The sequence below is a fragment of the Coleofasciculus sp. B1-GNL1-01 genome, from assembly GCF_040220235.1.
Classification (GTDB): Bacteria; Cyanobacteriota; Cyanobacteriia; order Cyanobacteriales; family Coleofasciculaceae; genus Coleofasciculus.
The window spans coordinates 1-57,671 of the sequence record NZ_JAVJTO010000017.1 but is presented as its reverse complement, the minus strand read 5'-3'; the positions used below and the strand labels follow the sequence as shown (position 1 = coordinate 57,671).

Here is a 57,671-nt window from a genome sequence, read left to right as displayed (position 1 = left end):
GTACTGACGTTGCAGTTTTTCTTCAGATAAAGTCATTATTAAGTAGGTGGGCAAAATTAAAGTTAACGGCGGGGGTCGTCATTTGTCATTTGTCATTTGTCATACTCGCTTTCATCGAGAAGCAAGCTACGTTTATGTAAGGGTTGGAGGACAAGGACACAGGGCACAGGGAACGGGGAACACCTCGGCTTCGCTCGGTGTGTAACGGGGAACGGTAAGGATTTGACATCTCTAATTAACGCCATTCTCCTGTTAGAAGTGGTTCAATGGGATGGCGTGACTTACGCATCCGCAGATCATTCAGAATTTCCGCCGTACTTTCGGTTTCTGATTGTGGATCGAGTTCGATACCGAGTTCTTTAGAAACATCGGCGGCGGCTGAAATTAACACCATTTCAGCGCCACTGTAATCGAGAAAATCTGGGGGGTTGGCGGCAATAAAACGATGATTTTCAAACTGTTTTTGCAGGTGTTGCGGGAAGTCAACTTTTTGCTCCTCTCCTAAGCCAGCGCCCTGCGGAGATGGTTTATCGGGATTTTTGATATTAAGAATATAACTTCCTTCCGGTTCGATCCGTAGTTCCTGCTGCGCCTGACCTTGTTCTTCCGGAAGTTCCAGGGCATAGACAAGATGAGTGTGATCGTTATGAAGCACCAGATCATAGACCCCTTCGCCAACGGAACGGGCAGCAGGTTGCTCTCGTTTGCCTCGGGTTTTTGTCTGATAGGTCTTTTCTCTTAAACCCTGCTCAATCTTTTTGGCGTCACTACTGACACTTTCGACAAAGCCCCAAGTTTGTTGCCCATGCTGGCTCACTTCTGGTAGTTGTTTTTGTCCGACTACAATCAGGCGATAGGATGCCTTTCCGTGAGGTTTCAGAACTATGTAGAACCGCTGCACATCATCAAGTCCTTCGACAGAATGTTCTTCGACTTTGGGTCGGTAACAGAAGTAGATGTTGCCTTGTTCAAGAACTTCTACGTTGTTCTGTTGGTCTCGATCGTTTGCCATGAAATTGCTCCTTATTTTTTATTCCGTATATAGAGATATAGGGTTGGTATAATTGCCAGAACACCAGTCCAGTAATAGGGGTTGACGAATAAACTAAAATGTGAATAATTTTGAGTAATCTTTTTTATGTATTACTCAACTGAGGCTCTCGGCATAGTTTTTCGGTAAATTCGTGTCGTTGAATACACTTCAGCTTAGACTCATGCCTGGTGAAAAATACCCTATCTTTAGGCTGAAATAACTGTAAGTAGGTTGATGGAAATAAATGAAACTATGTTAATTTATGTAAATACAAGCTTCAAACCCTTACGTAGCTTGCTATTGGCGTTTAGTGAGTTAAAGATGACGTCAATAAAATCCTCTTCAAAGACGCGATCGCGATCACCAGGACAAACAAAGTAATGAATTCACGTAACCAGACATATTCGGGGCGAGTCGCGTAAATAATGATGTTACTATCAAGTAGCATCATTGACTTCCCCTGGACGTTCACGATCCTGTCTGCTCTGGCGCTGCCATACTAAAGGATCGATCCCTGAAAATACCTGTGTCTGCGCTAATTGTTCTACTACTGCCGCCATTTGTTGCCCACGGCTGTGGGTTGTAATCAGCGGTTCTTCCTGGATAAAAGTGACTAGAACCTGAACCGGACAATCGCCCTGAAGCCCCTGATTGACTTCCTCCTGCCATTCCAGCAAATTGCCCTTCAGGATAGCCCGAAATGTACGCAGCATAAGCAATGGCTCTAAGCTTTGCAATCCATTCTAACCTCAAGTGTTTACTTTGCCTCACTCAAAGAGCGTTAAACTTTCATACACTTGATTGAAGAACTCAGAGAGTTTACCCTCATCTAATTTGCCATTCGTGCGAACCCCACTACAGACATCCACGCCAAAGGGTTGAACGGCTTGAATCGCATCCTTGACATTATCTGGAGTGAGTCCACCCGCTAAGAAAACAGGCACGTTGACTAATTCCCGGATGCGTCGGCTAATCGTCCAATCATGAACTCGCCCGGTTCTGCCCAGTTCTTTTTCTGGTAACAGGGGATTCCCCGAATCGAGTATCAATGCAGAAACAGAGGGCGCAACGGCTAACGCTTCCTCGATCGCGGCTTCGCTGGTAATATGAATCGCTTGGACAATGGCAATTCCAGGTAATGCCTGACGTAAATCATCATGGCTTCCCCACTGTAGGCGATCGCAAATCTGAATCGTGTTAACGCCTAGGCGTCGTTGCTGGGCAACAATGGCTAAGGTATCAAATTTACTGGTGAGTAGAAATGATGAGACACCCGGAGGGACTTTAGTGGTGACTTGGGCAATCAAGCCTTCAGACACCATACCCGGTCCACTGGGCATCTCGGATACTAAGCCTATGGCAGCAGCGCCATAACGAATGGCTAAATTGGCTTCGTTCATGCTACTAATGCAGCAAATTTTAACTCTGGGTCGGATTGTTGGTTCCATCAACTTCCTATGAAAAACGTTCTGATATAAAGGTTTGAGAAGAGGGCGACCCGACCCAATTTAGTAGAGGGCGACCCGACCGTCTGTAGGGGCGGGTTTTACCGATACCATGTAAGCAAAAACTGGTAACTTATGTAAACCCGCCCTGTTTCTGGCGTTGTTAATTAAGCTAAGCGGGTCGCCCCTACCTTGTTGATGATAACTCTATTCCGAGACTAATTCGTTTTAGCCAGAGGAACGATCAACCCATTGGAAAAATAACTGACTCTGTTGAACATCCTGATTCATACCATAACTGGTAATGGTTAGCGATCGCAGGTGGTTAAATAAAGGTTGACCAATGAGTTCCACCACCCGCAAAATGGGAAGCTGACGCTCAATTAAGGGTTGGCTCTCTAACCAGTTGAGATAGAGATACCCATCATTTCGAGTCGGTAAAGCCGCGATCGCGTTCTGAAAGTCTAGGTTCTGAACCAGTGAATCCTTCACGCCCCCAAGGGCGGCGTCCATCGCCTCAATGGATGTGGCAAACACTTCATAGTCTCCCACCGTGGTGTGAACCCCCCGAACTTGGGCTTGTAGACTTAACAACCCATCTTGGCGATTCTTCAGCGCTTTCGCTGTCACCAACTTCGTCCACGCCGTCGTCGTGCGATCGCCAAACGGGAGTTCTCCCACATTGAGTCCCTGCTGTTTGGCGACGATATCCAAATGCTCAATCGCGTCAATTGCCCGATCATTGTTAGCCGTTTGCGCCACAAAAATCCAGTCGGGATTCGGTTGATCCGGTCGAGGAAACAGGGATAAGGCATAGTCTTGTTCCACCCAACTGAAAATCTCTTCTGGTAATTGAATCCCCCAACGAGACTCTAACTGGGCAATTCCTTGGTCGAGTAAGCTACTGAGATTCTCATCGGTTTCCAGTCGGGTGGACAGTTGTTCCCAAAATTGGTTTAAATTCACCCCAGCAATTGCTAACGCACTTTGGGTGGGAATGTACTGGAGGGCATCAACAGGCTGGGATAAGACTGGGGTAATCGATTCTGGACTCGATTTTGACCGAGGAATCGCCGTTTGTGCTAACAACCCCTGACGAGTGAGGGACAAGGTAATCGCCAAGCTTTTAGACGCCTCAAATGACTCACGATTAGGAATCGGTTGATTGGAAATCCAAGCGGCTAGGGCGGGTAAATTCACCACGCTGAATCCAATACGCGGTTCGGTCAGACTTTGCAGCAGTTGTTGATAATCGAAATTTTCTGCCAAACTCAAATCAGGTACTTGTACCGTATTAATCGCATTCCGCAAGACCTTAGGCTGATTGGCGTAGAGGACAAAGCGATCGCCCACAATCGCGCTGGTTAAGGTATCCGGGATGGAACGAGAGTCTGTATCCTCTGCAACCTTTTTCCCTGGGGGATTCGAGGATTGATAAATTAGGTTGACCCCTTTATAGGATTCAACCACTAAATCGGCTGGGTCGGTAATCGCGAGTCGAGAATAAACCTGTTCCTGCGCGGCTTCAGGATCGTTGGTGGTAAAAACGAGTAAATATCCCGGTTGTGCCGCATTTTCGGGATTCCGGTCAACATCTAACGACGTTACCGCCAGGGTCAGTTCATCATCAATCCAGGGTTGAATGTCCCGTTGATAATCCAGCCCCAAATTCGCCAGCAGACTATTTTCCAGTTGCTTAAATTCCGCGATCGCACCTCGTCGCTTCTGGGGTGGAACCAACACTTGCCGCAACGCTGCCAAACGGTCTGGATTCACGAGCAACGATATCATGGCGGGGGCTTGTTTCGGCACAAAAATCGCCGCTGTGGGAGTCTTGACCTCCTGTTCCTGCAAGAGAGTTAGGGGACTGTGGGCGCTGACCCAGAACCAGCCACCGCCAGCGAGTAACAGCAACATTACCACACTGGCTGCTAAGGCATAAAAAAACGAGCGTAGTTTCATTGTCATTTGTCTTATGTCATTTGTCTTATGTCATTCGTCATACTCGCTTCCCTTGAGAAGCAAGCTACGTCTTATGTCCTTTGTTGAAGGTGACTTGCACTCTAATCGGGGCGGGTTTAGTGATATCAGGGTGAACAACCTTCCCGTTAATGGTAAAACCCGCCCCTACACGCTCTCCCTCAGCTCCCTCAGCTTCCCCAGCTCCCTCAGCTTCCCCAACTCCCTCAGCTCCCTCAGCTCCCCCACACCCTTTGCCAATCTTAAGGATATAGGTATTCTGGTATGTATTATTTTCGTTACATCTGTTATGTCAGCTCAATCCTTTAATCAACCCATTCCCCAAATCAGTGTTGAGGAACTCGCGCAGCGGATCAGCCAATCCCCGGAAGGACTCCAGCTTATCGACGTGCGAGAACCCCAGGAAGTCGCGATCGCGCATATTCAGGGGTTTGATGTTCTCCCCTTGAGCGAATTTGCCCAATGGTCCGACCAAATCCACAGCCGCTTTGAAGCTGATGCTGAAACCTTGGTGATGTGTCACCACGGTATCCGTTCGGCTCAAATGTGTCAGTGGTTAGCGGATCAGGGGTTTACCAATGTCAAAAATGTCGTCGGTGGAATTGATGCATACTCCGCAACGGTCGATCCTACCATCCCTCGCTACTAGCGGTCGATCATGGCAAGCTACAGAATCTTGGTTTCTTCTGTTATCTTTGGATCAATACTCATCCAACCAGGAAAGCCTGTCACTTACAAGGTCAGTTTAGCGGCGTTGGCGATTTAACCTATTTTTAGGGATATCTAGGAGAAACATTTCTCCGTAAATTTGCCATAACCCTCATGATTTTAAAGAATTCTGGTGAAAATCTGATTACGTTCGGCTTTTTTTCAAATGTCTGTACACGTCAGTCTTAATAGTCGGCAACAACATATTCTCTGGGCAACCATCCGTCATTACATTGCGACGGCGGAACCTGTGGGTTCCAAAGTTTTAGCCCATGAGTATGATCTGAGTGTTAGTCCTGCTACAATTCGCTCTTGTATGAGCGTTCTAGAAAAATCTGGCTTACTCTATCAACCTCATACCTCTGCAGGACGGGTTCCCTCGGATTCAGGATATCGGATTTATGTGGATCGGCTGATAAAACCCTCTAATACGTTGGGACGTCAAGCCGAGACATTACTATCAGATCATTTGAAGGGAGACGATTTCAACTTTGAGGCGTTGCTACGGGATGCGGGGCAAATTCTCTCCACCTTGAGTGGGTATATTACCCTGATTACTTTACCTCAAACTCAAACAACACGATTGCGCCATTTGCAATTGGTGTCTGTCGCACCAGGGCGGGTGATGTTGATTGTGGTGACTGATGCCTATCAAACCCAATCCATTGTCATGGAATTGCCTTCGGTATCAGAGGATGATCCACCGGATGAAGCGGCTGTTGAGCAAGAATTACAGATATTATCTAATTTTTTAAGTAGTAAGCTTCGGGGACGTTCTCTGGGTGAACTGGTTAACTTGGATTGGAGTGAACTTGACCGCGAATTTGCCCAGTATGCTGATTTCTTGAAGAAGGTATTGGCAGAATTAACTCGTCCGATGAAAACATCGGTAGCCACGCCGATTTTAGTTCGAGGGATTGCCGAGTTATTGCGTCAGCCGGAGTTTGCTGAGTTGCAACAAGTTCAAATGTTGCTGCATTTGTTGGAAGAAGAACAGGAACAACTGTGGCCCCTAATCTTTGAACTTCCGGATAATTTGAATTCTAAGCGGCGGGCAAAAGTACGAATTGGCACAGAGAACCCTTTGGAACCGATGCAAACCTGTACGTTAGTTAGTGCGACATACGAACAGGATAATCTACCTGTGGGCAGTGTGGGAATTCTAGGACCTACTCGTATGCTATATGAAAATGCGATCGCGCTTGTGGAAGCCACGGCTGATTATCTGACGGAAGCGTTGAGTCAGGTGGCGTAGTTATTTGTTATTCGTCATTTGTCATTCGTCATTTGTCATTCATCATTCGTCAAATTTAGGTTGGGATCAGGGCGGGTTTCGTTGTTTATTTTGAGGTGGGTTAACTCCTTTAATCCCTAAACCCGCCCCTACGTCTTTGGGATGCGATCGCGTCTAATAATTGGCTAGGTTTTATTGCCCAGTTTCCGGTTAATCTATCAATCTGATCTTGACACAATAAATCCAATATCGGGGCGGGTTTGGGGGCAAAATTAACCGAGAAACCAATAACCTTTCAACAAAACCCGCCCTTCCCCACCATCTCAGCCAACCGAACACCTGAATCCCCAATTTATCCCCATATCTTTGGGAGGCGATCGCGCCTAATAATCGGCTAGGTTTTATTGTCCAGTTTCTGGTTAATCTAGAAATCTGATATCGGCACAATAAATTCAATGTCGGGGCGGGTTTAGGGACAAAATTAACCGAGAAACCAATAACCTTTCGACAAAACCCGCCCTTCCTCAACCCGTCACTGAAACGATCGCCTATTCGGTAACAATACCAAAATTAGGATTATAGTCGCCCTGCCAAACTCGTAAGCCGGGGAATATTTCTTGGGAGTAAGCATCGGCTAGCTTTGGGGTAACGCCGACAGCATAGTGCAGTAGGAGTCGCCATTGTTTTTGACTCAATCTCTGTTGCTTTTGCGCTAATTCAATCAGTTGTTTGGCGGTGTCTTCTAGGGGGATAATTACATTAACCTTATTATCCTCAATCATTTGGAAGTGAGTATCAATATCTTTAAACATAAAACCTTCTCGCCGCTTTTGAATCTCCTGCTGATCTAAATTAACCGCAGGATTGGCTAAAAAGCTTTTGAAATAGTCTTGACAACTGGCTTCATCGTGTAAAGATTGACCCGCTTTGAGTAAATTGCGGGTGATTTGAATTTTGTCCCTGTCTTGCTGCGGAAACCCTTGATTTTTGAGTTCAAATATGGTAAAAATGGCGTGATTGAATTTATGATTCCGGTTGACTCGTCCTGCGGTTTGGATGATAGAATCTAAGCCCGCGATCGCACGATACCCAGCCGTGAAGTCTATATCCACGCCAGCTTCGATTAATTGGGTGCTGATGAGATAAACAGGCAAATCCTGGTTCAAGCGATCGCGCACTTGGTTGAGTACCCGGCGACGGTGGGCGGCGTACATATTCGTACTCAGGTGAAAGGTATTTCCCAGTTCCGATAATACCTTGAATCCCTGACGGGCATCTGTTTTAGCACTAACAACGACAAGGGCATTCTTCAGGGAACGTTGGCGGATATCCTGGAGTAAATCGCGCCAATCCCAGGCTTGTGGCTGATAGTGATACTCGACTCGCTGGAGTGTTTTGGCGTGGCTTTGACGCTGATTTAGCGGTACAATATCGCGAATTTCCGGCAGATCGAGAATTCCATACCAGGGTTGAGTTGCTGAACAGAATACCACAGAACAATTCCACTTGTCCACCAATCCCCGTAACATGGACATGATCGGTTTGAGGTACTTTGTCGGTAATGCCTGAACTTCATCTAAAATAATCACACTATTGGTAATGCGATGCACTTTCCGGCATTGGCTGGGGTGGCGACTAAAGAGACTTTCAAACAGTTGAACCGTTGTGGATACAATAATCGGATAATCCCAACGTTGGGCGGCGAATTGGTAATGGTGTAATTCATCGGTATGGGTATCAAATACCACACCGCTATGATGTTCTAATACGGCATCTTCCGAGAAACTCTCTCGGTAAACTTGGGCGGCTTGTTCAATAATACTGGTAAACGGTGGACAGTAAATAATTCGTTTTTGCTGGTAGTTTTGGGCATGATGGAGGGCAAATGCCATGACACTTAGGGTTTTACCTCCACCTGTGGGAGTGGTGAGGCGAAAGAATCCCGGTTTTAGGGTGGCGGCGGCTTGACAATGGCGATAAATGTCCCGGCGGATGGCGTTGATAGGGGTATCTGCTGCCTTTTGGATCAGATGGTGATAGTGGGTTTCAAATTGGGGGATTAATTGCTCTATAGTTGGAGGTGTAACGGTATCCCAGTCACCCAGAAATCGGGCAGCACTTTCTCGATCCGCATCAACTAACGCCGAGAAAATAATCCGAATTAATAAGTCTTCGGTGAGGGGATGTTTTGGATAATGGGAAGGACAAGTAAAGAAATTATCGCCTAATTCTTTTTGTGCGATCGCCTGGATGGATTGCCAATGCTGATCACCTTTTAGCTTCTGCTGGATACCATCTGCGCCACCGAGATTAGGTAATCCAGAATGATGTCCTAAAATGGCAAAGGCTACGCCATGAAGTCCTTTTTTCCAGGCTAACGCCGCGCCATGAATAGCATGTCCAGGAGATTTACATTTATTCCCCGCCATACTTGCTTGTAAATACTGCTGCCAAGTGGGGTCAAATTTACCTAAATCATGCCATTTTCCAGCGATTTCAGCTAGGGGGTGAACAAAAGCCGCGATCGCGCCTGTTTCTTCTAAGTGTTGCTTAACTGTTTGAACCGTTCCATCTTGACGAGGAGGGCGAGAAATCCGGATGTTAGACTGAGGCGATTGATCAGGAATTATAGAATGAGTTGGTGGATAATCTGAAGTCATAGTTGGGTATTTCTAATTCATTCTTACTCCCCTCTCCCCTGGTGGGAGAGGGGCTGGGGGAGAGGGGGTTTTCATTTATAAATGCTATAAAGGGAATCATACCGAATCCTCAACCGAACCGGAGATGAGTAGCCAAGCCAACGAAATCACCTTCAAAATTTGGGGCGATCGCGCTTTATTTACCCGCCCCGAATTTAAAACTGAACAAGTCACTTATGATGTAATTACCCCCTCCGCCGCCAAAGGAATCGCTGAGTCTATTTTCTGGAAACCCGAAATTCAGTATCAGGTAATTCAGATTAGTCTCCTTAAATCGATTCAGAAAGCTTCGATTCTACGGAATACCCTAAAATCGCGTCAATCTCATCGTACCGCCCAAAGTGGAGGAATCCTAGAAATTGAGAGCGATCGCACTCAGCGACATGCCCTTATTTTAAACGATGTCGCCTATTTAGTCACGATTCAGATGCAGCGTCAGTCTCATGCAACAGATCCCTTAACTAAATATCTGGAAATATTTAAACGCCGATTAGCCAAGGGGCAATGTTTTCAGCAACCCTATTTAGGCTGTCGAGAATTCGTGGCGTATTTTAGTCAGCCAACGGAGAATGAAACGCCCATTGATTTAACTACCGATTTAGGATTAATGCTGCATCATATTGAGTTTACATCAGAAGGAGCAAAACCGATATTTTTTCGCGCCTCGATTCAAAAAGGTGTGATGGATTGTCGGGTAATTTACTCTGGCGACTAGAAGTCGCAGCTACACAAACCAAGTCCGCCTGCGCGGACTGGATTATAAAGTCACCCTTTTGAAGGGGGATTTAGGGAGATAAAATATTTACTCTCTGTTGAAAAGAAAGTTGCAGCTACACAAACCAAGTCCGCCGACGCAGACTCGCTCAGAAAGTCCCCCTTTTGAAGGGGGATTTAGGGGGATCGAACAGTGACATTGACAAACTATTACTTATAATAAAACCATGACCATACTCACTGAATTAGTCAAACTCTCCCACACCCTTAATCTTCCCGCTAAAGCCTACGCCGAATCGACAATTTGCTGGCAAATTATTCTCAATCCCGATGGCAGTTTTAATCGGATTATCGAACTCAATACCCCGCAATATGACCGCAACGGTAAAGCCAAAAAGCCAAAACCGGGTCAAAAACTGTCTTGTCCCCATATTCGCCGCAATGCGATTCAGCCCAAATTAATTACCGATACCGTTGACTATATTTTCGGTGATGGAGAAAAAGCCAAAGCCTATCGCGCCCTCTTACAACGCTGTTATCAAGCCACAAAAGAACCAGCGGTTCAGGCTATCTTAACCTTCCTCAATTCTCATCCTCAACTCGAAGAACTTGAACCTAAGCAAACCGTCACCTTTACCATTGATCAAGTTCCTGGCTATATCCATGATTTACCCACCGTGCAAAAATTTTGGGCGCGACATGTAGATGAACTAACCGCCAGCGATCGCCCGGTGATGCAGTGTTTAGTGACGGGGGAGGAATTACCCGTAACTACCAAGTTTTCCTTGCAGATTAAAGGTGTACCGGGGACAAATTCGGCGGGGGCTTCGTTAATTAGTGCCTATGATAAATCCTGTTGGTCTTATGGCTTATCGGGAGCATTAGTTTCACCCATTAGTGCTGAAGCTGATGAACAATTTTCCCAAGCCCTGAGTTATCTATTACGGGACGACAATCATCATATTAATATCGGTAGTACAACCTTTGTTTTTTGGGCAGATTCTGGGGGAATGACGCGGCATTTATTTGAAACGCCGAGTGTAGAAACGGTGCGAGATTATCTGAATCTCTTCCACAAACCACAGCAGATTAATCCCGATTGGGAGTTTAATATTTTGGCGTTATCCGGCTATACCAGTCGATTAGTGGTTCGCGATTGGATTCATGGCAAAGAACCGGAGTTTGTTCACCACTATGAACAATGGTTAAAGCGTCAAGAAGTGATTGGCTGGAATCGTGATAATTGCGGATATTTGGGCGTCTGGCGGTTGGCGGCGGCGGGGTATCGGGAGGCGAAAGAAATCCAAAGTCGTACTGTAACTGCATTGATGCGAAATGCTGTTTATGGTGAAGCCTTACCTATGGATTTAATCCAACGAGTCTGTGGGCGAAATCGAATTGAGCAAACCGTGAGTTATCCCCGTGCGGTGCTATTAAATATGTATAGTGAAGGCGTGAAACAAGTGAGGAAAGAACAAGGGAAAAAGGTAATGACAGAAGAAGAAGCGATCGCGTTTCAGTATGGGCGACTTTTAGCCACCTACGCCAAGTTACAACGGGCGGCTCAAACTAGCGAGTTAGCTAATACCAATGCAGTTAAATGTTATGCCACAGCCGGATTTTCTCCCATTCCCATGAGTCATCGCCTCGCATCGGGGGCAAAAAATCATTTAGCCGTATTAGAGGGTGGATTAGCCCAGTGGTTTGTCTCCCAGCTTGCCCAGATTAATGGCGCGATCGCAGAATTGGCTCAAACCACAGCTATTCCTACTACGTTTAGTATTGGCGCTCAAGCTTATTTTGATTTAGGCTTTTGGAGTGAGTTGAATACCAAGAAAACTAAAGCGGAAACCCCAATGGTGATCCAGATGCCGACAATACACCCAGAACTGACTTACAAACCGGACATGGATTAGTCACCGATGCTTGTCTGAAGCGCAAGATTCGCAACTTTGTCACCCTGGCATCAGATCAGCGGATTTTTGTCAGCGAAGGCGCTATTTTAAATCAGGCAATTGATGAGGCGGTTTCGGCTAAAGGGTTAACCGTGGACTCTAAGAAAAAAAGGCTAACCAATCCCAAAGATGTTGCTGCAGCACGGGATTGGATGTGTGAGAATTTCTATGACATTCGTATGTTTGGCGCGGTTTTATCCACGGGGAAAAATGCCGGACAAGTGCGCGGTGCGGTACAATTAACCTTTGGGGAATCCCTTGATCCGGTGCTACCGATGAATTTATCGATTACGCGGTGTGCCGCAACGGATACCAATGAACAGGGGAAAGAGAATAAAACCATGGGGCGGAAAAATATTATTCCCTACGGGTTGTATAAAGCGCATGGGTTTTATTGTCCCCAATTTGCCAAACAAACTGGAGTAACGGAGGCGGATTTAGCGTTATTTTGGCAAGCGTTAGTCAAGTGTTTTGAATTTGATCGTTCCTCCGCCAGGGGAATGATGGCAACTCGTGGGGTATGGGTGTTTAGTCATGAGTCGGCGTTGGGAAATTATCCGTTTCAATCCTCAATCCCCCGAAGGGGAATTGTCACGCCCCCAGCAAGCTGCCATTGCTTGGCAGACAATCGTTTCAATCCTCAATCCCCCCGAAGGGGAATTGTCACTGCCGCATCCTGAAAGCCTCTCCCAGAAAGAAGTTGCATCCCCCAATGCGACAACCCCTTAATTTTAACCCTTCGACTAGCCAACCCAAAGTCCTAAAATCGCTGAAACCCTTACGGCGTAAGGTGCGACAACCTCCTGAATAGATAAAAACCTCCAAAGCCTTACCCCCACGGCATTACAGCCAAAAATTTAGGTTCACTCAAAAAAACACCTACCCCTTGTCGCAAAATCCGGCTCAAACACCCTTTATTCTCAGAGAGTGAATTATATTATCAGATAGCACCGACACACGCCCAGAAAACACATAAGTATAAGTGGACACAATTAACGTGAACAGTGGAGAACTCGCTGCCCTCGAGAAGCAAGCTACGTCATTCGTCCTTTGTAAGGATTTGAGGCTTGTTTACAAAACAAGCATGGGCGTGCTGTTTTCTTTTGTCCGACTACTTATTACCATTGTAGCTGTGTCACGTCCGTAGGGGCGCAAGGCTTGCGCCCAGCAGGTTTACGCTAGATTTGGTTGAGTTTCCTTACGTCAACCCAACCGACACCCTGACAGCTTGCCAATTATAAGCGGCGAGTCATTCCCATGACAGCATCAACAGTCAATTGAGGCAAATTACCCAAAATAGGCAAAGCCTCTGAACCTGAACAGATGGTTGGTAAGTTATCTCCCTGCCATACCCAAACCTGTTCACTTCCGGGGTCAATTAACCAAGCTAATTGTGTACCATTGCTGAGACAATGGAGAATCTTTTTCTGTAAATCTAACGTACTTTGGTCAGGTGAGCGAATTTCAATCAACCAATCGGGTGCGCCATCAAAAGGTCCATCCTCTTCCGACAGACGATCAATCCTAATAATAGAAATATCTGGGACTGGAGAATAGGGCGGAACTAGACAACGTAGTTCTTGTACCGCTTCAAACCTATCCGTATGACGGTTAATATAATTAACCAAATTGCGTTGTAGCCGCGAGTGAAAAAGGGTTGGCATCGGCTTTTGTATCGCACACCCATTGATCAATTCCCATGCTGGAGACGACTCAATATTAGGTTGAGACAGAAATTCAGTGAGTGGGGTAGTTAGAATTGAACTCATTAGGGTTGACTGAATCAGTATTGTGGTGAAGGGAGGGAACAGGGAATGGGAAACGCAGCCGATAAATTGGGTTACTCTTTGAGAATGATCTGCCTAGTTAGCCACCCCTGTTATAATTCAGTCCGCGTAGGCGGACTACCCTTCGGGAAGGCTTCGCATACATTAGTGTAGTAGCGATTTTAATCGCCGTGGCAAAAAGAGGGTAACTAATCCGAACAAGATTGCTCCAACCTCTTAACCTTCTCTACATCTTGAGGTTCACCTGGCGGTACAGTTCTCTCATCCATAAAATACATCTCAAAACTCTCCAATTGCTTACCACCGTCATGGGTAGCATTCCACGTCCGACAGAGATACTTTCCATAATAAGGATAAAGCTTTTTCCCGATCGCCCGATTTAAATTAATGAAATAAACCCGCCATTGCTGATTCCCATATATCGCCTTTAACTGCTGAGGAGTCGGCTTATCCCAATTCACCGCACCCCCACCCTGGAGAATATCAATTTCACTGCCATCCTTCAGTTTACCTTCAATCACATGCCAACCATCATCTAGAGGCGGTGACGGCGCAAAAATACTCCACGACTGATCCAATCGCGTCAAACGACTCACCGGATCAATGCGCTGAAATGTCCGGCGATTCAAAAACTTATGCGTCGCACTAATCCAGTCATCTTTCTCAACCGGTCGTCTGGTAAAGGTTTGAGCAGCAAAACTGCGAAGATTCCAAATAAATGTAAACATCAGTAAAAATAACGCGATCGCATTCAGCAGCCGTGAAGGACGTACCTCAATCGGGCGAAACTTGAGCGGTTTAGTTAACATCCCAGCCGTGCGTCGATTAGACGCTATTGTCTCATAAAACCTCGTCCCCACCGCCATAACTGGACGCCATCTCAACACCCTAGCCAAAAACCCAAATAACGGCGACAGACTCACCACATAGGCGATAGCTTCAAACTTAAAATGCCGATTTTCTTGCCAATCCACAACCACCCATGAATTTTGGGCTTCCATATCCGCACAAATCGACGCATCATCTTGAGCCATTCGTAACGGAGTTCTCGGCAAAATTAAGACCGTGCGAATCAGATGGACAACCTTCTTACAAAAGCCACAATCGGCATCATAATAAATCCTTAACCCCCGACGTTTATCGGTATTCAACCGCTTAGCCAGTCCATCCCAAACCGGACTCGGAAGCAGCGCCAACCACGTCGCCATACTCAGAAACGATAAAACCCCCAGTTCAAAACTTAACTCAAACCCAATATGTAACAGAATAAATGAAACAATCGCCACACAGCGGAAAAAGCTATTCCGGAAGGGAATAAATATCATCAATGGTCCGATCCATTCAAACCAGAGGGCGCTGAATGTAATCGCTTTTAACAAGAGTGGCGGAAAGCTCAGTAAAAATAGACCAAATCCCGATACATACTGATCGAAACTTAAGGAATAATAAACCGCATCGCCTTGGGGCCACCAAATCTCACTCTGGGTTTTATACGCCGCCGACCACATATAAATAAAGCAGAGTTGTACCATCAAGGCAAACGTCGCACCAGAGACAACCCGCTTCGGTAACGGTTGGGTCGATGTATTCAGCGCACTATCCACCGAATAAGACGCACCCAAGGGTAAAAACATAGCCCAAAATAGGATCGCTCGCAGCACATCATCGGCGGCAAAAATTAACGCCGGATTGCGGTGTTGCAGGGAAATAACTAACGCCCACGTCGCAATTGTTGCTAGTCGGGTGCGATATCCTACTAACATCGCCAAAGCGATAAAAAACGCCAATAAAAAAAGTAGCCCTTGGACAAAAGGCTCACCGCTAATTACATGGATAGACAGATACCAGGGATTGAGGAATTCATCAATTAGTGCGCTACGCGGGAGAATCCCAGAATCCGTATAATGAGCATTTAACCCTTTAACCCGGATGATTAAATCCCAAATCACCATCAACGCCAGACCGATGCGAAAAACTGCTAGCGATCGCAGGTCAAGCCCAAATACTTCCTCTATCTTAGCGGCTAAAGGACGTTTAGCTTTTTCTTTATCACCAACCATACTAAAATAAACCTTCTTTTGTATCGAGAAAACCCGTTCAGCAATTGAAACAGTTTAAACAGACATCAAATCCTACATTCACATTTCAATTAAACTTAGCCAGATGAATTCCGAAAACTTCCCCTGGTCTGACTTCACTTACTTCGCCTGGGTGCGGTCTTTCTTAACAAAGGGTTCTAATCCTTCAGCCAATTCTCTCGCTCTAATTTTCCGACTGTCCGGTAAAAGGTGGTGGTGGGTATCCGCAAACAAACTCGAATCGCTTTTTAGGTTAAAGGTTTCTTGATCATAGGCGATTAAAGGGGCAATTTTTTCCAGTTCCGCCGCAATCTTTCGCATATTCGCGATCGTCTCTTGCTCCGTACTCGCATAGACCCAAGGTAAAGATATAACTAAAGTAGCGCCTTTGGCTTCCACCTGCTCCCGAAATTCAGTGATTCGGTCTATGGCATGATCAGAAATTGGTTGCTTAATTCGCCATTTCCACCACTCACCCTTGCGAACTTTGGTCACTGTGGGGTCTCCTCGGTCAGTAAAGGGATCGGAGTAATATCCCGTCATTTCGCCTTTTTCAATCAAATCTATTGTCGATTTTGTCAGTCCTCGTAGAGTTGGGGTTCCCACTAACAATAAGTTTTCAGCAAGCTGCTGAGGCGGAACATCACCCAAACCTGGTCGTCCAATGGCAATGCCAAATGGCACCGAACGGTCTAACAATCCATCATCATCTAAAAGAATTAAATCTTCAGGAATCAGCAGCACAATATCTCCAGGGCGCACTTGATCTAACGTACTAGGCAGGATTACATTCAGCCCCACCGGTCCATCCAATCCTAGGTTGAACACCGGAATACCCAGTTCCGCTTCTATCGCCGCCGCACTCGTGGCATAATTCGCTCCTGACCCCCCCACAATCAGCACTCTCGTTGGTGCTTGTACTTGTTCAGCAACTGCCATCTTGTGTTCATACATTTTTCGCAGGAAGCTTAATTCACCGCCATGGTGGACGTTATAAATGTAACCTAGTGACCAGGCAACACCCGCCGTAATTAACCAAGATCCGAGCTTAAAAGGTTTCCACATAAAATTAAGACTATATAATTATACAACCGTCAATTGTAAAGGTTAGGTGAAGGATACGCCATCAACGTGACGGAGTATTTTACGTTTTGTAAATAAATATGAATATAATCCTCTAAAGACGACCAGGGTTGTCAAGCTGTATTGGTCAAAAACAATGGTTTTCCTAGAATAAACGAAATTTTCGGTGGTTGCCACAGATTTTTAAATAAATGTAAAATAAAGGGCAGCCATTGCCACCATACACACTCATGAAAATCAAGCTTGAGCCGATTCCTCTAGGGATTATTGTCATTGGAGTTTTATTTTCACTCTATTTACAATTTCAAATTCCCGAAGGTACATATTTTAGCGGCGATGCTGCGCTCAAATCCTTACTCGCCCAGCAGTTAAGTACGGGTGAATGGCGCTTCGATCTGTGGCAACCCTCAGAAGCCTGGGTGCGAAATCTTTGGCAGGATGGATTATATCCTTATGCACCACCGTTTGTCTACAATGTAACGGGGCGCTATTACATTACCTTTCCCTTTACGTTTCCCCTAGTCACCGCACCATTTTATGGACTTTTTGGCTTCAGAGGTCTTTATCTGGTTCCGTTAGTTTCTACATGGGCAATCTGGGGTACTTTCTATCTTACCTGTAAACGTTTAAAGGTTAGCGCATTTCATACCTCAATTGCGTTAATTAGTCTGATCTTTGCCTCGCACTTAACCCTGTATAGTGCCATGTATTGGGAGCATAGCCTTGCCGTTGCGCTTTGCTTTGCAGGTATGGCAATGCTGCTAATGCTCGGATATCCATCGGGTTTATCGAAACCCAGTGCTGTAGTCAGTGGCGGTTTAATCGGTTTATCGGCTTGGTTTAGACCCGAGTTTTTGTCTATGGTGGCGACGTTATCCGCTTTGGTGATTATTGCTGCCTTAGCGAAGAGTAATTTTTTGAATTTATTTAACAAGTTTAATTTCAAATCTATCCATTATTTAGCCAAAAACAAAGAAACGTTTATCGCGAGTATGTTTGTGGCAGTTAGTCTATTTTTTGTCGCCAACAAACTGGTTTACGGTCTTTTTCTGGGAATGCATGCGGTAGAAATTGTCGAGGAGTTCTCTTGGACTCGCCGCCTTGCTGAGGCTTGGGGCAATTTCCAGGAACTCAGTGTCGTCGGGTTTGAGTATTTCCCGATCGCCTTTTTTCCGCTACTTTACTTGCTCTTGTGTGTCTTTAAGAGACTAGAAGCTAAACTGAACCTAAAAATCGTTACTCTGGGTATAATCGGTCTATTAATTGCCGCTGCTGGGTATCTATTTCTGACTGGAGGTGCGGCTGAATTAAAGACAGCGATTAAGCAATATAGTCTGCCAATCCTCATCGCGATCGCGTGGCTGTATGTGTTCAGAAAAATCGAGGTAAAATTCAATGCTAGGATAGGGGTAATTTATCTAATCTGTGTGATGTTCACTGCTGGTGCTTGTTTATTGTTAGATTCTGGTGCGGACGAGATTGCGGTTGGGGGTAAGCAGTGGGGACCGCGATACTTATTGTCTCTTATCCCCCTAGTCACCTGGGTAACGATAGAGGAGTTAAATTTCATCAAGGACAGATCACGTCCCCTTTTCCAATACATCAGCATTTTTACCATCGTTGTCCTTTTAGCCATTGGTATCCACAAAAACACCTACTTAGGCACAGTGGCGTTGCAGAAGGCGCATCAAGGCATTCCTCCCGCCACCCAACTCTTGGCAGAAAGTCCAGAACGGGTGATTGCAGTGTCTCATCAATATGCGGCTCAATTGCTAGAACCCCCTCTGAGAGGCGAAAAGTTCTTTTTTCAAGCTGAAACTAGCAATGATTTAGTTAAATTGAGTAAAGTATTAGTGGAGCAGAATCAGGATCAATTTATTTATGTATGCTATCCTTATCGAAAATGCCAGCCACCGGAAGATAGTCAGGATAATCTCCAATTCACTAAAGGTGAGCAGCGCTTTCAGATTGAATTGTCTAATTTAGGTCAGTTTGGCAAATATCCCATCTACGAAGCCTCGATTAAGCAACCCTTGTAGACGAGTAATCGTTGAGCTATACTTTAAGTCTTAGTTATAGCGCCAATGTCGTCTTGATTAAACGCTACTTTGAGAACCCCAATGTTAATAAAACCTCGCAAAAAACAACTACAAGAAATTGTTCATAACCAAGAAGTATTTGCCATTATTATTAGCACTGAATTTAACCAACCGGGTATTCACTTTTTTACCCCCGACAGCTTTTCGCAACAACTAGCCTACATGAGGCATCCGACGGGAAAAACGATTACTCCTCACATCCACAATCAAGTCCGTCGAGAAGTCTTTTACACTCAGGAAGTTCTGTTTATTAAACAAGGGAAACTGCGAGTCGATTTTTATGACGACCAGCAACAGTATTTAGAGAGTCATATCCTAGAAGCTGGGGATGTCATTCTCCTGATTAAAGGAGGACATGGCTTTGAAGTCTTAGAAGAAATAGAGATGATTGAAGTCAAGCAAGGTCCTTATGTGGGGAATGAGGACAAGACTCGTTTCCCCGGCGTTGAGAGCAAACAGGTCAAGATAACGGATTAACCAACTATGGGAGAACCAATTCCGGTCAATGAACCTCTGTTAGACGGCAAAGAAAAGCAATATCTCAATGAATGTATAGACACCGGATGGATTTCGTCTGAAGGACCATTTGTCAAGCAATTTGAAGCCGAATTTGCCACTCGTGTAGAACGAAAACATGGCATAGCTGTGAGTAATGGTTCCATGGCTCTAGACGCGGCTATCGTTGCTCTGGGAATTAGTGCAGGGGATGAAGTCATTCTGCCTACATTCACAATTATCTCCTGTGCCACTGCGATTGTGAGGGCGGGAGCGATTCCAGTGGTTGTGGACAGCAATCCTGACACCTGGAATATGGATGTTGAGCAGGTAGAAGCAAAGATTACCCCCAAAACCAAAGCCATTATGGTTGTCCACATCTACGGCTTACCTGTAGAGATGGACGCCATCCAAGCGTTAGCCCAAAAATATAACTTATTGGTGATTGAAGATGCGGCTGAAATGCATGGTCAAACCTATAAGGGGAAACCTTGTGGCAGCTTAGGTGATATTAGTACGTTTAGCTTTTATCCCAACAAACACATTACCACCGGTGAAGGGGGAATGATTGTCACCGATGACGACAACCTAGCGCAACGCTGTCGTTCTCTGCGAAATCTGTGTTTTCAACCCCAGCAGCGTTTTGTCCATGAAGACTTAGGCTGGAACCTCCGCATGACGAACTTACAAGCCGCCGTCGGACTAGCTCAATTAGAGCGGTTGGATGAATTTGTAAGTCGTAAACGCCAGATGGGACAACGTTACACAGAACTTCTTGGGAATGTAGCAGGTTTAGAGTTACCCCTTACCCGCACCGATTATGCGGAAAACATTTACTGGGTGTATGGTGTCGTCTTAACCGATGACGTGCCTTTTGAGGCGACAGAGGCAATGAAACGATTAAGAGAGGAGAAAATTGGCAGTCGCCCCTTCTTTTGGCCCATGCACGAACAGCCTGTATTTCATAAGATGGGACTGTTCAAAGGGGAGTCCTACCCTGTCGCTGAACGTTTAGCCCGCCGAGGCTTCTATATTCCCAGTGGTATGGCGTTAACCCCTGAACAGATAGAACGAGTCGCCGCCACCGTTAAAGATATTTTACTGGAAGCGGGGCAATAATACAGAACCAGACTCCTAACGTTTCTAGGGGATTAGACACTGTAACCTAATCCAAATGCCACTGACTTAAGCTGGTTTCGTAGTAGGCACTTTAGTGCCAGAAGCGAAGACAGCGCTGACTACCAACTCTAAAGTCAGTGCCATTCCACCTAAGTTGAATGTTACTGAATTAAGGTTGGTGGGCAGTGCCCACCCTACATAGCTTCCCTCAACTATTGCCTATTGCCTGTTCCCTATTCCCTATTCCCTCCCCCTACCACAACACTCCCGACAGCAAGCCTTAAGTTAATCATTTTTTCCGGGAAAGCTGCCATATAGTTGACACATATTTGCGTCCTTTGACCAAGTAATCCCACAAGTTTAAACCCGTTTTGCTCTCCCCTGCGGTACGAGGTACGCAGATGTAAGGGATTTCGACGAGTCGGTAGTTCAGTCGTTTGGCACGGTATAACAAATCGATGCAGTATTCACCATAACCCCCACGCAGCTTGATACGCTCCAATACTTCGGCACGGGCGGCGATGAAGCCGCTAGTGTAATCATGTATCCGGCTGTATAGCATCACTCTGGCGAAGGAATTAATAATCCAACTCAGGGTGCGAGCCATTAAACCATGAGCTCTATCCGTTCCCCCCGGAACCCACCGGGAACCAAAGGCAACATCGGCTTCGTTTTTCTGGATAGCTTGTACCAGCCTGGGTACGTCTTCAGGGGGCATAGAGAGGTCACAATCCATCCAAGTGACGATTCCAGCATTATAGGTGTGAATCGCCTCATCAATGCCACGCTGGATAGCCGAGGTTAACCCTTTTTCACCAATCCGTCGGACTAAGGCAACCCCTACCGTGTTGCCATCCTCTGGTGAAGTAGAGGAAATAGGATAGCGATCGGCAAACTGTTCTACAATCTCCCATGTGCCATCAGGGGAGTTGTCATCAACCACAAGCACCAGGTAAGGTGTCGCGTTACTCGCCAGCAGGCGCTCAATCAGCGCACTGATATTGTCCTGCTCGTTGTAAGTCGGCAAAACTGTACAAACCAGTTGATTGGGTGATGCATCTTGAACGTCGGACATTTATCCTCTCCAGATTAGCCGTTACCAGAGGAAAGGAGCAGCCAAGAACAACTTTTTCCCCTTTCTTCTGTTCATAAACATACTCTGAGAGGAAATCTTTGGTCAATTTATAACTCTGATTTAAAATCCAATGCAGTATTTAGGCACTGATTATCTATATTATCCTGAATCAGAACCCTATAGATAACTATCACGCCCTCCTCAATTCCAACTCATTCACCTCTTTGTTCGAGGGTAAGCTTGTCAATAAGCTCTCATCTTTTTGAGGCTTGAGGGGGGAAATGCTTTGTCTGCAAAGCTTTTGAGCTGCTTGTCACCCCTTCAGGATACATCCATTAACCCTCAAATTGGTCACGATTTATAGTAGAAGGCAGAACCTAGAAGGGAATAGGAGTGCGAGTGGTTCGCCTACTTCTTACTGTTGCACAATTTTCGGCTTTTTACCCATTAACCAATAGGTTTTCATCTTACCCTTGCCTTTAACCCGGATAAACCCCCGTTCGACTAACTCATACTTGTCTCGCAAGCGCTGATACGTTGTCTCAGTCACCTGAATTTTGTCCGGTTGACCGCGAGATTCCATGCGACTAGCGATATTCACCGCGTCACCCCAAATGTCATAGCTAAACTTAGTTGTGCCGATGACGCCCGCAATCACGACTCCGGTATTAATCCCAATCCGCAAGCGAAAATTCTTACCCGTGGCGGTGTTAATTTGGGCAAGACTCTGTTGCATCTCCAGCGCCATTTGCGCGATCGCATCGGCATGATTATGCTGAGGAGTAGGAAGTCCGCCAACCACCATATAAGCATCACCAATGGTCTTAATTTTTTCCAAACCATGCTTTTGAGCGAGTTGGTCAAACGTGGAAACGATCCGGTTGAGCAAGCTAACTAGCTCTTGGGGAGAAATCTGACCCGCTAGTTGAGTGAACTTTACCAAGTCGGCAAATAAAATTGTCACATCCTCATGTTTCTGGGCGATTAATCCTGGCTCATGTTGCAACTGCTTGGCAATGGGTTGGGGCAGAATATTCAGTAACAAGTTCTCAACTTTTTGCTTTTCCCGTTTTAAAGCCGCATCGGTTTGCTTGCGTTGGGTAATGTCATGAAAGAAAACCGAGAGTCCTTCATAGGAGGGAAAAGCTCGCACTTCAAACCAACATCTGATCGGTGGGTAGAAGGCTTCAAACGTGACAGGACTCTGTTGATCCATTGCTTTGTTATATTGCCGATCAAATTTTGAACCCACCGCATCGGGAAAAGCATCCCAGAAATTCTGGCGCAGTAATTCTTCAGGTTGGCGCTGTAAAATTTGAGCGCCGACTTGATTAATATAGGTAAACCGCCATTGTCGATCCAAGGCAAAAAATCCATCAGTCATGCTTTCGAGGAGTTCGACGACTTGCTGATCTGATAATCGCTGTTTGGCTTCGACTTCTCTGCGCCTAGCAATTTGGCGATTTAACCGAGTTAAATTCAACCGTAGTTCCATTTGGTTAATCACCTGACGGCTTAGCGCTTGTAGGGCGTTGATCTGTTGCGGTGTGAGATCGTGAGGAATCTGGTCAATCACACAGAGGGTTCCCAGGGGAAAACCATCTTTTGTCACCAAGGGAGCGCCAGCATAAAATCGAATATTCGGATCAGACGTTACTAGAGGATTCCCCGCAAACCGCTCATCTTCTAAGGCGTTGGGTACAACCATGATATCTTCGGGATTCAGAATTGCATGAGCGCAAAATGCCTGGTCTCTGGGTGTTTCTTGCGCCTCGATGCCAACTTTGGATTTAAACCACTGGCGATTTTGATCAATCAGGCTAATCAGGGCGATGGGAGTCCCACAGATGTGTGAGGCTAAAGCTGTGAGGTCATCAAAATCTTGTTCGGGTAGTGTATCAAGGATGTTGTACCCCTGAAGAGCCTCGATCCGCTCGGCTTCGTTGCGGGGTACGGGTGCAGCTTGCATCGGGGGTTGAGTAGAGGAACGCTGATGCGACACTATTGTGTTATACAAACCTTTACCGAGTTTTGCCAGCCATCTGATGATACTGACAATTCCTCTAATCAGATTTTTTTTTAACCTTCTACGTTGACGATTCGGCTTAAACAAGGGTTAACCGTTTTGAAACACTGCACAATGTATCTAAATGGTAGCCACACCACTTGAAGGATGAACATTAATGACGTGCTGGTAACTATTTTGACTGAAACCGCGAAAACATGCATAAGTCAGAAGAATCAATTCCGACTAATAAAAAAGAAAAAAAGGTGGGTAATACCCACCCTTTGCTTATATGTGTTATAATTTCAAGCTAGCTTTGTTTAACAGGTTCCTTGGCTAAAAACTTCTCCAATTCTGTCAACGCATCCGCATCAACCTTGGTCTGCATCGGGCAGAACTTAGGTCCACACATTGAGCAAAATTCAGCCGTTTTATAGATATCTGCTGGCAACGTTTCGTCGTGATATTCTTTTGCCCGGTCAGGGTCAAGTGCTAACTCAAACTGACGGTTCCAGTCGAAGTTATAGCGGGCGCGGGAGAGTTCATCATCTCGGTCGCGTGCGCCCGGACGCTGGCGTCCAATATCAGCAGCATGGGCAGCTATTTTATAGGCAATTAAGCCATTTCGCACATCTTCAGCATCCGGTAGTCCTAAGTGTTCTTTCGGCGTCACATAGCACAGCATCGCTGTCCCATACCATCCCGCCATAGCTGCCCCGATCGCGGACGTGATATGGTCATAACCGGGAGCAATATCAGTGACCAAGGGACCTAGCACATAGAAGGGGGCTTCAGAACACTCTTCCATCTGCTTCTTGACATTAAACTCAATTTGATCCATCGGCACATGACCGGGACCTTCCACCATCACTTGTATATCATGTTCCCAAGCGCGGCGAGTCAGTTGTCCCAAGGTTTTCAGTTCGGCTAATTGCGCTTCGTCAGAGGCGTCATGAGTACAACCTGGACGCAGGGAATCACCTAAACTGAACGAGACATCGTACTTCTTGAAAATCTCGATAATATCGTCGAAGTGGGTATAGAGAGGATTCTGCTTATGATGGTGCAGCATCCACTTCGCCAGGATACCGCCACCGCGAGAGACAATCCCGGTGAGGCGATTTCTCACCAAGGGTAGATGTTCAATCAGAAGTCCCGCGTGAATGGTTTGGTAATCAACCCCCTGCTGGGCATGTTTCTCAATAATGTGGAGAAAATCATCCGCCGTCAGGTTTTCAATCATACCGTAAACGCTTTCCAGGGCTTGGTACACTGGCACAGTACCAATGGGTACAGGCGAAGCGTTGATAATCGCGGTGCGGATTTCATCCAGGTTTCCGCCCCCGGTGGATAAATCCATTACGGTATCGGCGCCATATTTAACCGCCAGGTTCAACTTGGCGACTTCTTCGTCAATATTGGACGAATTAGGAGACGCCCCAATATTGGCATTAACTTTACACTTAGACGCGATGCCGATCGCCATCGGTTCTAAGTTGGTATGGTTAATATTGGCAGGAATAATCATGCGCCCCCGCGCCACCTCATCCCGAATCAACTCTGGGGAAAGGTTTTCCCGCCTTGCGACATATTCCATTTCCTCGGTAATCAGACCTTGGCGGGCGTAGTGCATTTGTGTAACATTACCCTGTCCTTGCCGCTTCGCGACCCATTCTGATCTCATATTTAGATTCCTTTTAATAAACCGCTTCCCTCCGCTGGTCTTAACCAGTCTCAGGTTCTCAGGGTGTAATCTCAGCCTGGTTGCTCAGGCACCCCTAGCTTTAGTTGTTCATCCTACCACTAGGCTTGGGTGAGGGGATAAAGCGTTATAAAAGTTTACATTTGTAGTGACTTGGCACACCTAAATAGATAAACCTTTTAACCCGTAGGGTGGGTTAGGCGGTACTCAATTGATGAAACGAACTATTGAATCATCTATCCGCCGTAACCCACCAAGTTATCCTTGATTCTGAATTAACAAAAGATTCGGGTTCCTCAACAAAATTAAGACACTTCCCATTGACGATAGCGGGGCGAGTCGAGCAAATTAAGGAATTTCCCCTTAATGATAGTCCAGGGTTGATGTATGTCACCTAACCCAATCTAGGGCTAAAGCCCTTACTACGAACGAACTCAAACTGAAAATCGCTTCATCTCTTTATCAAATAGTTCCTTGATTTTCTGCGAATCAAATACTAATGTTCCCCGTTCATCCCGGAATGTGCGGTTGGGATCACCCTTAAATGACAGCCAGTTAAAGCTGGTGACAACAGCAAATTTGGAGTCAGAGATAAGGATTTTAGCATGGGTATCGCCCAAACGCTTGAGACGAAAGTTATCGTACTGCTGATCGAGTTTTTCTATCGCGTTTTCGGCTTTCTTGTCGCGGGTTTTCTGATTGTAATCTTCCCCTAAACCATATCCAATAAAAACCTTTACTCCCCGCTTTAGAAGTTTCTCTAACTGTTGAATTAACTCATTTGTCGCGTTGGCTCGAATCCATGGAGAAATAATTAAAAGACGTTCTTGACTATCTTGCAGCGCCTGTTTGAGCAAAGGGCGATGTTCATAAACTCCTAGCCAACGAATCGGAACATCATTGAGTTGAGCCTGGAGTTTTTCTATTTCCTGGTTAGCGGCTTGAAGTTTTTGCTCAAGTTCTTTCTTTTCGTGATCCGTCTGGGTTCGTTCAATAGTCTGGCGAGTGGTTTCAATAGTAGCGCGAACCGAAGCTACCTTATCTTTTATATCATCCACTTCTGGGAGTGGAGCTTGAGCCACAAATTCACGTCCTAAAATATCTTCAGCTAATTTCTTACATTCACTGTCATTAAGATTTTCTATGATACGGAGTTTCTTCACACCATTAGCACGAGCAAAGGCTTGTTCATGCTCAGAGGATAGCCTTTCATCAATGGCAAACGCCACCTGCACTTCATCCCTATCTTTGGCTTTATAGATTAGGGCTAATGCGGGTTGAAAAAATCGCTGTCGGCGCTCAATAGTTTTTAAAGCCAGAAGCTCTCGTTCTCGCGATCGCGTTTTTTTCCTCTCCTTTTCATCTTGACTAATAATCCGGTCTACATCCGTTAGTTTAATGTCCGATAATTCTGGAGGTTTGGCGGGAAGAGCTGGAATTTCCATCATTCCTTGCTGACGCAACTCTCTGGGACGTAGCAAATTTATGTCTAATCTTCCATACCAGCGTACATACCTTAATAGTCCGTCAAAGTTAATTGTAAAACTGCGTTCTTCGGGGACAATAAGTTGGGCTTCCTTGAGCGTTCGTTCTCCTTTTTTAGTCAGCTTCCAAACTTGCATCGCCGAGTCTTCTGGAGCGATCAGGTCGATAGTTTCGCTCAACCGTAGCTCAATCATGGCTTCTCTAAGGATAGAGGGTTCTAAACCCAGGAATCCAGCGATATCCTGTTCCGAGGATAACCCAGCATGAATGGCTTTTAAAACATATTCTTCTATAGGAGGAATCGGCTTACGGATTTGAGTCAGAGCTTGAACCGTTATTTTGTAAACAGGTAAACCCACTTCTTTATAGCTAACCAAATCAAAGCCAGCTCGATTATCGTAGCGACGAGCAATTTGTTCCTGATCACATTGTTCTGGGCAAATTAAGAAGTCATATTTCGGGACATTCATTACTTAGCCTCCTGGAGAGAACAATACTCTGGATTACGCTCAACATAATCCACAACTCGACTAAGAGGATTATGGCGTGAGGTGCGACAGAAGAGATGATCGCCGACAATAACTAAACCAACTTTTCCTCTAGATAACGCTACATTCAGCCGCTCATACTCCCGGAGAAAACCCATGTCACCCTTTTTATTAGAACGAGTCACCGAGTATACAGCAATATCAGCTTCGCGCCCTTGAAATGCATCAACGGTATTGCACTCAATTGTCAGTGCTGACAACTTATCTGATTCTGAAGCTAGGTAACGATTGAGTAATTTTAATTGGGCTGAGTATCCGGTTAATACAGCAATGCTGTAGTTAATTTTAGCCTGAATTGCCTTATGATTGAGTTGTTGGAGCAATTTAATAATAACGTTTACTTCACAGACATTGTTATAGCTAGGATTCGCATACTGTTCACGACGATTTTGCAATTTTGTCGTCGTCAACCAAGTCACGGGTTTAGGGATAACCAAGTTGAGATTAGCATCTATATCAGTTCTGGCACTTTCAATGTTACCTTCATAAAAACACTGACTGACTAACTCGCCAATCGGTTTAACCATGCGATGTTGAATTGTCAACATTTTGCGGTTAGCTTCGGGAAGCCTTCTCAAGAGATAATCAAATAACGTTTCTTTGATATCCTCTTGATTCAGATCATACTTGTTTAGAAATTCAGTATCTCGACTCGCTTCATCTTGGAATGGGGGAAGTTGTTGAGGATCACCAACTAGAATCCAGCGTCGCGATCGCGCTAAGGGAACTAACGCTTCTGTCGCCGTCGCTTTGGAGGCTTCATCGACAATACACAAGTCAAATTCGATATCCTGAATGTCTCTGGGAATCCCGATACAGGTTCCCGCCACGACTTGCGATCGCTTAATTAAAGGAGTAGTAAATGTTTCATTGCGACCAAACTGCTCAAACCATTCTGTCTGAATACTCAGCAAGTTTTGCAGCATATTTGCGTCAGAACTGTTAGCGTCATCAATCAAGAGCCTTGCATAACCTTCTAACTCCTCAACTGGCATATTCAATAGTTCATCATATTCGATTTCACTTAACTTATATAAGCGTTTAGCTGTTTTCTTTTGCTCATCGCGAGCCAGTTTAGACTGCTGACGCAAACGCTCAATTTCTTCGACAATACTTTGAACTTCATCTACCCTGTCTTCAGGTATTCTCTCTATCGCTAGTGAGTTTTGCTTGTCCGGATTGTAGGCATTAGGGCAAATCTCATCTAAATCTTGCTGCCAAATTTTAATTTCTCCTCTCAGCGTATTAAGCTTTATGGTTGTATTTTTTAACGCTTGAAACAAACTTGACATTTCACTGTCATGGGGAGAAATACCCCGTTGGGCTGACCAATTAGCAATGAACTTTTTTCCCTTAGCAATAACATCTTCTCTCCACTGATTCATCTGTTCATCGAGTAGAAGCAAATGAACCTTTTCTGATACCCGTTCATGGTTGCCAATCCGCAGCAATTTTAAATTAGGATTTTTCGCTTGAATCCGTTCGAGGGCATTATCGAGAGCGACATGAGTCTGGGAACTGAGCAGAATTCGTGCATCCGGGTTTTGCTGAATCGTTTGCAGGATAACTTCTGTAATAAACGTTGTTTTTCCTGTACCGGGTGGACCTTGAACAATCAGAAAATCATCAGTCGAGAGTGCGGCTTTAACAACTTCCTGTTGCGACAAATTGAGGGATTGAATAAACGGTATGGTTTGATCGAAATTTGGAGAACAGGCTTGTTGGGGATTAACCAGTAACTTGCGTAAATCTGCGCGAACAGCACGGTCAAATCGCACAGCATCCAAAGCCACTTTCTGGCGACTTAGGGCAACTTCAGCCGCATGACTATCAAAGCGTAGTTCTCCTGATTTTGGTAATCGATCAGGCGTTCCATATCTAATGTATAGGGTTAATTGATCATCGTTTATTTCTTCAACATCTCCTCGAAGTACGCTATAGCCCTTGGCAGTCTTGACATGACGAGGTTGTCCAGTAATGTCGTCATCGGGAAGGGATTCTATTTCAAAGACAACGCGATTATCCTGATCGGTAAAGTGTTTATATCGAATCGGTGTCTCGCGTTTTTCTTCCCAGTCTGTTTTGGCTCTAAGAATATCACCCCATATCCGAAATAAGCGTTGTTTTTCTTCTTCTTCTTCTCGTTCTCTTAGACTGGCTTCATGCTCTATAACCGCGTCTTGTAGCTCCTGAATTACTTCTGTTGCTTCATATACATTCAGTGGGCGGTCAAAATTGAACTCATAGGGTAGAATCCAAGCCCGCTCGCGACGCTGTTCGAGTTGTGAGTAGGAAGAAGACCAAGCATTAAAAACAACTAGGTTGTTCCGTCGTTTTTCATCGACTTTGACGTGATAACGGTAGGAAATCCCATAAATTTCATAGTGATCAGCACTATTTGGATCATCAGATATTTTATCTTTGAATTTATAGGGACGAATCCCACTTCCACATTCATTATTGAGATCACTCAGAATAATGTTCTGGATTTCAACTTGGGAAGAATTATCCAGTTCACTCTCAAGTCGGTTCAAGCATTTAGGTGTCAACTCAAGGAAGCAAGGGCGTTTTTTCCTTTGTCCAGTTTGGGTTTGACTGCTTTGAATAGCTTTAAGTTCTGCTAGGAGAACCTCGGCGTTTGGTTGACGTTCTGCGGGATCAAGGGAGACAGCACGCTCGATAATGTCAATAATTGACTTTGGCGCATTCAAGGCTGCGATCGCGTGATTAATGCTATCGTAATTGACAAGCTCTACAGTTGTTAGGCACTTGAGCACCAAAACGCCGAAGCTGAAGACATCGCGAGTATAGGTATAAGAACCATCATCCTCCTCTGGCGGTGTGAAGGGACGAGAAACAAACTCCCTGAGTGTCACACGAGGTTGCAGGTAGCTTTTCAGCTTAGAAATGCCAAAGTCAGCCAGTTTTGGCTTGCCATCACTACCAACTAAAATATTACTGGGTTTGATATCTCGGTGAACACAGTTACGATTATGAGAGAACGCCAAAGCGTCGAGTATCGGTAAACCTACCGCCAGCCAAAATGAGTCCCATTTATCCAGCGGGGATTCTTCCAGAAGTGCGGTTAAATCCTTTTCCATCCACTCCAAAACCAGGAAATGATGACCCCTCTGTTCATCTTTACCTGAGTCGAGGAGTTCCACGATTCCGGGATGCTTCAATTCCTGGAGGGCTTGAGTTTCGCGCCTAAAGGATTCAGCGATGATTTCCTCTTCAATATTCCTTTGTGTGAATAACTTCACCGCAACCCGTCTTTCCTCATCATCCTCTAAATCTCTTGCTCGATAAACCTCAGCCATCCCTCCTGAGAGAGGATTGGAAGATAGAGCATATCGACTATTGATGAGGCGAACGGACATGATTGATTTGCCCCTAATTGTTTCCAATGATGAGTAGCACTTCTACCAGTTTGACACACAATCAGGAGATTGGCTTTGGGCTTTGACATTGGAGCTTTTATATAGTAGACACATCGATTAGGACTTTCGGCGTCATTGTTCCAGACGCGCCATGGCGCGTCTCTACATAATAGGAGATTTCCTCTGGATGGAGCAAGTGTTAGAGAGGTGCGTTATCGTTTAGATGACGGTAACATAACTAGCTATATTGTCTACGATGACAATGGACGGGCAATTAAGCGAGTAGACTTGACGGGTAAAGCTCATGCAGGAACACCAACGCCTATCCTTAAATACAGATGAGATGAGCGATTTCCAGCAGTGGAAAAAAGCCAATGGCGATGATTTTTCACTCTGGGATTATCTGGGTGGAGTCGCTAATATTGAAGTGGCTTTAGCCTTCACCAAACTCTTTTTCCCTGACGTTGTTGAACATGAAGGCGGTATATTTTTATTAGAAACCTTCCATCTAGAAACCTATAAACAGTGGCAAGCAAAACTCGCAGATGATATTGCCGCCATTGAACAGGTAATGAACCATCAGCACATTGATGATTTGCTTCCTGGTTCAGAATGTGTTGGAATCGATAACTTATTTTATTTGGGACAATTGATCAAACAAATGTGGGCAAATCATCTCAAGTCACTGTATCCCAAGCGTCGTTTTAAGGTTTCTTGTGATAAAGATGAATATACCGTGATTGTCACCTTCCATCAGATGTTATCTCGGAATAAGCTGTCATGCATTTAAATTGGGTATTAGTAGCGAGCAAGATGCTCGCACTACAAGGCTTTCGCCATTATTGACATTAAGGTTTAAATGCCGAACAGCTTAACAATCAGCACCTCGGCTTCGCTCGGTGTTGACCCTTCGACTTCGCTCAGGGTCAACGTGTTTGCGGGAGTACCCACCCTCAGCGCAAGCAGGGTGAGGGGATAAAGCTTTATACAAGTTTACGTTGCCAGGGGGAGCTAGGGAAGCGGGGGAAGCGGGAGGAGAAATAATTCACTCTAGAGTATAAACCAAGATAACTCAAGACCAACCCATTTTTATCATTTACGTATTTTTGCGGAGACGCCCACCACCCCTCCTTTAAATTTCCGTAAAACAACGATGGTTGAATTGTTCATCTGTTTCGACAATAGGGTCAAGATTACTGACTAAATATTCAAGCCCTGTTAGAGGACACCGTAGCACAGGTGTTGGTTTATTCATCATGACAGCTCAATCAATTAATGTTCGCGGAATGGAATTATTGATGGCGTACTCCCAAAATCCTTCCATTGAGTTACGTAATCAGCTTGTCCGGTTAAATAGTGGATTGGTGAAGAAAATTGCTTATCGCGTCAGCCAGCAATGTAGCGAACCTTATGACGATTTGGTACAACTTGGCTATCTGGGTTTGATTCGGGCGATTGAACGGTTCAAGCCGGATCAAGGGTATGCCTTTAGTTCCTTTGCTGTGCCATTTATTCGCGGCGAGATGCTACATTTTCTTAGAGATAAAGGAAATATTGTCAAGATTCCTCGTCGTTGGCAAGAACTTCAGCAGGAAGGACAGCGCGTCAGTAAGCGGTTAACCGCTACATTAGGACGTCCGCCAAAAGAGGCGGAAATTGCTCAAGCGCTGAATATTTCGATGCAAGAATGGCAGGAGAGTAAATTAGCCTCGAAAAATCGTTTACCCTTGAGTTTAGATTTGACGGTGGGTCATAATGTCGATCATCCGGTCACGTTGGGTGATATGCTACCGGATAGTTATGACCAAACCTTGCAGCACTGGGAAGAAGACCGACAGCAGTTACAAGGCGCGATCGCGCAACTGGAAACCAAAACCCAAGCGGCGATTGAGTTCGTCTTTTTCCGGGATCTCCCGCGCAAAGAAGCGGCTAAACACATTGGTGTTAGTCCGATGACGGTAACGCGACACCTGCAACGGGGGATAAATGAATTGGTATCGTTACTACAGCCGCAAACACCAGAACGTCTCGCCAGTTAGAATTCGGATATGTGATATTCGACCAAACCCATGAAACATTTTCTCTTAACGTGGCTGTTTACGGCACTGGCATTAGTCATCACTGCCTATATCGTACCGGGTATTGAGATCGGGAGTTTTGCCACGGCGGCGATCGCGGCGGTTATCTTAGGGATTGTCAATGCTATCGTCAGACCGATTCTGATTATGCTGACTCTACCCTTGACGATTGTGACATTGGGGCTATTTTTGTTAGTGATTAATGCCATATCCTTGTCCTTAGTCGCCTACCTAACGGGTGCCATGTTTACCATTAGTGGACCTCTTGACGCCTTGATTGGTTCAATTGTGTTGTCTGTCGTTGCAAGTATTCTGAACCAATTTGCTGATTAATTGGTCATTGGTTGGGCAGGTTTTGAATTAACGTTATCATCGATAAGAAAACGAAAGCCCCTACAGACAGGCAATCACCAGACGTGCCATGGCACGTCTCTACACGATTATGATTAAAATTCTTCACCTATCAGATATCCATCTGGGTAGTGGTTTCTCCCATGGGCGAACTAACCCAGAAACGGGGTTAAATACACGACTGGAAGATTTTGTCAATACCTTATCTCAATGTATTGATCGCGCCATTGCTGAACCCGTGGATTTAGTCTTATTTGGCGGCGATGCATTTCCTGACGCCACACCTCCCCCTTATGTGCAAGAAGCCTTTGCTACGCAATTTCGCCGCTTAGTGGATGCAGAAATTCCCACGGTATTGCTAGTTGGGAATCATGACCAACATTCCCAAGGCAATGGGGGGGCAAGTTTATGTATTTATCGTACCCTAGGTGTGCCTGGATTTATTGTGGGTGATACGCTGGCGACGCATCCAATTCAAACCCGGAAGGGTTTAGTCCAAGTGATTACTTTACCTTGGTTAACTCGTTCCAGTTTACTGACACGCCCAGAAACTGAAGGGTTAGCCTTAGGCGAGGTGAATGAGTTATTAATTCAACGCCTTGAACCGATTTTAGAAGGAGAAATTCGGCGGCTAGATTCCCAAGCGCCAACCATACTCTTAGCCCATTTAATGGCAGACCGTGCTAGTTTTGGTGCAGAGCGTTTTTTGGCTGTAGGGAAAGGCTTTACTATTCCCCTGTCACTGATGGCGCGATCGTGTTTTGATTATGTAGCATTAGGTCATGTTCACCGCCATCAAAATCTGAATCCATCGAATAACCCACCAGTGATTTATCCGGGTAGTATTGAACGGGTTGATTTTAGTGAGGAAAAGGAAGACAAGGGTTATGTGTTAATTGAGTTAGATAAAGGTAAGGTTGAGTGGCAATTTTGTCCCTTACCTGTGCGTCCATTCTGCACGATTAACGTGAATCTGGCTGAGGAAGCTGATCCAGAAGCAGCATTACTTAAAGCGATTAAGAAAAAAACGATTGATGATGCTGTAGTTCGGTTGATTTATAAAGTTCGTTCTGATCAGTTGGATTTAATCGATAATAGTAAAATTCATCAAGCCCTGAGTGAAGCCCACAGTTATACGATTCGCCCCGAATTAGCCAGTCAGTTAGCCCGTCCACGTTTACCAGAATTGGGCGTGGGTAGCAGCATGAATCCCATGGATGCGCTGAAGACGTATTTAGACAGTCAAGATAATTTAAAAGATATTGCCGCCGATATGTTAGAAGCGGCGCAATATTTATTGGATGGGCAAGGAGATAGTTGGTTAGAGGTAGAGGAGTCGAGAGACGATAAGCAGGAAGCGAGTCAAGTGGGAAAAGGGAATCAAAAGAATCAATTACGTTTACTTTAGCGTTTCGGGGAAATACTTATGAGAATTAATCAAATTTCAGTCACTGATTTATTCGGTGTTTTTGAGTATGTTGTCTCCCTGAATTTGGAAGAGCGTATTACCATAATTCATGGTAAAAATGGAGTAGGAAAAACCACATTACTAAAGCTGATTAATGGCTTTTTTAAATTGCGGTATTCAGAGCTTCGTGCTATCCCATTTAGTCATCTAAAAATAAACTTTGACAATGATGATTATATCAAAGTAAATAAGGCAAATAAAAAAAACATTAAAAAAGGAAACTCTGATTCTGATGAGAGAAATAGACTAACGTTCTATTTTGAAAACCAAAGCCATAATAATACCAAGGAATTTTCCACAGACTTTATCATTAAAGAAGAAAAGCGTAGAGCTTTGAATGCTGTCAGAGTAATCGAAGATATTATACCTGGACTTGAAAGAATAGGAGGGAGTCGGTGGTTCTATATGCCTACTAGTGAAGAACTATCTTTGATAGAAGTTTTAGATCGTTTCGGTGAAGGTATTCCTGGAGCAGGAGAAACTTTTATCACACCCACCGAAGATTGGTTAAAAGAATTAACCAATTCTATCAATGTTCGTTTTATAGAATACCAGCGTTTGTTAAATTCAGCATATAATAAACGATCACAACTATTCAATAACCGTCCCCCATTAATGTCACCTTCTGTTGCAAGTTATGCCAAAGAACTTGCCGAAAATATCCAAGCCAAGCTGACTGAATACGGTACTTTGTCTCAGTCACTTGATAGAACTTTTCCAGCAAGAGTAGTTCAACAAAAACAACTGCCTGAACTAACGGACGAAGAATTAAGACAGAAACTCAATGAGCTTGAAGAAAAACGTTCTAAATTAATAGAAGCTGGACTTTTAAACAGAGATGAAGATCCGAATTTTCAAATTCAAGGCGATATAGACGAAAGTACAAAGAAAATTTTGTCAGTTTATATAGAAGATGTCGATAAAAAACTCAGTGTATTTAATGAGATAGCTAGAAAAACTGATTTGATTAAAAGGATTATTAATGATAAATTTTCTTACAAGCAGATAAATATTAGTAAAGACAAGGGGTTTACTTTTACCACTGATAATGGCAACTCATTATCGCCGACAAATTTGTCATCTGGAGAACAGCACGAACTTGTCCTTCTTTATGAGTTATTATTCAAAGTTAAACCTAATTCTTTAATTCTCATTGATGAACCAGAACTATCATTACACGTCGAGTGGCAAGTGCAATTTCTTAAAGATTTACAAGAAATAACTAAACTGTCTAATATTGATGTTTTAATTGCAACTCATTCGCCCGATATCATCCACGATCGCTGGGATTTAACGGTTGAGTTAAAAGGACCAGCGGAATGAGAGAATTTATTACCCCAGATCGGATTGCAAATCAAATTCGGATGCGGCGTAGTAGTCACAAAGGTTCTTTTATAATCGTAGAGGGGCGCAGTGATAAGCTCGTGTATGAGCGTTTTATAGATGGGACAAACTGTGAATTTTCTATCGCTAATGGTAAAGAGAATGCTGTTGCTGCTATAAAGATTCTTGAACAAGATAATTTTGCGGGTGTTCTCGCCATTGTAGATGCAGACTTTTGCCGACTAGAGGGGACTTTACCTTATAGCTTAAACCTACTCTTAACCGATGAGCATGATCTGGAAATGATGCTGATTAAATCGCTGGCTTTAGACAAAGTACTTTCCGAACGTGGTTCAGAGAACAAGATAAATAAGTTTGGTAAAGATATCATCCGTTTAACGTTGCTGGAAAGGGGGAAAAGGATTGGATATTTACGATGGGTTTCATTGAAAGAAAATCTTTCCCTGAAGTTTGAAGATTTAAGTTTTAGTAAATTTATTGACAAATCCACGTTATTTATTGATACAGATACACTGATTAAACTTGTTAAAGGTCACTCACAAAAATTGGGACTGAGAGACCAAGATATTCAAAGAGGTATAGAAACTTTAGAAAAAACTGCCCACGATCCTTGGCAAGTCTGCTGTGGTCACGATATTATTTGTATCTTATCGATAGGATTGAGCAAAGTGTGGGGGTCATGGAATACCAACGAGGTTAAACCCGATACTCTGGAGAGAGAATTACGACTCGCTTACGAGGATTCTTATTTCCGCACCACTCAACTCTATCAATCAATTCAGCACTGGGAAATCAATAATCAACCCTACCAGGTTTTGTCGCCGGGAAATTAAACTTAGCAATTTTGGGTGAGTGTGAATGAAATGAAAAAAGGCGATTACACTCTCTCACCGCCACAATTTTCAACAATCAGTATAAGGTTGATGAATAAGTATTGGGGTGAGGCGAGGGAACAGGGAACAGTCAAGGATATTACACAATCGCGCAAAATTTGCCAAACTAGAGATATTCCTTTCGCTTGGGAGTAAGCGGTAATGTGGTTGGCGGGATTGTTTGTTTTTGGCGGCTGGATGGTATCCTTGTGCTTGCACGAGTTTGGTCATGCTGTTGTCGCCTACTTCGGTGGCGATACCTCGGTTAAGGATAAAGGCTATTTGACGCTTAATCCCCTCAACTATACTGACCCAGGTTTGAGTCTACTCATGCCGATGATATTCTTGGTCATGGGGGGAATTGCCCTTCCCGGTGGGGCGGTTTATATTGACCATAGTAAATTACGCGATCGCAGATGGGATAGTGCAGTCTCGGCGGCTGGTCCGTTTGCTAATGCAGTGGTGACGGTGGCGTTGGCGATTCCGTTTTGGTTGGATTGGGTTACGGTATCACCTGATGATTGGTTAGGACAAAGTTTAGCTTTTCTCATTTTCCTACAAATTTTTGCCGTTGTTATCAATTTATTGCCTATTCCCCCGCTGGATGGGTATGGAATTATTCGCCCTTGGTTACCGCCATCGCTTCAGCAACGACTGAGTAAATTAGGTCGATATAGTTTTTGGTTTATTTTTGGCGTGTTATGGTTTGTACCTGCCGCAAGTCGAGAACTTTTTCTGTTCATTTATCAAATTGCTTTACTTCTCAAGATTCCTCCAGAAGCGATTCAGTTAGGGAGTGTCCTGTTTACTCAACCCGCGACGAAGTTGGCATTAATTGTCGGATTTCTTGGCTTTCTCTGGTTGATGAAACAAAAGGGAAATCAAACCCAAAATGCTAGCGATTTACACTGGTTTAACCAAGGAAATAAATTTATAGAAAAGCAGCAATATGATCACGCGATCGCGGCTTACGATAAAGCTATTCATATCAATCCCAATTTATATCAATTGTGGTATAATAGAGGACTTTGCTTGGCAGAGTTGCATCAATTCAAAGAGGCAATTACTTCCTACCAGAAAGCCATTAAAATTAAACCAGACTTTTATCAGGCTTGGAATTCTCTAGGTAACTCATTTTATCACTCACAACAGTATACAGAGGCGATTACTGCCTACGACCACGCCCTGCAACTCAAACCGAACTTGGCTGATACTTGGTATAATAGAGCCTGTTGTCGTGCGCTGCAAGGTTACGCTGATCTAGCGATTGACAGTCTAAAACAGGCAATTGAGATTAATCCCAATTTCCGCGAACAAGCGAAAACTGATGCTGATTTTGAATCGATTCGGAATAGTTGGCGTTTTCCTGAGAGTTTGCCGCACTGATAATCAATAACAAGTGATTCTGTGGTGGGCAAAAATAAGCAATGATACTATCAGGGTTTTAAACGTTATAAATTTTGCCCACCCTACGTCTAAATCATAAAATTAATTTTCTTAAGCTGTCACACATTTAAATTAGAAATGGGTAGCGAGCAAGATGCTCACACTACAAAAAGGATTTCGTCCTTATTGACATTAAGGTTTCAATGCCAAACAGCTTAACAAATCACATAAGACGAAGGACAAATAACATAAGATGAATCCACTTTCCCAACAATTGCCAATAGTGCTTTTAGTCGCCACGACGCTGGCAATACCATCAACGGCTGATTTTCATCCGGCACAAGCGCAAACCTGTGTGGCTGCTAGCAGTTGCAGACAGGAATCCGTAAAATTTGTACCGGGTCAACGGATTACTGTTGAGGTAGCGAATTTAACCTCTAGTGTGATCAAACTTCAACAGGTCGATGTTACAGACCCTTTACCTGTGAGTCCCGGACAGGTTCTCTCTTTTGTCCGAGGCGGTAATACTAACCCGAATTTCTCAGCGGTGCTTTGGGATACCCAAGGATTACCCTTAAATGTGAATATCCGCAAACCTGAAGCCCGAGTCTTACGCATTGAAGTATTGCCCAGTGGTCGTTCTCCAGGGGTTCGCGCTGTTTATCTGCAAGATGACGGTCGAGTAGAAGTGATGTAAGGTGTTAGGTGTTGGGTGCATTCATTGATTATGAACAACTATCCTTGTTATTCTGCTCAACTTCTGCCTCGTATTCGCCATACCCCAAATCATTGGTTTGGTAATCACGATAGTCAGGAGATATCTGTTGTTCCGGCTACTAATGCCGCGAAAACTAATCCGTCTCCAGCGTCGCCTGTTACCAAGACTCTAGATCCGTTGTTATCGCAACGGATTTTAATCACAACTGAGTGATCGGAGTGATCGAGTTTAAGAAGTGTAAATTATTCAGATCCCACGCTTCAAAGACGTGGGTTTTTGTGTTAATCGTTCATGGTTCATGGTTCCTGGTGCATGGTTCATGGGTTTTGAACAATCAATGATAAGTGCTGAACAAAGCAGCTTACGTCAATCCGGCTCAATTGAGCGATTAAGCTGGCGTATGATAGTCTATGATACTCAAAGAAAAGACAAATTACGTCATGTAACATCAAATATGATTAATTTTTTGTTATCTAAACTTACTATCATATACAATTAAGTTTAGGTTGACATCTGCCTATTGGCAGGTAAACATTAAATTAAATTTTTTTCCGATTCTTCCCCAAAATTTTTACATTCAATAAGTAAGCTGATCAATGTCGGGTGGAGAAATAACCATGAATAATTGTCCTTGTTGTTCATCTCACTTACTAGCTCACGTTCGTGACAAGCGTATTTATTGGTTTTGCTCTCGTTGTCGCCAAGATATGCCTGTTAAAGCTAGTAATAGAAACCCTTTTCACAAAGAGTTTTCTTTTGTAAATCCCTTAAATGACATTTTGTCACAGAAAGTTTTAACACCAGCCGATTAAGTCGATCTTAACCCCCCTTAATCCCCGTGCAACAAAAGCGAAGCATCCTTTGTCATCCCCCCTCTTGTAGGGGGGAACGAGGGGGGTAGAGTTAAGGTATTGCTTGGGTTTTCCGCTTAAGTTGACACGGGCGCACGTCGGTGCGCCCCTACGATTTTTCAAAGAGATTGCGAATATACCCCCACCGTTTACCCATCTGAATGGGGGCTAATCCATCACTAAAAGACCTGACTTGATCAAATTCTGGTGAAATGACTGGATCGCCCTTTTTATTGATATACCCCCAAAACGATCCAATTTTGACGGCGGCTAATTCCTGGGAAAAGGGTTGCGCCGCATCAAATTGTGGCTCAATAACCAATTCTCCAGTAGAGTTAATATAGCCCCAGCGATCGCGCAATTGCACAGGGGCAAGTTCTTGGGCAAATGACCCCGCCGCGTCAAAGTTGGCGGGAATCACCAGTTGACCCGTTTGATCACAATATCCGTATTTACCTGCCAGTTGTACCCCTGCTAATCCTTCGGAGAACAACTCCGCCTGATCAAACTGAGTCGGAATGACCCATTGACCAATTTTATCGATATAACCCCATTCATCTCCAACCTTCACCGCCGCTAACCCTTCACTGAACCGAGTCGCCTGATCAAACTGGGGAGAAATTACGGATTGACCGGATAAATCGATATACCCATACCGACTACCAATTTTCACTCGCGCTAATCCTTCGGCAAACTGATCCGCCTGATCAAAGTCTAAACGAGTGATCAGGTGTCCGGTTTTGTCAATATAGCCCCACTTGTACCCCATTCGCACTCGCGCCCGTTCCTCCTGAAATGAATCCAGCCAATCAAATTCAGGCTGAGTAACGAGATTCCCAAAGCGGTCAATATAACGATATTCAGCCCCAACCCGACGATGGGTAAACCCTTGTGCCTTCACTTGTGCAATATTAAAAGGAACCGATTGGGCATAGACGTGCGATCGCAAGGCGTTGGCTAAGGTATCATTATCCTGGCGCAAGCCCTCGTAGAAAAATAACACCTCCCCGGCTAACCCGCGATCGCGATTGTACTCAATTGCTTGGACTAAATCCTGGGAACTGATGCGATACGACCCGCTTTTAATCAGGATTCCGGGTATCACTGTAGACAATTGTACCGGGCTTAATTGGTCATTCACCAACCGATCAACAAGCTGTTGATAACTAGCAAAATCCCGACGATAGAATTGAGGATGCATCATATCTATTAATCCCTGATCCGCCCACGCTTGGTTATCCTGTAAATATTCCTGGAATCCCCAAGGATAGGGACTAGGTGCGATAGAAATTATCAGGTTTGGATTAATCGTCACTACCTGTCGGTATAGACGAGTCAGGAAATCCGTTAGCAAATCTGCCCGCCATTGTAACCATTGGGCGTCTTTTGGGTTTTTAGGCGGTTCTTGGTTGAACTGCTGCACATAGCGTTGTACCGTTTGCTGATCATACCCCCCTTCAGATGGCAGGGCGGGTAAACGATCATCCCCCTGAATTCCGGCAATATCGTAATTTCTAATAACTTCTAGGATAAGTCCGATGATAAAATCCTGCACCTGGGGGTCAAATGCATTCAGCCATTCAAAGTTATTTTTGGTGAGTAAATTCCCTTGACGATCCCGCGCCGCCCAATCGGGTTTTTGGGCAAGTATGCGTCCACCTTTTTGATTATAGGAACTGGCAAAACCATATTCAAACCACGGAATTACCGCTAATCCTACGTTCTTCGCCGCTTGAATCAGTTCAGCGAGGGGATCTCGTCCAGTAAAACGGGGATCAATTTCTAGTCCCACTGTATCTCGCATTAGGCGACTGGGATAAAGCGTCGCCCCATTCTTCCAAACCACCGGAAAAACGACATTAAATCCGGTTTCGGCGAGGAAATCCATCGCCTCAGCTATGTTTTTTTGGGAATTAAAGACTTGGCTATCGGTAGTCGTTAGCCAAACGCCTCGGATTTCGGGTGGGGATAATTGATTTCGGGCGTTTGTCGTCAGCGCTTTAGCGCTTCTGGCACTAAAGTGCCTACTACGAACCCAGCTTAAGTCAACGCCATTTTGCTGCAATCGTACTAATGCAATTCCTTCAGAAAACGGTTCGGCTTCATACAGTTGCGGATCAACAATAAAGGTGCCAGTTTTATCAATATATCCCCATTTATCGCCTAGTTTGACCCTCGCCCGTCCTTGCACAAAAGAATCTGCTGCATCGAATAACGGTTCAATGGCGATAATATCCCAACCGGGAACATACTGTCGGGGAACGCCAGGAAGGTTTAACGCCCGACTAATCAGTGCAGCCACTTCGCCTCGTGTGGCGTTGCGATTTGGGTGTAGGCGTCTGACATCTGGATAGTTAACGACTAAAAACTTATCGGTTGCGGTTGCGATCGCGCCCCGTGCATAATTGGGAATAGTTGCTGCATCATCATAGTATTGCTGGAGAATTGGGTTAGGATTTGGATCACGGTCATACTGTAACCCACTGACTAATGCTACCAGCGCTTGTACACGGGGAATGGGTTGATTGGGGCGAAAGGTTCCATTCGGATAACCGGAGAAAAATCCAGCACGGGTAACCGTTTGAATCGCGGAATTTGCCCAGTGATTGGCGGGTACATCGCGAAAGTTGATGGCATCGCGCACCGGGGTAGCCTGGGGAAAAGCTTTATTTAAAATCGCCGCAAATTCAGCCCGGGTAACGGAGTTATTGGGGCGAAAGCTACCATCCGGATAACCACTGATAATTTGGCGGGTAAAAAGCTGGTGAATTGAGTCTTTTGCCCAATGGGTTTGGGTATCAGCAAAGCTGGAATCGGTGGAGATCGTCATTTGTCATTTGTCATTTGTCATTCGTCATTCGTCATTCGTCATACTCGCTACCCTTGAGAAGCAAGCTACGTCATTTGTCTTATGTCATTTATCATACTCGCTTTTACGAGAAGCAAGCTACGTCATTTGTGAATTATTCCCAGTGGAGTGTTAAGGTATTATCGGGGTTCAATGTTGCGCGATCGCGAAACTTTTTTCCTTCCCGATTCAAGACATCTCTTAGCCATAGTGTATCTGTTGCTGAAGCTCGATTTAATCGCATATTTTTGATCTGAGTCGGTGTCATTTGCAGATTAATTAGCTGTCCTGTGGCTGGATTCACAGTCACGAAGTACATTAAGTTTAAATCATCTCGATACTGTTCATAACCGCTGATTCCTTCATAATCAGTGAGTAAATCACCACATCCATAAAGAATCAGTTTTTCCCGATAAACTTCTATTCCTTTGACATGATGGGACGAATGTCCGTGAATGATATCAACACCAGCTTGATCAATCAGTTTATGGGCAAATGCTCGTTGTTCACCAGGAACCTGATAGCCCCAATTTCCTCCCCAGTGAATCGACGCCACGACAATATCTCTGGGTCGTTTTACGTATCGAATGTTTTCTTTAATCTCAAGGATAGTGCGATCAGAAACATCTGTTAATCGATTAACACCAGGCTTATCATCAGTAGCTGCCCAACTCCGGGGAATCCCGCTGGTTTTGAAACCCCAGGAAAACACAATGACTCTACCTTTTCCTTCAATTTCCATCACGGTGGGTGCTGCGGCTGCTTTAAGATTGTGTCCTGCTCCCGCACTTTTTATGTTCAGTTTAGTTAAGGTGTCTAATGTTTCTTGTAACCCTGCATATCCCCAATCAATAACATGGTTATTTGCCAGAGAACAATAATCAATATGGGCGGCTGTTAAGCAAGGACTATTATCGGGCTGCATTCTATAATGGATGAGTTTATCCTGCCAATACTCGTCACTCTTGGTGATACTGGTTTCCAAATTAATCAGTCTTAAATCGGGGGATACTCGCTCGAATTCCTCAAGTGCATCGCCCCAGATGTAAGCGAAGTTAACAGGTTTTTCAATAATACCATTCGTGTTCTCAGCCAGGGTTACATAGTCTCTGGCATCTTTGATGTAGGATTCGTGGAGAACGGGGTTACTAGAGTGAGGTAGCACCTGATCAATCCCTCTTCCCGTCATCACATCACCACACAAAAATAGGGTGATAAAATTAGACGTACTATTATCCATAATAACGTGTTTATGATTAACTTAGCTCTCAAGCGCGATCGCCAACGGCACACTACACCAATGTTAAACTCAATCTAAGATAAAGAAAGTCGCGATCGCAATCCTGGTTCATGTCATTTACCTATTCTCCCGGAAACCTACCCTTTCAACGCCTGCGCGATGTGCGTGGGGCGCTGCTGCAACTGCATAAAGCCCTTCTCCACTCGGAACGCGATCAGTATGAACGGTTTCATGGGCGTATTCGTTCAAAAGGAGAGTTTTTCCAACTGGTTGTCCAAGATGAATGGTTTAGTTGGTTACGCCCTTTCTCTCAATTTATTGTTCAGATTGATGAAGCGTTGAGTGCCAAAGAACCAATAACGTTGCATCAGGCAAATGAACTTTTAGACGAAGCCCGTTCTCTGGTTTCTCCGGATGAAGCGGGGACAAATCGAGAGCAACGTTACTATCAAGCAATTCAACGTGATCCCAATATTGCCCTGATGCATGCTGATGTGTCAAGATTGCTTTCCAGGAGTAAACGTTAACTAAATAGGCTGTTTTCCTGGAAAACATTTGACCCCTCCCTAACCCTCCCCTTGTCAAGGGGAGGGAACTTCTCCCCCAGCTTTTCGATGAACTCTCTGTTCCCTATTCCCTATTCCCTATTCCCGTTAAAACTTGTCTTGATAATAAATTTGGATTAAATTTTCCAATTTCTCGTCAGGGCAACATTCAATCAATGCTTCAAATACCTCCAGCAATTTTGCACCACTTTCTCCTAAAGTTGGACTCAATCCCCAAACATCCTGTACCCAGTCTTGAGGACGTTCATCGTCAAACACTAAACGTTCTAGCAGTTGCTTGGCTTCTGTTTTAGAAATCTGTTCGTTGTCATTTCTCATGGGTCATTAGTCATTCGGGACTTATAGTTGGGGACAGTTCCTCACCAATTGAAAGGCTTGTCACCCTCAATTATTGTTCAAGCGTTTCCATTTGATAACGAATAGCGGCAATCCCTTGCTCATTTCCTAATTCTTCAAAAATCGCCAAGGCATTTTGATAAGACGATTGCGCCATTTTTTCTTTGCCTTGTTGACTGTAGATTATCCCCATATTGTATAAAGCTAGAGCTTGTAACTCAGGGATATTCTCAGCGTTGAAAATGTCTAAAGCTTGCTGGTGAAAGTCTAAAGCTGGGGCATATTCTTTTAAGTTTTGATGGGATAATCCCAAGTAATACAGAACCTCTCCTTCTAAGATATTTTCGTTCAAGTCTTGATAAATACTGAGCGCTTCTTGAAGGAAATCGATCGCTTGCTCATTTTGATCTTGAGCGAAATAAAGTTTGCCAATATTACCCAATACAATGCCTTCACTGCGGCGATTATCCACTTCTCGGAAAAGTGCCAGTGACTTTTGGTGCAGATCCAGTGCCTGAGAATATTGTTCTAGACTTGAATAGACTGAACCCATGTAATCGAGGATAATCGCTTCTTGGTACGGATCATCGAAGGTTTTGGCTAGGCTTAAGGCTTGTTCGTAAGCGTTTAGTGCATCATCATACTGTTGACGATGCTCATAAATTAGACCAATTTGGGTCAGGGCTATGGTTTCTTCTACGGGGGCTTCGACTTGCTTAAATAGGTTGGATGCTTCCTCTAGTCGATTCAACGCCTCCTGCATTTGACCTTGCTGATACAGATTAATTCCTTCATCTAGCAACTGTTGGGCTTGACTGACTTGATCTTGAGAGGTTTGGGCTTGTACCTGGGTTGATAGAGATAGCGATAGATTAGGCGATAGGGAAATCGGCGAGAGGAATGTTAACAGCAGCGTCGCTGTCGCCAAGCTGAGAGAGTGAAGTCGGTGGGGTAAGGATAAATAGGTCATGAGGCTAAAATCGTAGTTTATCAGGATCGAGCAGATGACACCATAAAAAAGCAGAAGGCAGAAGCAGAAGCAAAATTTCAAGCTACAGTCTCACCAACCGCCTAGGGTTAAAACCCAAGGAACCAAAAGCTTAAGTCGTTTAAAGACGACTACATAAGAGTTTTATATTCTATTTTAATAGAAACCTCTTTTTTGCCCTGGCGACTAGAAGCCCTGGCGACTAGAAGTCGCAGCTACACAAACAAAGTCCGCCTGCGCGGACTAGCTTATTCCATTATGCCTAATTCTAGAGATTGAAGCCAAAGGGAGGCAGGATGTGTTCAATATCCGATCCTAAACGAATCGTGACGCCAAACGTCTCTTGCCACGTTCCCACTACACTGGTGAAGAAATAGGAACTATTGGCATCTAACTCTTGTTCGACTAAAATCTCTGTTTGGTCACTAATCTCTAATGTTAGACCCTCTGGGAAACCTGTTGGAGACTCTGTGCCTAAAATGATCAGTAACGCCCATTCGGGGACGGTTGCAGATAAGAGGGGCCACGTTATCGCATACAAGCGCAGGGGGATGTCTGCTACTTGGAGATTACGATACGCGCCCTTGGCTTGAGGCGGAATTTCGACGTTATTGTACTCCAGTTGTTGCACGATCGCATCCAATTCTTCAGTGGCTGATCGGCGCATGGCGGTAGCGGGGGTTAAACTAGGCAGAAGTTGCCAGGAGAGTTCTTGGGCGAGTTCGTCTAATTCATCCTGTAACCAACGTCCCACATTAATTACGTTTCGGGTAATGCGGCTGAGTACATCAGACAGGTAGTTCTGGAGGGTGGGTTGGCTTTGGGGATCGGTTTGCAGTTGATACAGCCAGGTACGTAATTCCGGACGGGTAAGTACGAGGGTGGCTTGTTCCCAGGTTAAATGGTGCCAGAGTTGAGACGCCGGAGACTGGAGTTGGGGGAGTTTGGTTTCCAGTTGCGATCGCGTCTGGGCAAGTTGTAGGCGGCGATCACTGGGAATCGGGGGGAGGGGAATGGCGCTGGGGGTTAAACAGCGTAATTCTAACAGGAGGTGACTGGGTTCGGTGTCGAAGCAATCGAGGGGGAATGAATAAGTCCAATCCTCCTCAGGGGTTAAGCCTAGAGTATCCCGGTGTTCGATGAGTTGGGGATAGGAGACAAACCCTTTCACCACGGCGGTTTCCTCTTCCTCTTGTACGTCTACGATGACGTAGAAATGGGGGATAAATTCGGGAATATCGACAACAGTTCGGGGTATAGATATCTGATCATCGGTTAGGCTACCTTGGGCAATTAGACAGAGGGTAAACCCATTCACTTGAAAATGACAAACGGCTTCAATCAAATTCGCTGTCGCAGAATCGAACAGAGACGTGAGATCGCGATTTACGGTTAAATCAGAACTACGTTCGGCTAACCATGTTTCAAAGCCAAATAGGGCTAAAGCATTGAGATAGGTTTGCCATTGGCGTTGTTCGTTAGCAATGGGTTGGGCGAGGTGAACGGCTTGTTCAATCGCATCGTCAGAGAGTTGGATGGTTTCAATGGCGAAAGCGTCACCATCAAGCCCGGGTTGAGTGGTTGAGTAGAAAGTCATGATATATTACTCCTGTTATCTAGATAGAGGCAGAGTCTTTTAGCAAAGAGGCTGCGGGTTTTTTGATGGCGTTCATGGGTAGCCGTACTCGCTTCTGTCGCCGCGTCTTCGATCACCTTAGTAACTTGTTCTGCGATCGCCTCTTGAATTTGGTGATGAACGGTTTGCAGGCGTTGGCTACTGGTATAGCGTTGGGCTTTCTCCAGGATGCGATCGCTTAAATAAATTAGTAATTCCCGTTGAATATCGGCGCGAAAGGCTTTCAGTTTTAGGAGACGGCTAATTTGAAATTGTCCTTTATAGTTAAAGTTTCGGGCAATATCGGACATAGATTGTCCCTGACAGTGAAACAGATGCAACGCAGTGAGAAACTGTTGGGCTTTTTGGGAATCTCGACGCTGTAACTTCATCGTGCGATCGCCTGTAATTCGGGCAATGGCTTGATCTAAACCCCGAAGAAACTGTTGGCGATAGGCGGTTAAAAATTCGCTTTGTTCATCAGGTGTGGGTTCAGAATAGGGGACATCTATAGGTTGATTCGGCGTTGCATCCAGGGATTCGCTTTTTAACGTCCCGCCACGTACATAAATTCGGTACTCACGCAGTCGAGAGGCGATAAGTTGTAGTTGGCGCAGGAGGAGTTCTGGGCGTAGGGGAGAGGAGAGGCGTTGCGCCATTTGCTGTAATTGTTCGGGGGTGGGAGGGTGACATTTTCCTTTAACTCCAGCGAGACGTTGTTTTAGGCGTTGACTGCGGTAGACGGCGTGATAAGCATCAAGAAGTTGTTGGGCGCGTTGGATTTCCGATGGGGTTAAGTGGTGAAACTCGGCGAAAATACGATGTAGTTGTTTGGGTTTGGTATCATTTAAGATTGCCCAATCACTAACTAAATAAATCCCATGTTCGAGTAGAAACTGATTCAGGGGTTTATGGTGTTTCACCCGACGGGTTGTCCAAGTAGCGAGGCTGCTTTGTTCGGGGTCAAAACTCTGTAAGATTTCATCCAGGAAGGATTGGTAGGTGGGAGAATGGCGGTGGGGTTTACCGATTTCTTCATCTAAGACAAAGGGTAATAAATCGGTACTGCTAAAGCCATGTTCCGCGCCAAACCGACTGGCTAACCCCCGACAAACAGCGTCAATTTGCTGTGACATAAAGCATTTGAGACAAAGTTGAGCCATACTACTCTGATCAGCTACTTCCCCTGCTCCCTCTGCTCCCCCAGCTTCCCCTGCTTCCCCTGCTCCTTGCATCCAGTACCAGAGTTGACGTTGAACCTGGGTATCCGAGACTTGAGTCTCTGGGGTAAAATCAGGGAATGATTCCAGGAAAAATGCCTTAGCTTCAGTAATTTCCCGGATTTGGCGTCTCCCGGCTGCATCAATCGCGATCGCACTCCAATATCGGGAAGCTGTGTTAGTGGGGATTTTTACGGCGCTCAAATGGTTGCTCATCACTCGTGTATCAGGGGCTACGTGGGCGGGGATATCGTCTCAAGGGTTGTACCTCCATAGTTTAAGATTGATTGGCGAGAATCAAGGGTTGTTCAGTCGGATCTAACTCTGAGCGGCTAGAGCTTATGCAAAACAATTTTCGTAGTGGGACTTGAACGAAAAAAGACCTAAAACAGGTTATAACGTAGTTATAGTAAGCCTTTCGCGTTTTCTGACTTTAACTTGAAAGAGACCCATCCGGCAGCGATGCCTAATTGCTTTGATAAAGGACGACAGTATATTGGAGAAATCGGAAAGTGTACAGAACAGAGAAGCTCAAAAATCATGAAGGGATTCGATTAGATTAAATAGCAAAAAGCTTACCCACAGAAGCTTTTAAGCCAGTCATCTTAAATCTGGGCAATGTCAAATGGCTTTATCAGTTGGTTAAACGAAAATAGGGACGTATTTGTCGCTTATAAAGCCAGTTTGGGCTTTATTTGGCGTTGATTTTTGTTTAAGTCCCGCTAGCGGAACAAATCAGTCAAATATTAGGTTGGATTTGACTCGAAGCTACGCCAGACGCCGACTAAGACGCCCTGTACCTCTACCTTTTGTGCTGTCACTTCTATGGGCGGATAATTAGAATTAGCAGGTTGTAGGGTGATCATATCCTCTTGCCGATAAAAATGTTTTAATGTTGTACCGTATCCTTCGACTCTAGCGGCGACAATCTGACCATTTTTCAATTGTTCGGGTTCAGGAACGGGTTGCATAATCACCAAATCCCCTTCTCGAATTAAGGCTTCAATCATGCTATCCCCTGTAACCCGGAGGGCAAAGTTACCAGGTTGGGTGAATAAACCGGATAAATCAATCCGATCCATGCCATCGATAAAGGGTTCCACCATACCCCCCGCCGCGATCGCACCTAACACAGGTACTCCCGATGTCGTACTGCTGAGAATCCGAATCGTCCGGGCTTTGCCTTCTGTCCAATCAATGTACCCTTTGTTGCGTAGATGTTCGAGCCGACTCTGAATCGGTGCGGGCGATCGCAGGTTCATCGCCCGCATCATTTGCCGGATTGAGGGCGCGTGTTGGGCTGTTTGAATATAATCAACCAGCCAATCATAGAGTTCTTTCTGGGCTTGGGTGAGGGGTTCCATCATTCTATAAATTACACTAGGTTTTGACGAAGCAGATAGCTCAACCATTCGACTTGCTAGTCTTGATGGCAGTCAATCTGCCCTGAGAGGGGTTAAATTGAAACCCATTATTCAACTAAACGAATACTATTTACTATAGGACATTAGTAGTACTAATGTCCTATCCTTGTCCGGTTAAAAGCAATGTTTAATCAGTTTTATGTAGGGGCGGGTTTCCCTATTAACGTTTTTGACCTCACCCAGATACAAGTAAACCCGCCCCGACTTAACCATAGGCTTTACCGTTAAACCATCCCATCCACCCCGTTAATCAGCGCCTAAAAGACTAGCCAGTAGCGCTTTCTGGGCGTGCATCCGGTTTTCGGCTTGATCCCATATCCGCGATCGCGAACCTTCCATCACCTCGTCAGTAATCTCTTCGCCTCGGTGGGCGGGTAAACAGTGCAACACGATCGCATCCGTTGCCGCTAAACTTAAGAGTTGTTCATTGACCTGATACGGTAAAAAGACTGGAATTCGCGCATCGGCTGACGCTTCCTGACCCATACTTGCCCAGACATCGGTATAAATTACATTAGCGCCCTTAACGGCTGCCTTTGGATCATCCGTAATCGTCACTTCACTGTTGACCGCCAGTTGTTTAGCTCGATCTACAATTAAACTATTCGGTTGGTAAGCCGATGGTGTGGCAACTCTGACATTCATCCCCATGAGGGCGCATCCTACCATGAGTGAGTGAGCCACATTATTGCCATCACCCAAATACACAACCGTCGCACCCGCTAGTGAGCCGAAGCATTCTTGAATGGTCAACAAGTCTGCCAAGACCTGACAAGGGTGTTCTAAGTCAGTCAGGGCGTTGATAATCGGAATCTGAGCATACTCAGCAAAGGTTTCTAGTTCTTTTTGCTCGAAGGTGCGAATTGCCAGGATGTCCAGATACCGATCCAAGACCCGGGCTGTATCTACCACAGGTTCTCCTCGACCCACCTGGGTGACATTGGGGTTCAAGTCAATCACTTGACCCCCCAGTTGGTACATTGCCACCGAAAAACTGACTCGGGTTCGGGTCGATGCCTTATAAAACAAAAGCCCTAACACCTTATTGCATCGCAGGTTAACCTGACCGGTTTTCAACTGGATAGCTAGATGCAACAGTTCGTGAATTTCATCCGCACTCAGGTCAGCTAAACCTAACACGTCTCGTCCTTGTAATGCCGTCATGTTCCTTCTCCGATGTCCTTCTCCGATGACTCAGTGGATCGGCGCTTGCCAGAAAGCACGTTGGCTGGGGTAATCTCACCCAGCACCACTTTTTACCGATGTCAGTCTCCTACGGCTACCCAGGTTTTGGCAAGAAGCACCGTGCTAAAAATTTAGCAGATTTTTATCGGAGCAGTTTAATTTTGAGGCGGATGATGTAGAATAGTAGTTTTTTTTTCGGAAGCGTTGAGAACCGATCGCCAATATTACGTCTCGATCCCCTGTAGATTCCGTGAGTTGGCATTGACTTGATTAAATCGATGCATTTAGCCCCTCCCAAACTCTAAACCTTATGAAACGCTACGTCATCCTTCTCTGTGTCGTTGCCATCATTAGTACCAATCTTGGTTTTTTCTATCTGGCATCGGGTTATCTTACTGAAGAATTTTATCCCCTCCAGAAACTCCTCTGGCTGGTGTTAAGCTTGGTGAGTCTGAGTTTAATTTTGGCACTGCCGATCGCCTTAGGATTAGTTAAAGCTTTTTCCAATAGTCAAGATGATGCTCAAGAGGAGTGGTTTAGTCAAGTTCCAGCATCGCCCTCATTTCAGGATAACCTGAACCGGAAACAATTTGGCGATCGCACCCCTTCAAGCATCGCGGCTCAACTCGCCACGAATCAAGCTCTAACCACCAATAAAGATAACACCCGTCTCCTTTTCAGCCAGATCGTTAACCCACAGCCCCCATTTCGCGATCGCCTTCAGAAAATCATTGACGATTTGTCGGATCAAGACCTTGATTTCCTTTCACAGGAGCCAAATGCTAATCCTTCTATGTTGATGGCAAAGGTTCAGCGTGTTGCCAATTTTACCGATACCCTTTTCGATACTCTCACCTTAAATCCCAACCCGCCGCAACGTCTCAATTCATCAGTGAATCTACACTCCATCACTCAAGACGTGTTAGAGCTTTGTCAACCCTTAATTCGCTCCAAAAATTTACAATTACGCAACTCCATCGCTGCCGATTCCCCCCCTTTTAATGCTGATGCTAATCAATTGCAGCAAATCTTGTATAACTTAATCATTGACATGATTAAGTTTACCGAAAAAGGCGTGATCGACATTTCAGCCACGATTACCCCTGAGCAATTGCAACTGATTATTGCTGATATCGGCATCAATATTCCCGCAGAGCAATTACTGGAGAATGCCTATAGTGCCACAATCCAACAGTACAGCAGTATCGCCTTCGGATTAATCGTGACTCGGCGTCTGGTCGAACTCAATGGCGGTCAACTCCAGGTTGAATCAATCGGCAATCAGGGTTCCCGCTTTATTTTGACGCTACCCATTTCTGATAATCAACCAATCCCCTTAGCCGCGTCTGGCAAAAAGCCTCTGTCTCTAGTAAAATCCCCCAATAAAATAGCTGCTGAATTTAAACACTCCTCTGTTTCAATCCAGTCATTCAAGATTTTAATCGTAGCTAATAAAACTGTCAATTGGCAAGCCCTAATCAAGCCCTGTTTAAATTCTCCAGATTACATGATAAAACGGGTCGCGAATGGCAAGCAAGTTTTAGCCGAAATCGAAAAAGGCTTTAAGCCTGACTTGCTGATTGTGGATGCCGTAATATCTCCCGTGAATGGCTATGAACTTTGCCAAACCATGCGCCGTTTTTTCTCAGCCAATGAATTGCCGATTATTCTCGTTGGCGATAAAGAAAAGCAACCAGACTGGCAAAAAATACAGAGCTACCAGATCAATGATTATTGGGCTAAACCCATTGATCCCAATGAGATGTTTGCCCGAATTAATCCTTATCTGCAACTGACCCAAATCAATGCCAACTGCAACCGCTTCATTCCGTCGAAATTACTCCAAATTTTAGGCTATACCAACCTCAGTGAGGCTCAATTGGGGGATTGCGTAGAACGGGATATGACGATTATGTTTGCCGATATTCGCTCATTTACTACCTTGTCGGAGAAGATGTCGCCCCAGGAAAATTTTGATTTTATCAATAATTATTTTAAGAAAGTCGTCCCCACTATCCGTCAGCACAATGGTTTTGTGGATAAGTACATCGGCGATGCGATCATGGCAGTCTTTCCCGAAAAAGCTGAAGAAGCCTTAGATGCGGCGATTGAAATGCAAAAACAGATCGCCATCTATAACGGGAAGCAGCAAGAAAAAGGAAGCCTACCGATTTCAGTGGGCATGGGACTCCATAATGGTAGTCTGATGTTAGGTACCATTGGAGAAGAACAACGGATGGAGGCAACAGTCATTTCTGATGCCGTGAATCTGGCATCTCGCTTGGAAGGATTGACGAAGATTTTTGGCGCGTCGATTATCTTTAGTGAAAAGTTTTTGCTGAGTCTGGATAATCCGTTAAGCTATAATTACCGATTTTTAGGGAAAGTTCCGGTCAAAGGAAGAAAAAAAGCGGTCTCTGTCTTTGAAGCCTTTGATGGGGAACCCCTAACGTCGGTTAATCTGAAAATTAAGCATCGAGGCAAGTTTGAGTTGGGGATTCATCTTTTTTATAGCCGAAAATTTGCTGAAGGCTATAAAATATTTAAAGAAATTTGCCGAGAAAATAATCAGGATAAAACCGCTCTCTTCTACATGAAGCGTTGCCGCAAGTTCCACAAGCTATGGAGGTGGGGGCAATGGGATGATTTTAATAGCAAAAGATATCAATTTTAAATTATGAAAAGTAAGACAGAAGCCTGTTTGAAGGTAGAGGGCTTCCAGAAGGCAGAAGGAAAGGAGCAAGGTGGTAAGGTAGAAGCAAATGATAATAACAATTTCGACTCAGATATTGTAGCTGACAAGAACGATTGGAAATCGTGGAACCAGACGAAACCAAGTCTGCTTGAGCGGACTAACAGGAAATTAAGGGTTTGGCAACCCGCGAAGGTGGGTTTCGTTTGTGTAGCTGCGGTTTCAACCGCCCTATTGAGAATGGTGGTGATGGCGACTCCGGTTCAGAGTGCGACGAAAATTTATATTCCCTATGGTCCGTTAGAATTTTCTCTGCCCATTGAGGCACTGGAAGTTTACGCCACCGAGGGTAAAATTGAGCCAGAATTGGCGTTTTATGCTAGTTATGTGGAACCGCAACAGTTAGAACGGTTACGGCAGGTTTTAGTTACCCCCATCGAGGTGAGTCCAGTGGCGATCGCACAGTTTCTCTATTCGCCTCAAGGGGAAGCCATCTTGGAACGGTTGGGGGAAGTGATTCAAACTAAAGCCGGTCAAGAGGGATTCTATGCGATTCGTGCTGCATTAATCAAAGCGGCGGCTGAACCGGGGGGGCTAACCTTATTAAATGTACTGCGGGAGTTTCCCACCTATGGTATACGGATTAACTCTGCCCGGAGTTTTGAGCTTATTGAAGAACTATCTCGGTTAAGTCGGCAAACCCAACAAGCGATCGCGGCGGTGAATCAGGAGGCGATGGCGGAAGTTCAAGCCCAGATTGAGTCCCAGTTTCCCCAAATGCCACCCGACTTTTCCGAATTACCCGACTTGCGGGAACCCGGACTCGTTGCCTATTCTCAACAAACCCTAACATTGAATGATCCCAGTCGCGGACGCCGATTTCCGGTGGATTTGTATTTACCGTCTGCGACATCTGCTGGGGAAGGATTAACTCCCCTGATTGTAATTTCCCACGGACTCGGTTCTGATCGGATGACGTTTGAATATTTAGCCCAACATTTGGCATCTTATGGGTTTGCTGTAGCCCTACCAGAACATCCTGGCAGTAATGCTGAACAATTACAAGCCCTGAGTCGAGGACTAGCTAGTGAGGTGACACCGCCGTCAGAGTTCATTGACCGTCCCTTGGATATTACCTTTTTGCTGGATCAACTGGAACAATCCTATCAAGGACAGTTGAATCTGGATAATGTTGGCGTATTGGGTCAATCCTTTGGCGGTTACACAACCTTGGCGCTAGCGGGTGCGGAACTGAATTTTGAGCGATTACAGCAAGTTTGTGGGGAGTCAGAGGATTCCTTGAATGTATCGCTGTTGCTGCAATGTCGGGCATTAGAGTTACCCGTGGCGGACTATGACTTTCGTGATCCACGGATTCAAGCCGCGATCGCGATTAATCCGGTGGGGAGTGCTATCTTTGGCGAATCTGAGTTTGCTCAAATTCAAATCCCCCTGATGTTGATTTCGGGAAGTAGTGATACTGTAGCACCTGCGCTTCCGGAACAGATTCAACCCTTTACTTGGCTAACCACACCGAATAAGTATCTGGCATTGCTGAATAAAGGCACTCACTTCTCTAATCTGGGAGTCTCGACAACGGCGGTAGAATTGCCACCAGAAGTGATGGGTCCTGATCCCGCGATCGGGCGTGCCTATACCCAGGCGTTGAGTGTTGCCTTTTTTGAAGTCTATATTGCGGGTCAATCGGAATACCAACGTTATCTCAATGCAGCTTATGCACAATTCCTCAGCCAAGACGCCATGCCATTGAGTTTGGTTGAGTCTTTAACGCTAAATCAACCCGTTGAAGAGATCGATGAACTGAGGAACGTCTCGCCCTCGCCACAGGCACCACTTTTGATTCCGCTTCCGTAAACTTATGTTTCAGAAGTTTGTCGTTTTTAAACAAATATAAAAGACTCTATCAAGGGGTTGCCTATCTCAGAGAACGTGCTAAATTGAATATAAAGCTAAATAACTTCTGGCGACAGATAAAACAGCTTAGTCTACAAACGTTAGAGTTAGGAGGAAGAAAAAACCTGTCTCATTTAATATCTGTCTCATCAGAAGATAGCAACAAACAGCATAAAAACAGCAACATTCATCGAGAACGTTGATATTTCCTCAAATAGAATCTAGGAAGCTGCGTTACTGAATAATTGATTTATCAGTGCCACTTCAAGTTTCATTGCCCAAAGGAGGAAATCACTCAGCCAGTATTGTTTGAATGTTGTTGTTTTAAGATAAATATTTTTAAATCAATTGAAGCATCCAACGAATGGTTGTGATTGCCAAGAGAAGCCAAACAATCACAATAGTTGCAGCGGCTATCCAATTTTTAGGCTTACTGTTAGGTAGATTTGTTTGTACTTGTTTTCGGTACTTAGACATAATCTGTGGAGGGATCATCTTAAGTGCAAGTTTAATCCCCACTGGAATTAGGATTAAGTCATCCAAGTAGCCTAGAACTGGAATAAAGTCAGGAATTAAATCAATTGGGCTAAATGCGTAAGCAACAACACAGGCAGCAAAAATTTTGGCATACCAGGGTACACGATGATCACGATAGGCTAAATACAAGGCATACAGTTCAATCTTCAGTCGCCTTGCTTGTTGCTTTAGCTGATCTAACATCAACTTCCATCAATGCAATCAATATGTCAAATCCTAACTCAGTTAGACGAGTTTTAACCGCTAAAACATTTTCCAGAAGATTCCTTCCCCCTCTACCCACACTACTCCGTCCAAGCGGCAAAACCCCAAACAGAATTGACGCATGCAAGGATTTTTGAACTTAAACAAATCGGCTGGATTTACCTCTCACGACTGTGTAGCGAAAGTGCGGCGTTTGCTGCGGCTGAAACGAGTCGGACATGGGGGAACCTTAGATCCAATGGCTACGGGGGTTTTACCGATCGCACTGGGTAGAGCGACCCGTTTGTTACAGTATATGACCTCAGATAAAGCATATCAGGCGACGATTCGGTTGGGGGTGAAGACAACAACCGATGATTTAGAGGGAGATATTGTGGCGACGGCTTCTGCTTCTGGATTAACTCTGGAAACTGTTATCCCTTTGTTGCAAAAGTTTCAGGGAAAAATTGAGCAAGTTCCCCCGATGTACAGTGCAGTTCAGGTTCAGGGAAAGCGGCTATATGAGTTAGCTAGGGCGGGTAAAACGGCGGAGATCCCCAGGCGTCAGGTTGAAGTATATCAGATTGAGGTATTAGATTGGCGTCCAGGAGAATTAGCGGAACTAGATGTGGCGATCGCCTGTGGTGCGGGAACCTATATTCGTTCCATTGCCCGTGATTTGGGAGAGGTTCTTAAGACTGGTGGAACCTTGGCGTCCCTGATTCGTACCCAAAGCAGTGGATTTACATTAGATAATAGCTTGAGTTTAGAGGAATTGGCTGCACAGGTACAAGCCGAAACCTTTACTCCAATTCCACCTGAAGCCGCGTTAGAACATTTAGGGAAGGTTACGTTATCGCCAGATGAGGCTAGTCGTTGGTGTCAGGGTCAACGTATAAAGGCAGAGGGTAGAGGACAGCAGATAGAAGGAGATAATAACGGTATAAATAAACAGAATATAAATCAAGATGCTTCGACTGATTCGGCTGCCAATATTCGGCGAGTTCACCACGAAGATGGGAGGTTTCTGGGTATTACTCAGGTGATTGAATCAGAAGGTGAGGTATTGCTTGCGCCTAAAATGGTTTTGTTGACACTCTGCGCTCTTTCATAGACGCAGATTCTAGCATCGCTAAGACCAAAGCCTTAAACGAATGGGTGCTGTCAAGGCACCTCTAGTAACTTCACTCAGATCTAAACTGAGTTTTGCCTTTACTTTGCGAAGAATATT

Annotated in this window: 45 protein-coding genes, 1 pseudogene and 1 riboswitch (1 of these 47 running past the window's edge); of the genes and pseudogenes, 23 read left to right on the top strand and 23 right to left on the bottom strand. The window is 44.9% G+C overall.

Features of this window, described 5'->3' with window-relative positions; genetic code table 11:
• The 5 genes from RID53_RS03805 to RID53_RS03785 all read right to left on the bottom strand — a co-directional run.
• On the bottom strand, positions 1–36 hold the start of the coding sequence (locus RID53_RS03805; protein ID WP_446386847.1) for an alpha/beta fold hydrolase. The gene continues 759 nt to the left of window position 1, outside the view; the window shows 36 of its 795 coding nt (coding positions 1–36); its start codon is at positions 34–36; the stop codon falls past the left edge of the window.
• Positions 37–235: 199 nt separating this feature from the next.
• Complete coding sequence (locus tag RID53_RS03800; RefSeq protein ID WP_446386846.1) at positions 236–1,012, bottom strand: hypothetical protein; 777 nt, start codon at positions 1,010–1,012, stop codon at positions 236–238.
• Positions 1,013–1,470: 458 nt separating this feature from the next.
• Positions 1,471–1,746, bottom strand: coding sequence for a hypothetical protein (locus tag RID53_RS03795; protein ID WP_446386845.1), 276 nt, complete (start codon positions 1,744–1,746; stop codon positions 1,471–1,473).
• Positions 1,747–1,800: 54 nt separating this feature from the next.
• The gene (locus RID53_RS03790) at positions 1,801–2,481 is read right to left on the bottom strand and encodes a phosphoribosylanthranilate isomerase (protein ID WP_446386844.1); all 681 of its coding nucleotides are present in this window, start codon (positions 2,479–2,481) and stop codon (positions 1,801–1,803) included.
• Between the two features lie 225 nt (positions 2,482–2,706).
• Entirely contained in the window at positions 2,707–4,446 is a 1,740-nt protein-coding gene (locus RID53_RS03785) for a DUF3352 domain-containing protein (RefSeq protein WP_446386843.1), read from the bottom strand.
• Positions 4,447–4,747: 301 nt separating this feature from the next.
• Between RID53_RS03785 and RID53_RS03780 the strand changes: the two genes are divergently transcribed.
• On the top strand, positions 4,748–5,107 hold the full coding sequence (locus RID53_RS03780) for a rhodanese-like domain-containing protein (RefSeq protein WP_446386842.1): 360 nt from the start codon (positions 4,748–4,750) through the stop codon (positions 5,105–5,107).
• 225 nt (positions 5,108–5,332) lie between these two features.
• Entirely contained in the window at positions 5,333–6,421 is a 1,089-nt protein-coding gene (gene hrcA / locus RID53_RS03775; protein ID WP_446386841.1) for a heat-inducible transcriptional repressor HrcA, read from the top strand.
• A 527-nt stretch (positions 6,422–6,948) separates the two neighbouring features.
• Here hrcA and cas3 read toward each other — a convergent pair.
• Positions 6,949–9,060, bottom strand: a complete 2,112-nt coding sequence (gene cas3, locus RID53_RS03770) for a CRISPR-associated helicase Cas3' (protein ID WP_446386840.1) — start codon at positions 9,058–9,060, stop codon at positions 6,949–6,951.
• A gap of 124 nt (positions 9,061–9,184) precedes the next feature.
• On the opposite strand from cas3, the gene cas5c reads away from it, so the two are divergent.
• From cas5c to cas7c, 3 genes and pseudogenes are all read left to right on the top strand, one after another.
• Positions 9,185–9,814 carry a type I-C CRISPR-associated protein Cas5c gene (gene cas5c, locus RID53_RS03765; protein ID WP_446386839.1) on the top strand — a complete coding sequence of 210 codons (630 nt, stop codon included), beginning with the start codon at positions 9,185–9,187 and terminating at the stop codon, positions 9,812–9,814.
• Between the two features lie 226 nt (positions 9,815–10,040).
• Positions 10,041–11,729 carry a type I-C CRISPR-associated protein Cas8c/Csd1 gene (gene cas8c / locus RID53_RS03760; RefSeq protein WP_446386838.1) on the top strand — a complete coding sequence of 563 codons (1,689 nt, stop codon included), beginning with the start codon at positions 10,041–10,043 and terminating at the stop codon, positions 11,727–11,729.
• A pseudogene (gene cas7c / locus RID53_RS03755) lies at positions 11,720–12,448 on the top strand (type I-C CRISPR-associated protein Cas7/Csd2); the annotation flags it as partial. The gene cas8c and the pseudogene cas7c, both read left to right, overlap by 10 nt.
• Positions 12,449–13,003: 555 nt before the next feature.
• Here cas7c and RID53_RS03750 read toward each other — a convergent pair.
• The 3 genes from RID53_RS03750 to RID53_RS03740 all read right to left on the bottom strand — a co-directional run bounded on the left by RID53_RS03750 (position 13,004) and on the right by RID53_RS03740 (position 16,698).
• Complete coding sequence (locus RID53_RS03750) at positions 13,004–13,537, bottom strand: Uma2 family endonuclease (RefSeq protein ID WP_446386837.1); 534 nt, start codon at positions 13,535–13,537, stop codon at positions 13,004–13,006.
• A 206-nt stretch (positions 13,538–13,743) separates the two neighbouring features.
• On the bottom strand, positions 13,744–15,615 hold the full coding sequence (locus RID53_RS03745) for a DCC1-like thiol-disulfide oxidoreductase family protein (protein WP_446386836.1): 1,872 nt from the start codon (positions 15,613–15,615) through the stop codon (positions 13,744–13,746).
• Between the two features lie 138 nt (positions 15,616–15,753).
• A complete protein-coding gene (locus RID53_RS03740) occupies positions 15,754–16,698 on the bottom strand; it encodes a hypothetical protein (protein ID WP_446386835.1) in 945 nt (314 codons plus the stop codon).
• A gap of 248 nt (positions 16,699–16,946) precedes the next feature.
• Here RID53_RS03740 and RID53_RS03735 point away from each other — a divergent pair, with 248 nt between their 5' ends.
• The 3 genes from RID53_RS03735 to RID53_RS03725 all read left to right on the top strand — a co-directional run bounded on the left by RID53_RS03735 (position 16,947) and on the right by RID53_RS03725 (position 20,429).
• A complete protein-coding gene (locus RID53_RS03735; protein WP_446386834.1) occupies positions 16,947–18,755 on the top strand; it encodes an LA_3751/LA_3752 family putative glycosyltransferase in 1,809 nt (602 codons plus the stop codon).
• A gap of 81 nt (positions 18,756–18,836) precedes the next feature.
• Entirely contained in the window at positions 18,837–19,292 is a 456-nt protein-coding gene (locus RID53_RS03730) for a hypothetical protein (RefSeq protein WP_446377158.1), read from the top strand.
• A 6-nt stretch (positions 19,293–19,298) separates the two neighbouring features.
• Positions 19,299–20,429 carry a DegT/DnrJ/EryC1/StrS family aminotransferase gene (locus RID53_RS03725; protein ID WP_446386833.1) on the top strand — a complete coding sequence of 377 codons (1,131 nt, stop codon included), beginning with the start codon at positions 19,299–19,301 and terminating at the stop codon, positions 20,427–20,429.
• A 289-nt stretch (positions 20,430–20,718) separates the two neighbouring features.
• On the opposite strand, the gene RID53_RS03720 is transcribed toward RID53_RS03725, so the two are convergent.
• The 5 genes from RID53_RS03720 to RID53_RS03700 all read right to left on the bottom strand — a co-directional run bounded on the left by RID53_RS03720 (position 20,719) and on the right by RID53_RS03700 (position 30,624).
• A complete protein-coding gene (locus tag RID53_RS03720; protein ID WP_446386832.1) occupies positions 20,719–21,504 on the bottom strand; it encodes a polyprenol monophosphomannose synthase in 786 nt (261 codons plus the stop codon).
• A gap of 415 nt (positions 21,505–21,919) precedes the next feature.
• Positions 21,920–23,617, bottom strand: coding sequence for an adenylate/guanylate cyclase domain-containing protein (locus tag RID53_RS03715; RefSeq protein ID WP_446386831.1), 1,698 nt, complete (start codon positions 23,615–23,617; stop codon positions 21,920–21,922).
• 202 nt (positions 23,618–23,819) lie between these two features.
• The gene (thiC, locus tag RID53_RS03710; RefSeq protein WP_446386830.1) at positions 23,820–25,193 is read right to left on the bottom strand and encodes a phosphomethylpyrimidine synthase; all 1,374 of its coding nucleotides are present in this window, start codon (positions 25,191–25,193) and stop codon (positions 23,820–23,822) included.
• 9 nt (positions 25,194–25,202) lie between these two features.
• Positions 25,203–25,299: riboswitch (TPP riboswitch) on the bottom strand.
• Between the two features lie 346 nt (positions 25,300–25,645).
• Positions 25,646–27,166, bottom strand: a complete 1,521-nt coding sequence (locus RID53_RS03705; RefSeq protein WP_446386829.1) for a phospholipase D-like domain-containing protein — start codon at positions 27,164–27,166, stop codon at positions 25,646–25,648.
• Entirely contained in the window at positions 27,166–30,624 is a 3,459-nt protein-coding gene (locus RID53_RS03700; RefSeq protein ID WP_446386828.1) for an AAA domain-containing protein, read from the bottom strand. The genes RID53_RS03705 and RID53_RS03700 overlap by 1 nt, the downstream gene beginning before the upstream one ends.
• A gap of 135 nt (positions 30,625–30,759) precedes the next feature.
• On the opposite strand from RID53_RS03700, the gene RID53_RS03695 reads away from it, so the two are divergent.
• From RID53_RS03695 to RID53_RS03650, 10 genes are all read left to right on the top strand, one after another.
• A complete protein-coding gene (locus RID53_RS03695) occupies positions 30,760–30,966 on the top strand; it encodes a polymorphic toxin type 24 domain-containing protein (RefSeq protein WP_446386827.1) in 207 nt (68 codons plus the stop codon).
• The gene (locus RID53_RS03690; protein WP_446386826.1) at positions 30,929–31,414 is read left to right on the top strand and encodes a hypothetical protein; all 486 of its coding nucleotides are present in this window, start codon (positions 30,929–30,931) and stop codon (positions 31,412–31,414) included. The genes RID53_RS03695 and RID53_RS03690 overlap by 38 nt, the downstream gene beginning before the upstream one ends.
• Positions 31,415–31,880: 466 nt before the next feature.
• Positions 31,881–32,663 carry an RNA polymerase sigma factor SigF gene (locus RID53_RS03685; protein ID WP_446386825.1) on the top strand — a complete coding sequence of 261 codons (783 nt, stop codon included), beginning with the start codon at positions 31,881–31,883 and terminating at the stop codon, positions 32,661–32,663.
• 30 nt (positions 32,664–32,693) lie between these two features.
• On the top strand, positions 32,694–33,035 hold the full coding sequence (locus RID53_RS03680) for a phage holin family protein (protein WP_446386824.1): 342 nt from the start codon (positions 32,694–32,696) through the stop codon (positions 33,033–33,035).
• 109 nt (positions 33,036–33,144) lie between these two features.
• A complete protein-coding gene (sbcD, locus tag RID53_RS03675) occupies positions 33,145–34,461 on the top strand; it encodes an exonuclease subunit SbcD (protein ID WP_446386908.1) in 1,317 nt (438 codons plus the stop codon).
• 18 nt (positions 34,462–34,479) lie between these two features.
• A complete protein-coding gene (locus RID53_RS03670) occupies positions 34,480–35,844 on the top strand; it encodes an AAA family ATPase (protein WP_446386823.1) in 1,365 nt (454 codons plus the stop codon).
• Entirely contained in the window at positions 35,841–36,698 is an 858-nt protein-coding gene (locus tag RID53_RS03665; protein WP_446386822.1) for a DUF4435 domain-containing protein, read from the top strand. The genes RID53_RS03670 and RID53_RS03665 overlap by 4 nt, the downstream gene beginning before the upstream one ends.
• A 201-nt stretch (positions 36,699–36,899) precedes the next feature.
• Positions 36,900–38,123 (top strand): tetratricopeptide repeat protein, encoded by a 1,224-nt coding sequence (locus RID53_RS03660; RefSeq protein WP_446386821.1) that lies wholly within the window; start codon positions 36,900–36,902, stop codon positions 38,121–38,123.
• 253 nt (positions 38,124–38,376) lie between these two features.
• Positions 38,377–38,820, top strand: a complete 444-nt coding sequence (locus RID53_RS03655; protein WP_446386820.1) for a hypothetical protein — start codon at positions 38,377–38,379, stop codon at positions 38,818–38,820.
• 30 nt (positions 38,821–38,850) lie between these two features.
• Positions 38,851–39,054, top strand: a complete 204-nt coding sequence (locus RID53_RS03650) for a hypothetical protein (RefSeq protein ID WP_446386819.1) — start codon at positions 38,851–38,853, stop codon at positions 39,052–39,054.
• A gap of 747 nt (positions 39,055–39,801) precedes the next feature.
• On the opposite strand, the gene RID53_RS03645 is transcribed toward RID53_RS03650, so the two are convergent.
• Both RID53_RS03645 and RID53_RS03640 read right to left on the bottom strand, forming a co-directional pair.
• Entirely contained in the window at positions 39,802–42,522 is a 2,721-nt protein-coding gene (locus tag RID53_RS03645; protein ID WP_446386818.1) for a WG repeat-containing protein, read from the bottom strand.
• Positions 42,523–42,655: 133 nt separating this feature from the next.
• The gene (locus RID53_RS03640; protein WP_446386817.1) at positions 42,656–43,780 is read right to left on the bottom strand and encodes a CapA family protein; all 1,125 of its coding nucleotides are present in this window, start codon (positions 43,778–43,780) and stop codon (positions 42,656–42,658) included.
• A 110-nt stretch (positions 43,781–43,890) separates the two neighbouring features.
• Here RID53_RS03640 and RID53_RS03635 point away from each other — a divergent pair, with 110 nt between their 5' ends.
• On the top strand, positions 43,891–44,307 hold the full coding sequence (locus RID53_RS03635; protein ID WP_446386816.1) for a hypothetical protein: 417 nt from the start codon (positions 43,891–43,893) through the stop codon (positions 44,305–44,307).
• A 126-nt stretch (positions 44,308–44,433) separates the two neighbouring features.
• Here RID53_RS03635 and RID53_RS03630 read toward each other — a convergent pair whose 3' ends face one another.
• The 6 genes from RID53_RS03630 to argF all read right to left on the bottom strand — a co-directional run bounded on the left by RID53_RS03630 (position 44,434) and on the right by argF (position 51,093).
• Positions 44,434–44,664 (bottom strand): hypothetical protein, encoded by a 231-nt coding sequence (locus tag RID53_RS03630; protein ID WP_446386815.1) that lies wholly within the window; start codon positions 44,662–44,664, stop codon positions 44,434–44,436.
• 70 nt (positions 44,665–44,734) lie between these two features.
• Positions 44,735–45,652 (bottom strand): tetratricopeptide repeat protein, encoded by a 918-nt coding sequence (locus RID53_RS03625; protein ID WP_446386814.1) that lies wholly within the window; start codon positions 45,650–45,652, stop codon positions 44,735–44,737.
• A 286-nt stretch (positions 45,653–45,938) separates the two neighbouring features.
• Positions 45,939–47,267: a DUF1822 family protein gene (locus RID53_RS03620; protein ID WP_446386813.1), complete on the bottom strand. Its 1,329-nt coding sequence runs from the start codon at positions 47,265–47,267 to the stop codon at positions 45,939–45,941.
• Positions 47,264–48,721 (bottom strand): hypothetical protein, encoded by a 1,458-nt coding sequence (locus RID53_RS03615; RefSeq protein ID WP_446386812.1) that lies wholly within the window; start codon positions 48,719–48,721, stop codon positions 47,264–47,266. The genes RID53_RS03620 and RID53_RS03615 overlap by 4 nt, the downstream gene beginning before the upstream one ends.
• 530 nt (positions 48,722–49,251) lie before the next feature.
• Positions 49,252–49,869 (bottom strand): transcriptional repressor LexA, encoded by a 618-nt coding sequence (gene lexA, locus RID53_RS03610; protein WP_446386907.1) that lies wholly within the window; start codon positions 49,867–49,869, stop codon positions 49,252–49,254.
• Positions 49,870–50,175: 306 nt separating this feature from the next.
• Positions 50,176–51,093 carry an ornithine carbamoyltransferase gene (gene argF / locus RID53_RS03605; protein ID WP_446386811.1) on the bottom strand — a complete coding sequence of 306 codons (918 nt, stop codon included), beginning with the start codon at positions 51,091–51,093 and terminating at the stop codon, positions 50,176–50,178.
• 12 nt (positions 51,094–51,105) lie between these two features.
• Between argF and RID53_RS03600 the strand changes: the two genes are divergently transcribed.
• From RID53_RS03600 to RID53_RS03590, 3 genes are all read left to right on the top strand, one after another.
• Positions 51,106–51,249 carry a hypothetical protein gene (locus RID53_RS03600; protein WP_446386810.1) on the top strand — a complete coding sequence of 48 codons (144 nt, stop codon included), beginning with the start codon at positions 51,106–51,108 and terminating at the stop codon, positions 51,247–51,249.
• Between the two features lie 175 nt (positions 51,250–51,424).
• Positions 51,425–53,788 carry an adenylate/guanylate cyclase domain-containing protein gene (locus RID53_RS03595; RefSeq protein WP_446386809.1) on the top strand — a complete coding sequence of 788 codons (2,364 nt, stop codon included), beginning with the start codon at positions 51,425–51,427 and terminating at the stop codon, positions 53,786–53,788.
• Positions 53,789–54,046: 258 nt separating this feature from the next.
• Entirely contained in the window at positions 54,047–55,681 is a 1,635-nt protein-coding gene (locus RID53_RS03590) for an alpha/beta hydrolase (RefSeq protein ID WP_446386906.1), read from the top strand.
• Positions 55,682–56,059: 378 nt separating this feature from the next.
• Here the strand turns inward: RID53_RS03590 and RID53_RS03585 are convergent, their stop codons facing one another.
• Complete coding sequence (locus tag RID53_RS03585) at positions 56,060–56,440, bottom strand: YkvA family protein (protein WP_446386808.1); 381 nt, start codon at positions 56,438–56,440, stop codon at positions 56,060–56,062.
• Positions 56,441–56,582: 142 nt separating this feature from the next.
• On the opposite strand from RID53_RS03585, the gene truB reads away from it, so the two are divergent.
• The gene (truB, locus tag RID53_RS03580) at positions 56,583–57,554 is read left to right on the top strand and encodes a tRNA pseudouridine(55) synthase TruB (protein WP_446386807.1); all 972 of its coding nucleotides are present in this window, start codon (positions 56,583–56,585) and stop codon (positions 57,552–57,554) included.
• Positions 57,555–57,671: the final 117 nt, after the last annotated feature.

Coding starts and splice junctions, on each gene's coding strand:
- RID53_RS03735 (WP_446386834.1), top strand. CDS start 16,947: ATGAAAATCAAGCTTGAGCCGATTCCTCTAGGGATTATTGTCATTGGA.
- cas5c (WP_446386839.1), top strand. CDS start 9,185: ATGAGTAGCCAAGCCAACGAAATCACCTTCAAAATTTGGGGCGATCGC.
- RID53_RS03640 (WP_446386817.1), bottom strand. CDS start 43,780: ATGGATAATAGTACGTCTAATTTTATCACCCTATTTTTGTGTGGTGAT.
- argF (WP_446386811.1), bottom strand. CDS start 51,093: ATGACGGCATTACAAGGACGAGACGTGTTAGGTTTAGCTGACCTGAGT.
- RID53_RS03625 (WP_446386814.1), bottom strand. CDS start 45,652: ATGACCTATTTATCCTTACCCCACCGACTTCACTCTCTCAGCTTGGCG.
- RID53_RS03780 (WP_446386842.1), top strand. CDS start 4,748: ATGTCAGCTCAATCCTTTAATCAACCCATTCCCCAAATCAGTGTTGAG.
- RID53_RS03600 (WP_446386810.1), top strand. CDS start 51,106: ATGTCCTTCTCCGATGACTCAGTGGATCGGCGCTTGCCAGAAAGCACG.
- RID53_RS03725 (WP_446386833.1), top strand. CDS start 19,299: ATGGGAGAACCAATTCCGGTCAATGAACCTCTGTTAGACGGCAAAGAA.
- RID53_RS03795 (WP_446386845.1), bottom strand. CDS start 1,746: ATGCTGCGTACATTTCGGGCTATCCTGAAGGGCAATTTGCTGGAATGG.
- RID53_RS03595 (WP_446386809.1), top strand. CDS start 51,425: ATGAAACGCTACGTCATCCTTCTCTGTGTCGTTGCCATCATTAGTACC.
- RID53_RS03700 (WP_446386828.1), bottom strand. CDS start 30,624: ATGTCCGTTCGCCTCATCAATAGTCGATATGCTCTATCTTCCAATCCT.
- hrcA (WP_446386841.1), top strand. CDS start 5,333: ATGTCTGTACACGTCAGTCTTAATAGTCGGCAACAACATATTCTCTGG.
- cas8c (WP_446386838.1), top strand. CDS start 10,041: ATGACCATACTCACTGAATTAGTCAAACTCTCCCACACCCTTAATCTT.
- RID53_RS03655 (WP_446386820.1), top strand. CDS start 38,377: ATGAATCCACTTTCCCAACAATTGCCAATAGTGCTTTTAGTCGCCACG.
- RID53_RS03790 (WP_446386844.1), bottom strand. CDS start 2,481: ATGGAACCAACAATCCGACCCAGAGTTAAAATTTGCTGCATTAGTAGC.
- RID53_RS03740 (WP_446386835.1), bottom strand. CDS start 16,698: ATGTGGAAACCTTTTAAGCTCGGATCTTGGTTAATTACGGCGGGTGTT.
- RID53_RS03590 (WP_446386906.1), top strand. CDS start 54,047: ATGGTGGTGATGGCGACTCCGGTTCAGAGTGCGACGAAAATTTATATT.
- RID53_RS03585 (WP_446386808.1), bottom strand. CDS start 56,440: ATGTTAGATCAGCTAAAGCAACAAGCAAGGCGACTGAAGATTGAACTG.
- RID53_RS03645 (WP_446386818.1), bottom strand. CDS start 42,522: ATGACGATCTCCACCGATTCCAGCTTTGCTGATACCCAAACCCATTGG.
- truB (WP_446386807.1), top strand. CDS start 56,583: ATGCAAGGATTTTTGAACTTAAACAAATCGGCTGGATTTACCTCTCAC.
- RID53_RS03750 (WP_446386837.1), bottom strand. CDS start 13,537: ATGAGTTCAATTCTAACTACCCCACTCACTGAATTTCTGTCTCAACCT.
- sbcD (WP_446386908.1), top strand. CDS start 33,145: ATGATTAAAATTCTTCACCTATCAGATATCCATCTGGGTAGTGGTTTC.
- RID53_RS03615 (WP_446386812.1), bottom strand. CDS start 48,721: ATGAGCAACCATTTGAGCGCCGTAAAAATCCCCACTAACACAGCTTCC.
- RID53_RS03705 (WP_446386829.1), bottom strand. CDS start 27,166: ATGAATGTCCCGAAATATGACTTCTTAATTTGCCCAGAACAATGTGAT.
- RID53_RS03630 (WP_446386815.1), bottom strand. CDS start 44,664: ATGAGAAATGACAACGAACAGATTTCTAAAACAGAAGCCAAGCAACTG.
- RID53_RS03680 (WP_446386824.1), top strand. CDS start 32,694: ATGAAACATTTTCTCTTAACGTGGCTGTTTACGGCACTGGCATTAGTC.
- cas3 (WP_446386840.1), bottom strand. CDS start 9,060: ATGACTTCAGATTATCCACCAACTCATTCTATAATTCCTGATCAATCG.
- RID53_RS03690 (WP_446386826.1), top strand. CDS start 30,929: ATGCAGGAACACCAACGCCTATCCTTAAATACAGATGAGATGAGCGAT.
- thiC (WP_446386830.1), bottom strand. CDS start 25,193: ATGAGATCAGAATGGGTCGCGAAGCGGCAAGGACAGGGTAATGTTACA.
- RID53_RS03730 (WP_446377158.1), top strand. CDS start 18,837: ATGTTAATAAAACCTCGCAAAAAACAACTACAAGAAATTGTTCATAAC.
- RID53_RS03660 (WP_446386821.1), top strand. CDS start 36,900: ATGTGGTTGGCGGGATTGTTTGTTTTTGGCGGCTGGATGGTATCCTTG.
- RID53_RS03685 (WP_446386825.1), top strand. CDS start 31,881: ATGACAGCTCAATCAATTAATGTTCGCGGAATGGAATTATTGATGGCG.
- RID53_RS03665 (WP_446386822.1), top strand. CDS start 35,841: ATGAGAGAATTTATTACCCCAGATCGGATTGCAAATCAAATTCGGATG.
- lexA (WP_446386907.1), bottom strand. CDS start 49,869: ATGGAACCCCTCACCCAAGCCCAGAAAGAACTCTATGATTGGCTGGTT.
- RID53_RS03670 (WP_446386823.1), top strand. CDS start 34,480: ATGAGAATTAATCAAATTTCAGTCACTGATTTATTCGGTGTTTTTGAG.
- RID53_RS03785 (WP_446386843.1), bottom strand. CDS start 4,446: ATGACAATGAAACTACGCTCGTTTTTTTATGCCTTAGCAGCCAGTGTG.
- RID53_RS03745 (WP_446386836.1), bottom strand. CDS start 15,615: ATGGTTGGTGATAAAGAAAAAGCTAAACGTCCTTTAGCCGCTAAGATA.
- RID53_RS03635 (WP_446386816.1), top strand. CDS start 43,891: ATGTCATTTACCTATTCTCCCGGAAACCTACCCTTTCAACGCCTGCGC.
- RID53_RS03650 (WP_446386819.1), top strand. CDS start 38,851: ATGAACAACTATCCTTGTTATTCTGCTCAACTTCTGCCTCGTATTCGC.
- RID53_RS03620 (WP_446386813.1), bottom strand. CDS start 47,267: ATGACTTTCTACTCAACCACTCAACCCGGGCTTGATGGTGACGCTTTC.
- RID53_RS03800 (WP_446386846.1), bottom strand. CDS start 1,012: ATGGCAAACGATCGAGACCAACAGAACAACGTAGAAGTTCTTGAACAA.
- RID53_RS03720 (WP_446386832.1), bottom strand. CDS start 21,504: ATGTCCGACGTTCAAGATGCATCACCCAATCAACTGGTTTGTACAGTT.